Source organism: Alcaligenes sp. AB3, from assembly GCF_031844565.1.
Taxonomy (GTDB): Bacteria; Pseudomonadota; Gammaproteobacteria; order Burkholderiales; family Burkholderiaceae_B; genus Alcaligenes; species Alcaligenes faecalis.
In genome coordinates this window covers 112,881-170,551 of sequence record NZ_JAUZVM010000005.1, presented here as the reverse complement: position 1 = coordinate 170,551, position 57,671 = coordinate 112,881, and the positions used below count along the sequence as shown (strand labels likewise).

At 53.8% G+C, this 57,671-nt stretch carries 50 protein-coding genes and 4 tRNA genes (2 of these 54 cut by a window edge); 17 read left to right on the top strand and 37 right to left on the bottom strand.

The window, feature by feature from the left end:
- From rpsC to rpsL, 14 genes are all read right to left on the bottom strand, one after another.
- Positions 1 to 772, bottom strand: the 5' portion of a protein-coding gene (gene rpsC / locus Q9R35_RS12940; protein ID WP_003803035.1) for a 30S ribosomal protein S3. It extends 2 nt beyond the left edge of the window; the window shows 772 of its 774 coding nt (coding positions 1-772); it begins with the start codon at positions 770 to 772; the stop codon is cut by the window's left edge — 1 of its three bases falls inside, at position 1.
- A 9-nt stretch (positions 773 to 781) separates the two neighbouring features.
- The gene (gene rplV / locus Q9R35_RS12935; RefSeq protein ID WP_009462426.1) at positions 782 to 1,111 is read right to left on the bottom strand and encodes a 50S ribosomal protein L22; all 330 of its coding nucleotides are present in this window, start codon (positions 1,109 to 1,111) and stop codon (positions 782 to 784) included.
- 3 nt (positions 1,112 to 1,114) lie between these two features.
- Positions 1,115 to 1,390, bottom strand: coding sequence for a 30S ribosomal protein S19 (gene rpsS, locus Q9R35_RS12930; protein ID WP_003803039.1), 276 nt, complete (start codon positions 1,388 to 1,390; stop codon positions 1,115 to 1,117).
- Between the two features lie 12 nt (positions 1,391 to 1,402).
- Positions 1,403 to 2,230, bottom strand: a complete 828-nt coding sequence (rplB, locus tag Q9R35_RS12925) for a 50S ribosomal protein L2 (protein ID WP_042489246.1) — start codon at positions 2,228 to 2,230, stop codon at positions 1,403 to 1,405.
- A gap of 1 nt (position 2,231) precedes the next feature.
- Complete coding sequence (gene rplW / locus Q9R35_RS12920) at positions 2,232 to 2,528, bottom strand: 50S ribosomal protein L23 (RefSeq protein WP_003803043.1); 297 nt, start codon at positions 2,526 to 2,528, stop codon at positions 2,232 to 2,234.
- On the bottom strand, positions 2,525 to 3,145 hold the full coding sequence (gene rplD, locus Q9R35_RS12915) for a 50S ribosomal protein L4 (RefSeq protein ID WP_009462425.1): 621 nt from the start codon (positions 3,143 to 3,145) through the stop codon (positions 2,525 to 2,527). Before rplD ends, rplW begins: the two co-directional genes overlap by 4 nt.
- A gap of 3 nt (positions 3,146 to 3,148) precedes the next feature.
- Positions 3,149 to 3,823 carry a 50S ribosomal protein L3 gene (rplC, locus tag Q9R35_RS12910; RefSeq protein WP_003803046.1) on the bottom strand — a complete coding sequence of 225 codons (675 nt, stop codon included), beginning with the start codon at positions 3,821 to 3,823 and terminating at the stop codon, positions 3,149 to 3,151.
- 240 nt (positions 3,824 to 4,063) lie between these two features.
- On the bottom strand, positions 4,064 to 4,906 hold the full coding sequence (locus Q9R35_RS12905; protein ID WP_042489264.1) for an ATP-binding cassette domain-containing protein: 843 nt from the start codon (positions 4,904 to 4,906) through the stop codon (positions 4,064 to 4,066).
- Complete coding sequence (locus Q9R35_RS18705; protein ID WP_063692220.1) at positions 4,903 to 6,837, bottom strand: glycine betaine ABC transporter substrate-binding protein; 1,935 nt, start codon at positions 6,835 to 6,837, stop codon at positions 4,903 to 4,905. Before Q9R35_RS18705 ends, Q9R35_RS12905 begins: the two co-directional genes overlap by 4 nt.
- 284 nt (positions 6,838 to 7,121) lie before the next feature.
- Positions 7,122 to 7,433 (bottom strand): 30S ribosomal protein S10, encoded by a 312-nt coding sequence (gene rpsJ, locus Q9R35_RS12890; protein ID WP_003803053.1) that lies wholly within the window; start codon positions 7,431 to 7,433, stop codon positions 7,122 to 7,124.
- Between the two features lie 146 nt (positions 7,434 to 7,579).
- The gene (gene tuf / locus Q9R35_RS12885) at positions 7,580 to 8,770 is read right to left on the bottom strand and encodes an elongation factor Tu (protein WP_054513288.1); all 1,191 of its coding nucleotides are present in this window, start codon (positions 8,768 to 8,770) and stop codon (positions 7,580 to 7,582) included.
- Between the two features lie 77 nt (positions 8,771 to 8,847).
- Positions 8,848 to 10,950 (bottom strand): elongation factor G, encoded by a 2,103-nt coding sequence (gene fusA / locus Q9R35_RS12880; RefSeq protein ID WP_035269563.1) that lies wholly within the window; start codon positions 10,948 to 10,950, stop codon positions 8,848 to 8,850.
- A gap of 17 nt (positions 10,951 to 10,967) precedes the next feature.
- Entirely contained in the window at positions 10,968 to 11,438 is a 471-nt protein-coding gene (rpsG, locus tag Q9R35_RS12875; protein ID WP_035269562.1) for a 30S ribosomal protein S7, read from the bottom strand.
- Between the two features lie 139 nt (positions 11,439 to 11,577).
- Entirely contained in the window at positions 11,578 to 11,949 is a 372-nt protein-coding gene (gene rpsL, locus Q9R35_RS12870; protein WP_042489490.1) for a 30S ribosomal protein S12, read from the bottom strand.
- 420 nt (positions 11,950 to 12,369) lie between these two features.
- On the opposite strand from rpsL, the gene Q9R35_RS12865 reads away from it, so the two are divergent.
- The 6 genes from Q9R35_RS12865 to azu all read left to right on the top strand — a co-directional run bounded on the left by Q9R35_RS12865 (position 12,370) and on the right by azu (position 18,377).
- Positions 12,370 to 13,074, top strand: coding sequence for a response regulator transcription factor (locus Q9R35_RS12865; RefSeq protein ID WP_045930639.1), 705 nt, complete (start codon positions 12,370 to 12,372; stop codon positions 13,072 to 13,074).
- Between the two features lie 9 nt (positions 13,075 to 13,083).
- Positions 13,084 to 14,178 (top strand): FecR domain-containing protein, encoded by a 1,095-nt coding sequence (locus Q9R35_RS12860; RefSeq protein ID WP_197313556.1) that lies wholly within the window; start codon positions 13,084 to 13,086, stop codon positions 14,176 to 14,178.
- 16 nt (positions 14,179 to 14,194) lie between these two features.
- Complete coding sequence (locus Q9R35_RS12855) at positions 14,195 to 16,162, top strand: CHASE2 domain-containing protein (RefSeq protein WP_311219955.1); 1,968 nt, start codon at positions 14,195 to 14,197, stop codon at positions 16,160 to 16,162.
- Entirely contained in the window at positions 16,143 to 16,946 is an 804-nt protein-coding gene (locus Q9R35_RS12850) for an AraC family transcriptional regulator (protein ID WP_311219954.1), read from the top strand. Before Q9R35_RS12855 ends, Q9R35_RS12850 begins: the two co-directional genes overlap by 20 nt.
- A gap of 99 nt (positions 16,947 to 17,045) precedes the next feature.
- Entirely contained in the window at positions 17,046 to 17,684 is a 639-nt protein-coding gene (locus Q9R35_RS12845; protein ID WP_311219953.1) for a LysE family translocator, read from the top strand.
- Between the two features lie 246 nt (positions 17,685 to 17,930).
- Positions 17,931 to 18,377 carry an azurin gene (azu, locus tag Q9R35_RS12840; RefSeq protein ID WP_042489505.1) on the top strand — a complete coding sequence of 149 codons (447 nt, stop codon included), beginning with the start codon at positions 17,931 to 17,933 and terminating at the stop codon, positions 18,375 to 18,377.
- Between the two features lie 157 nt (positions 18,378 to 18,534).
- Here the strand turns inward: azu and rpoC are convergent, their stop codons facing one another.
- From rpoC to mnmG, 17 genes are all read right to left on the bottom strand, one after another.
- A complete protein-coding gene (gene rpoC, locus Q9R35_RS12835; protein ID WP_042489507.1) occupies positions 18,535 to 22,797 on the bottom strand; it encodes a DNA-directed RNA polymerase subunit beta' in 4,263 nt (1,420 codons plus the stop codon).
- Complete coding sequence (gene rpoB / locus Q9R35_RS12830; RefSeq protein ID WP_149721241.1) at positions 22,797 to 26,909, bottom strand: DNA-directed RNA polymerase subunit beta; 4,113 nt, start codon at positions 26,907 to 26,909, stop codon at positions 22,797 to 22,799. The genes rpoC and rpoB overlap by 1 nt, the downstream gene beginning before the upstream one ends.
- Before the next feature lie 162 nt (positions 26,910 to 27,071).
- Positions 27,072 to 27,449 carry a 50S ribosomal protein L7/L12 gene (gene rplL / locus Q9R35_RS12825; RefSeq protein WP_003800851.1) on the bottom strand — a complete coding sequence of 126 codons (378 nt, stop codon included), beginning with the start codon at positions 27,447 to 27,449 and terminating at the stop codon, positions 27,072 to 27,074.
- 79 nt (positions 27,450 to 27,528) lie between these two features.
- On the bottom strand, positions 27,529 to 28,053 hold the full coding sequence (gene rplJ, locus Q9R35_RS12820) for a 50S ribosomal protein L10 (protein ID WP_042489513.1): 525 nt from the start codon (positions 28,051 to 28,053) through the stop codon (positions 27,529 to 27,531).
- Between the two features lie 233 nt (positions 28,054 to 28,286).
- Positions 28,287 to 28,982 carry a 50S ribosomal protein L1 gene (rplA, locus tag Q9R35_RS12815; protein ID WP_042489519.1) on the bottom strand — a complete coding sequence of 232 codons (696 nt, stop codon included), beginning with the start codon at positions 28,980 to 28,982 and terminating at the stop codon, positions 28,287 to 28,289.
- A 3-nt stretch (positions 28,983 to 28,985) separates the two neighbouring features.
- Complete coding sequence (gene rplK / locus Q9R35_RS12810) at positions 28,986 to 29,420, bottom strand: 50S ribosomal protein L11 (RefSeq protein ID WP_009464323.1); 435 nt, start codon at positions 29,418 to 29,420, stop codon at positions 28,986 to 28,988.
- 67 nt (positions 29,421 to 29,487) lie between these two features.
- The gene (gene nusG / locus Q9R35_RS12805; RefSeq protein WP_009464325.1) at positions 29,488 to 30,021 is read right to left on the bottom strand and encodes a transcription termination/antitermination protein NusG; all 534 of its coding nucleotides are present in this window, start codon (positions 30,019 to 30,021) and stop codon (positions 29,488 to 29,490) included.
- Between the two features lie 9 nt (positions 30,022 to 30,030).
- Positions 30,031 to 30,411: a preprotein translocase subunit SecE gene (gene secE, locus Q9R35_RS12800; protein WP_009464327.1), complete on the bottom strand. Its 381-nt coding sequence runs from the start codon at positions 30,409 to 30,411 to the stop codon at positions 30,031 to 30,033.
- A 45-nt stretch (positions 30,412 to 30,456) separates the two neighbouring features.
- A tRNA-Trp gene (locus tag Q9R35_RS12795) sits at positions 30,457 to 30,532 on the bottom strand.
- 95 nt (positions 30,533 to 30,627) lie between these two features.
- Positions 30,628 to 31,818, bottom strand: a complete 1,191-nt coding sequence (gene tuf, locus Q9R35_RS12790) for an elongation factor Tu (RefSeq protein ID WP_054513288.1) — start codon at positions 31,816 to 31,818, stop codon at positions 30,628 to 30,630.
- 43 nt (positions 31,819 to 31,861) lie between these two features.
- Positions 31,862 to 31,936: transfer RNA gene (locus tag Q9R35_RS12785), tRNA-Thr, on the bottom strand.
- 38 nt (positions 31,937 to 31,974) lie between these two features.
- Positions 31,975 to 32,048: transfer RNA gene (locus Q9R35_RS12780), tRNA-Gly, on the bottom strand.
- A gap of 56 nt (positions 32,049 to 32,104) precedes the next feature.
- A tRNA-Tyr gene (locus tag Q9R35_RS12775) sits at positions 32,105 to 32,191 on the bottom strand.
- Positions 32,192 to 32,788: 597 nt separating this feature from the next.
- Positions 32,789 to 33,727: a ParB/RepB/Spo0J family partition protein gene (locus Q9R35_RS12770; protein ID WP_042485206.1), complete on the bottom strand. Its 939-nt coding sequence runs from the start codon at positions 33,725 to 33,727 to the stop codon at positions 32,789 to 32,791.
- A gap of 29 nt (positions 33,728 to 33,756) precedes the next feature.
- Positions 33,757 to 34,572, bottom strand: coding sequence for a ParA family protein (locus Q9R35_RS12765; protein ID WP_042485203.1), 816 nt, complete (start codon positions 34,570 to 34,572; stop codon positions 33,757 to 33,759).
- A gap of 2 nt (positions 34,573 to 34,574) precedes the next feature.
- On the bottom strand, positions 34,575 to 35,246 hold the full coding sequence (gene rsmG / locus Q9R35_RS12760) for a 16S rRNA (guanine(527)-N(7))-methyltransferase RsmG (RefSeq protein ID WP_063689839.1): 672 nt from the start codon (positions 35,244 to 35,246) through the stop codon (positions 34,575 to 34,577).
- On the bottom strand, positions 35,243 to 37,159 hold the full coding sequence (gene mnmG, locus Q9R35_RS12755) for a tRNA uridine-5-carboxymethylaminomethyl(34) synthesis enzyme MnmG (protein WP_063689842.1): 1,917 nt from the start codon (positions 37,157 to 37,159) through the stop codon (positions 35,243 to 35,245). The genes rsmG and mnmG overlap by 4 nt, the downstream gene beginning before the upstream one ends.
- A gap of 885 nt (positions 37,160 to 38,044) precedes the next feature.
- On the opposite strand from mnmG, the gene Q9R35_RS12750 reads away from it, so the two are divergent.
- Together Q9R35_RS12750 and Q9R35_RS12745 are read left to right on the top strand one after the other, a co-directional pair.
- Positions 38,045 to 39,217 carry a methionine aminotransferase gene (locus tag Q9R35_RS12750; protein WP_063689845.1) on the top strand — a complete coding sequence of 391 codons (1,173 nt, stop codon included), beginning with the start codon at positions 38,045 to 38,047 and terminating at the stop codon, positions 39,215 to 39,217.
- A gap of 207 nt (positions 39,218 to 39,424) precedes the next feature.
- Positions 39,425 to 39,661, top strand: a complete 237-nt coding sequence (locus tag Q9R35_RS12745) for a hypothetical protein (protein ID WP_143243712.1) — start codon at positions 39,425 to 39,427, stop codon at positions 39,659 to 39,661.
- Positions 39,662 to 40,385: 724 nt separating this feature from the next.
- On the opposite strand, the gene Q9R35_RS12740 is transcribed toward Q9R35_RS12745, so the two are convergent.
- Positions 40,386 to 41,444: a metallophosphoesterase gene (locus tag Q9R35_RS12740; protein WP_252605767.1), complete on the bottom strand. Its 1,059-nt coding sequence runs from the start codon at positions 41,442 to 41,444 to the stop codon at positions 40,386 to 40,388.
- Positions 41,445 to 42,476: 1,032 nt separating this feature from the next.
- On the opposite strand from Q9R35_RS12740, the gene Q9R35_RS12735 reads away from it, so the two are divergent.
- From Q9R35_RS12735 to Q9R35_RS12720, 4 genes are all read left to right on the top strand, one after another.
- Positions 42,477 to 42,704, top strand: a complete 228-nt coding sequence (locus Q9R35_RS12735; RefSeq protein WP_252605768.1) for a hypothetical protein — start codon at positions 42,477 to 42,479, stop codon at positions 42,702 to 42,704.
- A 256-nt stretch (positions 42,705 to 42,960) separates the two neighbouring features.
- Complete coding sequence (locus tag Q9R35_RS12730; protein ID WP_311219952.1) at positions 42,961 to 44,328, top strand: diguanylate cyclase; 1,368 nt, start codon at positions 42,961 to 42,963, stop codon at positions 44,326 to 44,328.
- A gap of 219 nt (positions 44,329 to 44,547) precedes the next feature.
- On the top strand, positions 44,548 to 45,396 hold the full coding sequence (asd, locus tag Q9R35_RS12725) for an archaetidylserine decarboxylase (protein WP_045930441.1): 849 nt from the start codon (positions 44,548 to 44,550) through the stop codon (positions 45,394 to 45,396).
- Between the two features lie 124 nt (positions 45,397 to 45,520).
- The gene (locus tag Q9R35_RS12720; protein ID WP_311219951.1) at positions 45,521 to 46,504 is read left to right on the top strand and encodes a DUF4105 domain-containing protein; all 984 of its coding nucleotides are present in this window, start codon (positions 45,521 to 45,523) and stop codon (positions 46,502 to 46,504) included.
- 212 nt (positions 46,505 to 46,716) lie between these two features.
- Here the strand turns inward: Q9R35_RS12720 and Q9R35_RS12715 are convergent, their stop codons facing one another.
- Positions 46,717 to 47,634, bottom strand: coding sequence for a pyridoxal-phosphate dependent enzyme (locus Q9R35_RS12715; protein WP_311219950.1), 918 nt, complete (start codon positions 47,632 to 47,634; stop codon positions 46,717 to 46,719).
- Between the two features lie 562 nt (positions 47,635 to 48,196).
- Between Q9R35_RS12715 and Q9R35_RS12710 the strand changes: the two genes are divergently transcribed.
- From Q9R35_RS12710 to Q9R35_RS12695, 4 genes are all read left to right on the top strand, one after another.
- Positions 48,197 to 48,550 (top strand): MarR family transcriptional regulator, encoded by a 354-nt coding sequence (locus Q9R35_RS12710; protein WP_021447165.1) that lies wholly within the window; start codon positions 48,197 to 48,199, stop codon positions 48,548 to 48,550.
- A gap of 269 nt (positions 48,551 to 48,819) precedes the next feature.
- Entirely contained in the window at positions 48,820 to 49,608 is a 789-nt protein-coding gene (locus Q9R35_RS12705; protein ID WP_311219949.1) for a PhzF family phenazine biosynthesis protein, read from the top strand.
- A gap of 163 nt (positions 49,609 to 49,771) precedes the next feature.
- Complete coding sequence (locus tag Q9R35_RS12700) at positions 49,772 to 50,797, top strand: hypothetical protein (RefSeq protein WP_311219948.1); 1,026 nt, start codon at positions 49,772 to 49,774, stop codon at positions 50,795 to 50,797.
- 280 nt (positions 50,798 to 51,077) lie between these two features.
- Positions 51,078 to 51,830: a DUF4880 domain-containing protein gene (locus Q9R35_RS12695; RefSeq protein WP_042485171.1), complete on the top strand. Its 753-nt coding sequence runs from the start codon at positions 51,078 to 51,080 to the stop codon at positions 51,828 to 51,830.
- Between the two features lie 27 nt (positions 51,831 to 51,857).
- Here Q9R35_RS12695 and Q9R35_RS12690 read toward each other — a convergent pair whose 3' ends face one another.
- Positions 51,858 to 55,160, bottom strand: coding sequence for an autotransporter domain-containing protein (locus tag Q9R35_RS12690; RefSeq protein ID WP_311219947.1), 3,303 nt, complete (start codon positions 55,158 to 55,160; stop codon positions 51,858 to 51,860).
- Between the two features lie 254 nt (positions 55,161 to 55,414).
- Between Q9R35_RS12690 and Q9R35_RS12685 the strand changes: the two genes are divergently transcribed.
- Positions 55,415 to 55,870 (top strand): hypothetical protein, encoded by a 456-nt coding sequence (locus Q9R35_RS12685; RefSeq protein WP_052362946.1) that lies wholly within the window; start codon positions 55,415 to 55,417, stop codon positions 55,868 to 55,870.
- Between the two features lie 125 nt (positions 55,871 to 55,995).
- Here the strand turns inward: Q9R35_RS12685 and Q9R35_RS12680 are convergent, their stop codons facing one another.
- The 3 genes from Q9R35_RS12680 to mnmE all read right to left on the bottom strand — a co-directional run.
- Entirely contained in the window at positions 55,996 to 56,385 is a 390-nt protein-coding gene (locus Q9R35_RS12680) for a DUF6180 family protein (RefSeq protein ID WP_042485165.1), read from the bottom strand.
- Between the two features lie 190 nt (positions 56,386 to 56,575).
- The gene (gene dinD / locus Q9R35_RS12675; protein ID WP_311219946.1) at positions 56,576 to 57,451 is read right to left on the bottom strand and encodes a DNA damage-inducible protein D; all 876 of its coding nucleotides are present in this window, start codon (positions 57,449 to 57,451) and stop codon (positions 56,576 to 56,578) included.
- A gap of 101 nt (positions 57,452 to 57,552) precedes the next feature.
- Positions 57,553 to 57,671 carry the final stretch of a tRNA uridine-5-carboxymethylaminomethyl(34) synthesis GTPase MnmE gene (gene mnmE / locus Q9R35_RS12670; protein ID WP_042485159.1) on the bottom strand. 1,255 nt of this gene lie beyond the right edge of the window, so 119 of the gene's 1,374 nt are visible here — the last part of the coding sequence; the start codon falls outside the window, past its right edge; it ends in the stop codon at positions 57,553 to 57,555.

The following is a 57,671-nucleotide window of genomic DNA, read 5'->3' as shown; positions in this document are numbered from 1 at the left end:
ATTCTCCTTCGGACGCAGCAGGAGCAGCGTCTTTACGAGGACCGCGACCACGACCACCTGGACGGCGGTTTTCAGGGCGGTCACCACGTGGACGACGTGGGCGGCGCTCTTCAGGGGCTACGGTGTCAACAGGCATTTCGCCGTTAGGCAGCATGTCGCCCTTGTAGACCCAGACCTTGATACCGATGATCCCGTACGTCGTGTGCGCTTCGGAAGTGCCGTAATCGATGTTAGCGCGCAGGGTGTGCAGAGGCACACGGCCTTCGCGGTACCATTCGGTACGAGCGATTTCGATGCCGTTCAAGCGACCCGAGCTCATGATCTTGATGCCTTGGGCACCCAGACGCATGGCGTTTTGCATGGAACGCTTCATCGCACGACGGAACATGATGCGCTTTTCCAATTGCTGGGCAATGGAGTCGGCGATCAGTTGAGCGTCGGTTTCAGGTTTGCGGATTTCTTCGATGTTAACGTGCACTGGCACGCCCAACAGGCGCTGCAGGTCAGCCTTCAGGCTTTCGATGTCCTCGCCGCGCTTGCCGATCACTACACCAGGACGAGCCGAGTAAATAGTGATGCGAGCATTTTTGGCAGGACGCTCGATGACCACACGGCCAACGGAGGCGCTTTTCAGCTTGCGTTTCAGGTATTCGCGCACACGGATGTCGTCAGCCAACATCGTACCGAACTCAGCACCGTCAGCGTACCAACGCGAGCTCCAGTTACGGTTAACAGCCAGGCGGAACCCAATTGGGTGGATTTTCTGTCCCATTGTGACTCCTTAAGCGCCGACTTTGACCACAATGTGGCAAGTCTGCTTCTCAATACGGTTACCGCGGCCTTTGGCTCGTGCAGAAAAACGCTTCAACGACTGGGCCTTGTCCACGTAAATGGAGGTGACTTTCAGTTCGTCGATGTCGGCGCCGTCATTGTGCTCAGCGTTGGCAATAGCCGATTCCAGAGCTTTCTTGATGATGCCAGCGGCTTTCTTGGGAGTGAAAGTCAGCGTATTCAGAGCGTGAGCGACGGACTTGCCGCGGACCATGTCCGCAACCAGACGTGCTTTTTGCGCCGAAATATGGACTCCACGAATAATTGCTGTAGTTTCCATCACTTATCTCCGGGCCTTTTTGTCCGCAGCGTGACCCTTGAAAGTACGGGTCAAAGCGAACTCGCCGAGCTTGTGGCCAACCATGTTCTCGTTGATGTAAACGGGAATGTGTTGACGGCCATTGTGAACGGCAATCGTCAGCCCAATGAACTCGGGCAGGATGGTAGAGCGGCGCGACCAGGTTTTGATTGGTCGCTTGTCGTTACCCACAACGGCTGCGTCAACCTTTTTGATCAGGTGAGCATCAACGAATGGGCCTTTTTTAATCGAACGTGACATAGTGTTCGCCCCTTACTTGCGCTTACGGCGCGAAACAATCATGTTGTCTGTGCGCTTGTTACGACGGGTGCGGTAGCCCTTGGCAGGCGTACCCCATGGGCTGACTGGCTCACGGCCTTCACCCGTACGACCTTCACCACCACCGTGCGGGTGATCGACTGGGTTCATCGCCACACCGCGAACGGTAGGACGAATACCACGCCAGCGAACAGCACCGGCTTTACCGATTTGACGCAGGCTGTGATCGTGGTTGCTGACTTCGCCAATCGTGGCGCGGCAGTCGATGTGAATGCGGCGGACTTCACCGGAACGCAGACGTACTTGAGCGTACGTGCCTTCACGAGCCAGCAACACAGCGGAACCACCAGCGGAACGAGCGATTTGAGCACCCTTACCAGGCAGCATCTCGATGCAGTGAATGGTTTGACCCACAGGAATGTTGCGGATAGGCAAGGTGTTGCCGGAACGGATAGGAGCTTCCGCGCCAGACACAACCGTTGCACCCACTGCCAGACCACGAGGGGCGATAATGTAACGACGCTCGCCGTCTGCGTAGCACACCAATGCGATGTGAGCGCTGCGGTTAGGGTCGTATTCCAGACGTTCTACTTTCGCAGGAATACCGTCCTTGTTGCGACGGAAGTCGACAATACGGTAGTGCTGCTTGTGACCGCCGCCACGGTGACGAACCGTGATATGGCCGTTGTTGTTACGGCCAGCGCTGCTGGATTTTTTCTCGAGCAGAGCAGCGTAAGGAGCGCCTTTGTGCAGTTCAGGGTGAACTACTTTGATCATGCCACGGCGACCTGGCGACGTTGGTTTTACTTTTACCAATGCCATATTAGTTCACCTCAGAAAAGTCGAGTTCCTGACCGGGCTTGAGCGAGACATATGCCTTGCGCACACTGCGGCGGCGACCCATGAAACGGCCAAAGCGCTTTTCCTTGCCCTTCTGATTGAGCACCTGCACCGATTCAACTTCTACCTTGAACAGCAGTTCAATAGCAGCTTTGATTTCAGGCTTGGTAGCATCAGGAGCGACGCGGAAAGCGATTTGCTGATTTTTTTCGGCAACGTACGTGGCTTTTTCAGTCACGACAGGAGCCAGAATTACTTGCAATAGACGTTCGGCGTTCATCCCAACATCTCCTCAAACTGAGCGACAGCCGCTTTGGTGACCAACACTTTTTTGTAGTGGATCAGGGACAGCGGGTCAGCGTAGCGTGGTTCAACCACAGCAACGTGAGGCAGGTTACGCGTAGCCAGGTACACGTTCTCGTCCAGCGCGTCGGTGATGATCAGCACGGATTCCAGGCCCAGGTCTTTCAGCTTGTTGGCTGCCAGACGGGTCTTGGGTGCTTCCAGAGTGAAGGAATCAACAACCAACAGACGCTCGTCGCGGACCAACTGAGACAGAATCGCGCTGATACCGGCGCGGTACATCTTCTTGTTGACCTTGTGTGCGTAGTTTTCTTCACCGGTGTTGGGGAATGCACGACCGCCTCCACGCCACACGGGCGAGGATGTCATACCAGCACGAGCGCGGCCGGTGCCTTTCTGGCGCCATGGCTTCTTGGTGCTGTGGTTGACTTCGGCACGAGTCAATTGCTTGCTGTTACCGCTGCGAGCATTGGCTTGGTATGCAACAACGATCTGGTGAACCAGTGCTTCGTTGAATTCACGACCGAAAACGGTTTCGTTGGCCTGCAATGTGGATGCAGCTTGGCCTTGTTCGTTCAGGAGCTTCAGTTCCATGGATTAGGCTCCTTTCACAGCAGGGCGCACAACGATATTGGCATTCTTGTGACCTGGGACAGCGCCCCGGACCAGCAACAAGCCACGCTCGGCGTCGACGCGGATCACGTCAAGATTCTGAACCGTACGGGTAACGTCACCCATATGGCCCGACATTTTTTTACCTTTGAACACACGGCCTGGATCCTGGGCTTGACCAATGGAACCGGGTACGCGGTGCGAGCGCGAGTTACCGTGGCTGTTACGCTGGCCGCCAAAATTGTGGCGTTTGATGGTACCGGCAAAGCCTTTACCAATCGTGGTGCCCGTAACGTCAACCTTCTGACCCGCTTCGAAAATGCTTTCCACAGCAACTACGGAACCGGCGGAAAGCTCGGCGATAGCAGCGGGGTCGAGGCGGAATTCTTTCAGGATGCTGCCAGCTTCAACGCCAGCTTTTGCATAGTGCCCTGCCTGGGGCTTGGTAACGCGTGTTGCACGACGGGTGCCAAAGGCAACCTGTACAGCGGCGTAACCGTCAACTGCGGGCGTCTTGACCTGGGTGATGCGGTTGTTGGACACGTCCAGAACGGTCACAGGGATGGACTCGCCTTCCTCTGTAAACACACGGGTCATGCCAACTTTACGCCCAACAAGGCCCAGCCGCCACGCGGCAGGCGTAGGTGTCGAGTTCGACATCGTTTTCTCCATTCCTGACTACGATTGGTCAGGGCTAACTGAGAGTACACGCAATGATTTGCGCGACGACCATAGCCAAAACTTTTTGGCTAAGCTAGTAAATATAGCACGTGGCTGTAAAGCCAAGCAAGATTTACTGCAAAAATCTGCCCTAAACTGCTTGATTGACAACAGTTTTTTCGAATTTGGCCGTCGTGGCCATGCGTTCACGATCAGGAAAATTGATTCATGGCCAATTTTCTATTGATGTGCCTTATTGACGAAACGGGCCACGTATTCGTTCACCGGCTCATCACGAATTTGAGCCGGAGTACCGCTTTGTTCCACCCTGCCCTCGCGCAGCACCACGATGTGTTGGCCAAGCCGCAATGCTTCATCAATATCGTGAGTAATAAAGATGATGGTTTTGTTCAGGCTGCTTTGCAGGCGTAGCAGCTCGTCCTGCATCTCGTAGCGAATCAGGGGGTCCAGGGCCGAGAAGGCCTCGTCCATCAACAGAATATCGGCATCAACGGCCAAGGCTCGGGCCAGACCAACCCGTTGCTGCATCCCGCCTGACAATTCATCAGGGTAGTTATCCGCATAGTCTTGCAGACCCACACGCTCCAGCCATAGTCGAGCCTGCTCTCTGGCTTGTGAACGCTTGTCACCCCGCACTTCCAGGCCAAAGGCAACGTTCTCCACTACCGTTAAATGGGGCAGCAAACCAAAGGCCTGAAAGACCATGCTGATTCCATAGCGACGGAATTGTCGCAAGCTGGCCATGTCCAGTTGCAGTATGTCCTGCCCGTCCACCAGTACCTGTCCGGCACTGGGGTCAATCAGGCGATTGATGTGACGCACCAAGGTGGACTTGCCCGAACCGGACAAGCCCATGACGCAGGATATCTGTTGCGCGGGGAAGCAGGCATCCACGCCAGCCAGGCCCACGATGCAATCCGTCTGCTTTTGCACGGCCTGTTTATCGGCTCCCTGCTTTAACAGTTCCACGGCTTCGGGCGCCCGATTGCCAAAGACTTTATAGACATCTCGCAACTCTATCTTGCAGGCCTGCTCGCCGGACGAAGTAGGAATGGTATTCATGCTTGCCTCCTGACCTTGCGGCGGTGACGCTGGGAACGACCAAAGGATTGAGAGATTCGGTCAATGACAATGGCCAGGATCACAATCGCTACCCCCGCCTGCAAGCCACGTCCTATATCCAGGGTCTGAATGCCGGCCAATACGTCCTCACCCAAACCTTGAGCACCAATCATGGAGGCGACCACCACCATGGACAAGGCCATCATGGTGGTTTGATTAATGCCCGCCATAATGCTGGGCCGCGCCAAGGGCAAGGTGACCTTGGTCAGCATTTGCCAGCGCGTGACCCCATAGGCCTGTGCCGCCTCCATCACATGCTTGTCCACCTGTCGCAGACCAAGGCTGGTCAGACGAATCAAGGGAGGGACGGCATAGACCACGGTAGCCAGAACAGCGGGCACCTTGCCCAGGCCAAACAGCATCAGCACCGGAATCAGATATACAAAACTGGGCATGGTCTGCATCACATCCAGCACAGGCGTCAGCACTTTTCTTAGCAGGCGACTGCGAGCAGTCAGAATGCCAACCGGAACACCGATCAGCACAGAGAAGACGGTCGCCACCAACACCAGAGTGAAGGTTTGCATCAACTTGTCCCACAGACCCATGGCTCCGATCAGATACAAGCCACCCACATACAGCAGGACGGGCAGAAAACGTCGTTGTCCCCACCAGGCCAACAAGCCTGTCAAAGTCAGAATCGCCCAGGCCGGCACCTGCTGCAGGACACGCTCAACCGGCAAGATGGCATGCGTCAGAATCCAGGCACTGATCTGGCGAAAACCCGTGCCCCAATCCTGTACGGCAACCAGCAACTGACGGTTCACCCAATCAGCAGCGGACCACTCCGGGAAGAAACGGGACTGCGCGGTGGCTGCGGGTTTTGTCGCCTGTGGCTCCAGGGCAGCCTGCAAGCGATCTGCCTGCGCCACCGGCATCCACTGACGCCATTGCTCTTCGTTTTCTTTCAGGAACTTCTGTACCTGCGTGCTGGCGTTCTGCCCGCCTTCGGTCATGCCCAAAATGATCTTGTTCATCTGCTCGGGCTCCAGCTGGATCTTTTCAAACAAAGCCACCAGCTCGGGATAAGACTCCACGAAAGGAGTAGAAGCCGCTACGCCTATATGCGCCAGGATAAAGTCCGTCGGGCAAATCTTGCCCTTGCCGGAAACTGCAGCCTCCCAGCAGCCTTCATTAAAAGGAGCACTGACCAGCTTCTTGAAAGAGTATTTGGCCATAAGGCCGGCAGGCTGCCAGTAGTAGAACAGGATGGGTTCGCGCCTGTCATAGGCAGCACTGATTGCGGCATCCAGAGCCGCGCCTGTGCCAGGCCGGAAGTTTTGATAATGCTCGCCCAGACCATAGAGATCGAACAAGCGGCTATTGAAGGTTTCACATACCCAACCGGAGGGGCAGTTATAGAAGCGGCCTTTATTCGGCTGCTCCGGGTCGCTGAAAACAGTGGCGTAGCGCCCTAGGTCTTCCACTTTCTGTAGATCGGGAGCAGTTGGCTTGATTCCCTTGTCCGGGTCACCATCGACGACATAATCCGGCACATACCAGCCCTGCTCGGCTCCGCCCTTCAAGGTATTGCCCAGCACCTGGACCTGACCAGCTTCGATGGCCTTTTCGATGATCTCGGTACGTCCTGACCAGATCTCGCCAATCACCTGAATATCATTTTGTGCCAGCGCACTTTCCAGAGCCGCCGAGGACCCTGGCACCCGCTCTGTCTTGCAACCGTAAGCCTTCTCCAGAATCTGCTGATACAGCTCGGTGCTAAATGCTGCGCTTTCCCAACTCAGATCGGCCAGACGCACCGGTTTATTGTCAGCACATGCTTGTGCCGATGCATTAGCCCCCCACAGGCATAGCCACAACCCCAGGAAATACCACAGGGCCAGGAACGGCTTTCGTCTCCGATTTATCATTCTTGTCCTCCTTCAACCCCGCCCATCGTCGCATTTGTTTTCAGATCAAAGTGTGTCCGGTCGTAAAAAACTACCCGAAATCCGCTTTATCCAGTAGCAATGTCGGAATAGAAAAGTTGCGAAGGGCCGGAGAGCCAGGCTTTTCCCATCCAGGAAAGCGGACAATAGTCGCCCCTTGGGTAGCATGCGAATCTTCAGAATCTGAAGGCCGGCTTGCAGGCGAAAAAAAACGCCATGCAGTTGCATGGCGTTTCTTTCGATGTAACTCGAACAGCTAGGCAGAATTACTGCAGAGCGATTTCGACGTCAACACCGGCTGGCAAATCCAGACGCATCAGAGCGTCGACGGTCTTGTCGGTAGGATCGACAATGTCCATCAAGCGCTGGTGGGTACGCATTTCAAACTGATCGCGCGATGTCTTGTTGACGTGCGGCGAACGCAGAATGTCGTAGCGACGGATACGTGTTGGCAGTGGTACTGGACCACGAACAACAGCGCCGGTGCGCTTGGCGGTTTCTACGATCTCAGCAGCAGACTGATCGATCAACTTGTAATCGTAAGCCTTCAGACGGATGCGGATTTTCTGGTTTTTCATGGGTAATCCTAAAGAACGATATAAGTGGGGGCTTTTTGACTGAGCTTATCAATTGCTCGAAGAAACTCTGACTAAAAAGCACCCCTTTTGGGGGTAGCAAAGACGCGGCGGGAAGGTTTGCACCTTCACACCGCGATCAAGGCTTATTACTTGATGATTTTTGCAACCACGCCAGCGCCAACGGTACGGCCGCCTTCGCGAATAGCGAAGCGCAGACCTTCTTCCATGGCGATAGGAGCGATCAGGGACACTTTCATCGAAATGTTGTCGCCTGGCAGAACCATTTCCTTGTCTTCTGGCAGCTCGATGGTGCCGGTCACGTCAGTTGTACGGAAGTAGAACTGAGGACGGTAGCCCTTGAAGAAAGGAGTGTGACGACCACCTTCTTCTTTGGACAGAATGTACACCTCGGCGTCGAAGTCAGTGTGTGGCTTGATCGAGCCTGGCTTGGCCAGAACTTGACCACGTTCCACGTCTTCACGCTTGGTACCACGCAGCAACAGACCGACGTTATCGCCAGCTTCGCCTTGGTCCAGCAGTTTGCGGAACATTTCAACGCCGGTACAAATGGTCTTGACCGTGTCTTTGATACCCACGATTTCGATTTCTTCGCCGACCTTGATGATGCCACGCTCAATACGACCGGTCACAACCGTACCACGGCCGGAGATCGAGAACACGTCTTCAACAGGCATCAGGAACGTACCGTCAACGGCACGCTCAGGCGTAGGAATGTAGTTGTCCAGCGCTTCGGCCAGAGCCAGAACGGCTTGGCTGCCCAGTGGGCCTTCGTCGCCTTCCAGAGCCAGTTTGGCCGAACCCTTGATGATCGGGGTGTCGTCGCCAGGGAAGTCGTACTTGGACAACAGCTCACGAACTTCCATTTCAACCAGTTCGATCAGCTCTTCGTCATCAACCATGTCGGCCTTGTTCAGGAACACGATGATGTAAGGAACGCCAACCTGACGGCTCAGCAGGATGTGCTCGCGAGTCTGAGGCATTGGGCCGTCAGCGGCCGAGCAAACCAAGATAGCGCCGTCCATCTGGGCAGCACCGGTAATCATGTTCTTGACGTAGTCAGCGTGGCCGGGGCAGTCAACGTGTGCGTAGTGACGGTTAGGCGTCTCGTACTCAACGTGCGAGGTGCTGATGGTGATACCACGTGCTTTTTCTTCAGGGGCGTTGTCGATCTGCGAGTAATCGCGTGCTTCGCCGCCGTATGCCTTGGACAGAACCGTGCAGATTGCAGCGGTCAGAGTGGTTTTACCGTGGTCAACGTGACCGATAGTACCGACGTTGACGTGCGGTTTAGTCCGTTCAAACTTACCTTTTGCCATGATTTATCCCAATTATGTTTTACAGGAAAACAAAAAAATTGTTGAGCAGCCCGCCATAGGGCGGGCTGATATTGCTATTACTTACCGCGAGCGCTGATCACTTCGTCAGCCACGTTCTTTGGAGCTTCAGCATATTGCTTGAATTCCATGGTGTACGTAGCGCGACCTTGTGTTTGCGAACGCAGGCTGGTCGAGTAACCGAACATCTCGGCCAGAGGAACCTCGGCCTTGATGACCTTGCCACCACCAACCATATCGTCCATACCCTGAACCATACCGCGACGGGAGGACAAGTCACCCATCACTGTACCGGCGTATTCCTCAGGGGTTTCAACTTCTACAGCCATGGTCGGCTCCAGCAGAACTGGGGCAGCCTTGCGCATACCATCCTTGAAGGCCATCGAAGCAGCCATACGGAAGGCGTTTTCGTTCGAGTCCACATCGTGGTACGAACCGAAGAACAGCGTAGCCTTGACGTCAACCACTGGGTAGCCAGCGACCACACCTGCGGACAGAGTTTCGCGGATACCTTTCTCAACGGCAGGAATGAATTCGCGAGGAACCACACCGCCCTTGATGGCGTCAACGAACTCAAAGCCGCCGCCTGCTTCCAGGGGCTCCAGCTTGAGGACAACGTGACCGTACTGACCACGACCACCGGACTGCTTGACGAATTTACCTTCGATTTCGTCGCAAGTCTTGCGGATGGTTTCGCGGTAAGCCACTTGTGGTTTACCCACGTTGGCTTCCACGCCGAATTCACGGCGCATGCGGTCTACCAGAACTTCCAGGTGCAGCTCGCCCATACCGGAAATAATGGTCTGGCCGGATTCTTCGTCGCTGCTGACGCGGAAAGAAGGATCTTCCTGAGCCAGACGGGACAAGGCCACGCCCATTTTTTCCTGGTCGGACTTGGTCTTTGGTTCCACAGCCTGCGAAATCACGGGCTCGGGGAACTCCATGCGTTCCAGAATGATGTGCTGACCAGCGTCACACAGGGTTTCACCTGTGGTCACGTCTTTCAGACCCACCACGGAAGCGATGTCACCAGCAACCAGTTCTTTCAGTTCGGCACGGTTGTTTGCGTGCATCTGCAAGATACGGCCGATACGCTCTTTTTTGCCCTTGATAGGGTTGTAGACCGTGTCGCCCGAACGCAGAACGCCCGAGTAAACGCGCACGAAAGTCAATTGACCAACAAAGGGGTCAGTCATCAGCTTGAACGCCAGAGCGGACATAGGCTCTTCGTCGTTGGCTTTACGATGAATGACTTCACCGTCATCGTCCGTACCTTCGACAGGTGGAATATCCACTGGCGATGGCAGGTAGTCGATCACGGCGTCCAGCATGCGCTGTACACCCTTGTTCTTGAACGCGGTACCGCACAGCATTGGCTGAATTTCGCAGGCAATGGTACGTGTACGCAGACCCAGGTTGATGTCCTCTTCGGAGAGGTCACCGTTCTCCAGGTACTTGTTCATCAGGTCTTCGCTGGCTTCAGCAGCCGACTCGACCATTTTTTCGCGCCATTCTTCGGCCGAAGCTTGCAGCTCGGCAGGAATGTCGGTGTATTCAAATTTCACGCCGTTGCTGGCTTGATCCCAGATGATTGCTTTCATCTTGATCAGGTCAACCACGCCTTGGAACTCTTCTTCAGCGCCGATCGGGATAACGACAGGCACGGGGTGGGCTTTCAGACGCAGCTTGAGCTGGTCGTAAACCTTGAAGAAGTTAGCGCCAGTACGGTCCATCTTGTTGATGAAGGCCAGACGAGGCACGCCATACTTGTTGGCTTGACGCCATACGGTTTCCGACTGAGGCTGAACACCACCCACCGCGCAGTAAACCATGCAAGCGCCGTCCAGCACGCGCATGGAACGCTCAACTTCAATAGTGAAGTCAACGTGACCGGGGGTATCAATGATGTTGATACGGTGTTCTGGGTAATTGCCCGCCATACCACGCCAGAAAGCAGTGGTAGCAGCCGAGGTAATGGTGATCCCGCGCTCTTGCTCTTGCTCCATCCAGTCCATGGTGGCCGAACCTTCGTGGGTTTCGCCCAGCTTGTGGTTCACACCGGTGTAGAACAGGATGCGCTCGGTAGTGGTCGTTTTCCCGGCGTCGATGTGAGCCGAGATACCGATATTGCGGTAGCGCTGAATGGGGGTTTTGCGGGCCATGGTTATATGTCCTCAGATTACCAACGGAAATGGCTGAATGCTTTGTTAGCATCGGCCATCTTGTGCGTGTCTTCACGCTTTTTCATTGCACCGCCACGGCCTTCGGCCGCATCGGACAATTCGCCGGCCAGGCGCAAGTCCATCGATTTTTCACCGCGCTTTTTAGCGGCTTCGCGCATCCAGCGCATGGCCAGAGCCAGACGACGGACAGGGCGCACTTCGACAGGAACCTGGTAGTTAGCACCACCAACACGGCGGCTCTTGACTTCAACAACAGGTTTTACATTATTGATGGCAGCATTAAACACTTCGAGCGGATCTTTGCCGGTTTTCTGCGCAATTTGTTCCAGCGCGCCATAAACAATACGTTCGGCAACAGCTTTCTTGCCGGACAGCATGACCACGTTCATGAATTTGGCCAGCTCAACGCTGCCAAATTTTGGGTCAGGTAGGATTTCACGTTTGGGTACTTCGCGACGGCGAGGCATTTTAATTTCCTTGTGACTATTCAGTTGAACCGCTTTTCGCGGTCTCGGTCATTCATGACAAATGACCACTTACCTACCATGGCACTCAGGCCACGGTTGCACGGATCCAGATCAGTGAACTGATCGATGGATACATGGATTACTTGGGACGCTTGGCGCCGTACTTGGAGCGGGACTGTTTACGGTCCTTGACGCCTTGCAGGTCAAGAGCACCGCGAACGATGTGGTAACGCACACCTGGCAAGTCTTTAACACGACCACCACGGACGAGAACGACCGAGTGCTCTTGCAGGTTGTGGCCTTCACCACCGATGTAAGAAATAACTTCGAAGCCGTTGGTCAGACGCACTTTGGCGACTTTACGCAGAGCGGAGTTAGGCTTCTTGGGGGTCGTGGTGTATACACGGGTGCAAACACCGCGGCGCTGTGGGCAGTTCTCGAGCGCTGGGCTCTTGCTGCTAACGCGGCTGACTTCGCGCGGTTTACGCACGAGCTGGCTAATGGTTGGCATGACCTTTACGTATCCTATAACGTACTTTACGTACTGGTTGACGTATGTGTTTTGAAAAACGCCGTCCAGTTGGCGGGTTTTGAAACCCTGTACCGGAAGCGGCATTGCGCAATACCACTCCCCATAAAACACGAAAAAGAGCGGTCTTGCACTTGGCTTGGGCTTGATTTCAAGCACTAAAAAAGTGCCCGCAGCCCCTAAATTCAGGGCTGCCATCAAATTACTGCAAGGTGTACCGGCAAAGGATCCTTAAAGTAAGCTCTAAAATTTACCACAGTAAACCCTTATAGGTCAACGATTTGGACACTGATCCAGCACTTTCCCGTTGTCACCGCACACGCATGGAAGCACTTGGTCACTCGCTATCTACATATCGTTATACTGCAGGGCTATTGCACTTCTGCGACAAGGACAATACCCATGATCATCGCTTCCCTGGAAGACGACCTCGTCCAGGCTGAACTGATTGCCCGGATCCTGACCGAGGCTGGCTATGAGTGTCGCTCCTTTCATCAAGGAAAGGACCTGCTGGCCGCACTGGCCAAGCCACATAATTTCGGTTTATTGCTACTGGACTGGGAACTGCCGGATGTCAGCGGCCTGGATGTGTTGCGTTGGGTTCGCACCACACTGGGTCATGCCCTGCCCGTCATATTCCTGACCAGCCGTACCCAGGAAGAGGATCTGGTCACGGGTTTGCAGGCCGGAGCCGACGACTATATTAATAAGCCCGTACGCAAGGGAGAGCTGGTTGCGCGCGTCAATGCTGCTGTCCGGCGTATGGATCTGAGCACCTCGGCCACTCAGGACAGCCGCTTTTCGTTTGCGGGCTACGATATCTTTCCTGAACAAGGCCATATTGTGCTGGACGGGGAAACCGTCACCCTGGCGCCCAAAGAATTTGAACTGGCCCTTTTGCTGTTTCGCAACCCCGGCCGCCTGTTCTCGCGTGATGTTTTAAGCTCCGCGGTCTGGAACCGGGAAATTCCGGCCACCTCCCGTACGCTGGACACTCACCTGTCCAACATACGCCGTAAACTCCAGTTGCGACCCGAAAACGGGGTGCGCCTGACGGCATCTTACGCCCTGGGCTATCGCCTTGAACTTTTGACCGACCCTAGCTAGCCGACTTCTATGATTACTTTGCGTATCGCCGCCCCCCTTGTTTGCGGCCTGATTTGGGGTGGCGTCGTGTCAGCTCAACCTTCCGGCGCCCGTGGCGAGAACTTCGTCTACAAAGTGCTGGCCGGTGACACCTTGCTGGATATTTCCCAGACTTACACACGCCAGAGCCGTAACTGGTCCGAAATCCAGCGCTTGAATGCGGTGGCTGACCCTTATCGCCTGCCCATTGGCAAAGAGCTGAACATTCCGTTTCGCATGATCCCGGAAGTGGCCGCCCCCGCCCGCATCACGCACCAAACCGGCCAGATTCTGGTAAACGGACAAGCGCTGGGCGCAGGAACCACGCATTTGCAGGAAGGCGACCTGATACGCACGGGCAGCAACGGCTACCTGACACTGGAACTGCAGGACGGCAGCCAATTGAGCGTGCCCGCCCAGGCGTCCTTGAGCGTGACCCGCATGCGTGCCTTTGAAGGCACGGGCCTGACCGACTCGATCATCGCTCTGGATGATGGCGACGTGGAATCGCGTGTGTCCCCGGAGAAAACCGGCGTGGGCCGCTTTGAAGTCCGTACCCCTGTCAGCATTACCGGCGTGCGGGGCACCGAATTGCGTGTGCGCACTCAGCAAGGCATGGCTCACAGCGAAGTGCTGGAAGGTCGTGCAGAACTGGGAACCCAGCAACGCAGCACCCCCACTGCCCTGAAGCAGAATCAAGGGGCTGCGGTGGGCACAGACGGCAACATCATGGCACTGGCGCCCTTGTTGCCCGCCCCGCAAATCTCCACCCCCGAGCGTCGCGGCGGTCAATGGAACAGCACGATTCAGGCTGTACCCGGTGCCCAGGCCTATCTGGTTCAGACCTCCACCGATCCGCAAGGCGCCAAGCTGCTGTCGCGCGACATCACGACCGATACGGACATTCAGTTCGGTGCCTCGCGCCCCGGCACCTACTACGTCACCGTACGTGCCATTGACCGCCACGGTCTGATGGGTCCGGACACGATCGAAAGCTTTGAAGGCGCAGCCAGCCTGACCAGCTCGGATGGCCAGGCCGTGGTCAGCAATTTTGGCGACCCAATCTTGCTCTCTCAATTCGAGTAGCTAAACGGCGTACGGCATGAGCAGCCCAGCCCCCAGAAACAGCAAGCTACTCTCTGACCGGATTCGGAAAGAGTGGCATCTGGTCTCGGGCTTGCTGATGCTGCTGACCTTGTTGTTCAGCTCCCTGCGTGACGATTTCGCTCTGGGCAAGCTGAACAACCTGATTTACGACTTCACCATGGCGGCGGCAATTCCACAGGCCGCCCCCCCGGACATTGTCATCGTCGCAATTGACGACTACAGCATTGCCAATCTGGGTTTCTGGCCCTGGCGGCGTATCAACCACGCGCAACTGTTAGGCCGTCTTGAACAGGCCCGTGCGGTTGGCATAGACCTGGTCTTTCAGGAACCCAATCCCGCCTATCCCGATGATGATCGCGCTCTAACGCAAGCCATTCAGCAACATGGGCGTGTAGTCCTGCCGCTGGTATATGACCCGCAGCGCTACATCGTCCATACCGCCATTCCCATGCTCAGCCAGGCGGCCAAAGCATCGGGGTATATCAATATCGAACCCGACCCGGATGGTGTGGTTCGCCGTGTCGCGCTGCAACGTGTCACTCCCTTGGAACGCGTGCTGCCGCACTTTACGATTGCAATGTTAATGACGGGCGGAGATATGGATCTGGCCTTGCAGGCCCTGGACTCCAGCAAGACTGACATTCCGCACATTCCTTTTCTGGGGCGCAGTGGGCACTTTCAGACCGTTCCTTACTTCAATGTACTGAATGGGGACATCCCGGCCTCTTTCTTCAAGGACAAATACGTCCTGGTCGGCGCCTGGGGCAGTGGGCTGGGAGATACCTTTCCAACCCCATTATCCAAAGCCGGCATGAGCAGCATGTCGGGTGTGGAGATTCTGGCCAATACCCTGCAGGCTGTACGCAGCAATCAATGGGTGCGCACACCGCCAGCCTGGTTTATTGCGCTGGCCAGTTGCTTGCCAGTCCTGCTGGCGTGTCAGGTTCTGATCTATCTGTCGCCACGCGCCACCTTGCTGAGCCTGATCGGGCTGGTCTTTGCGATCTTGCTGGTGAACTGGATCGCCATGCATGGCTTCAACCTGTGGATTCCGCCCCTGGCCAGCCTGATTACCGTCCTGCTAGCCTACCCGCTCTGGCATTGGCGCAGCCAGGAAGCCGCCCTGAATCAGGTCACGGAAGAACTGAACAAGCTGCAGCTGGAATACCCCGATGTCAGAACGGCGCTGAACGAGCGGCTGTCTGGCTTGAGTGCACGTAACCTGCCCCATCGTCTGACGCAACTGCACAAATCCATCAATCTGCTGCGCCAGGCCCAAACCAAGCGTGAAGAAACACTGCGCTTTATCTCGCACGATATGCGGGCCCCCCAGAACTCCATCCTGGCTCTGGCCAGCCTGCAACGTCAGGATGACAGCATGCTGCCGCCCGACCAGTTCCTGCACAAGATGGAAAACTATGCCGAACAAACGCTGGAGCTGGTCGATAACTTCATCAGCCTGGCACGAGCCGAAGCGATGGAGATGGTGCTAAGCCCGCTTGCTCTGCCCGATCTGCTGGCAGACTGTATGGACGATGCCTGGGCCAGTGCCAGCAAACGCTCCATCAGCCTGAACCTGCATGACTCGGAACTGGTCTGGGTAAACGGCAACGCTCCCATGCTGCGCCGTGCCTTTACCAACCTGATTCAGAACGCCATCAAATATGGGCCGGATGGCAACCAGATTGATATAGAGCTGGTTCTGGATAAAAAAACAGTGCGGATATTCGTCAAGGATCAGGGCTGGGGTATTCCAATCGAAAATCAGGCAACTATTTTCGAACCCTATCACCGTGCCCATGAGAACACCGCCGGTGCGCCTTCAGGTAGCGGGCTGGGTCTGGCTTTTGTGAAAACCGTCATCAACAAGCATGGTGGCGACATTGCCCTGGACAGCACCAACGAACAGGGCTGTACCTTTATCGTTTCCCTGAGCACCATTGATGTTTCCGATGAAGGCTGAGTTCTGGCGGGACAAGGCCCTGCCCTATGTCGAGAGCCGCCGCGCTTGCGACAGTCGTATCTGCTACCAGGAGCACAGTCACCCGACCTTCTCCATCGGTGCCGTTGATAGCGGTGGCAGCGTCTTTACGGGCGCGCCTGGCGGCCCGGTCCAGCTTGCACCTGGCTCGCTGGTCTTTGTTCCCGCGCACCGTAGCCACGCCTGCAACCCTCTGCCGGATCAATCCTGGAGCTATCAGATGCTGCATCTGGACGCAGCATGGCTGAAGCAGCTTTGGCAGGAAAGCACGGGATTCAGGCTTGGGGCCCAGGAGCCTATCCGTGTTAGTCACGAACCGGAGCTTTATGCAGCCTACTGTGAGTTGAACACCCTCTTGTTTTCAGCCGCTCCAGTACTGAGCAAAGAAGCAGCGCTGATCGACTTTTTGCTTCACCATGGCTCAGCCCAATCCCAGCCCTTGGCACCCGCTCCCCCGCCTAGCCCCGTTTTGCAGAAAACCCTGGATCGCTGGGTTAAAGGCCAGTTAGCCACTATCCCACTGCACGAACTGGCTCAGGAAACCGGTTTTAGCCGCTACCAGCTGATTCGTGCCTTTCGCCGCCATACTGGTCTGACGCCACAGCGCTGGCAATTGAATCAGCGCATCAACCTGGCCCGTGATGCCTTGCTCCAAGGTGATGAGCTGGCTGATATTGCCTATCGTCTGGGCTTTGCGGATCAAAGCCATTTTCAACGCGTATTCAAGCACTACACCGGCGTCACGCCAGGGCAATACCGAGGCTAGACACCATCCAGCGCCCTGCCCCTCCTTGGGCGTGCACTTTCATTCAATACGCACCCTATCCTTCTCGTCACACTGCGGTTTTCTCCAGGATTGACCGCCGTGACCCTGTTCTTGCTGATCGCCAGCACCCATTTCCTGGCCCTGCTTTCCCCCGGCCCCGATTTCTTCCTGATTGCACGCAGCACCTTGGCCCATGGCCGCTGGGTAGCAAGCGGAGCTTGCGCAGGCGTCGCCTTGGCCAACGGCCTATATATCAGCCTGGCGCTGACGGGTTTTACACGGATGAGTACCGGCAGCCCCCTCTTTTTGCTGCTTCAGGGTGCTGGAGGCCTGTATCTGCTGTACCTGGGCGTGAAATTTCTGCAATCGGCCCGTCACGACACCCAGCAACGGATCAGTGCCTCTGGCGCTTCTACAGGCGGCTGGTGGCATCATGTTCTGATGGGTTTGCTCTCCGGCCTGCTGAACCCTAAAAACGCCCTGTTTTACGCCAGCCTGGCCTCGGTACTGGCAAGCAGCCGTGCAGGTCCGATTCTGCACATATTGCTGGGTCTGTGGATGTTTTTTATTATATTGCTCTGGGATTTGTTCATTACCGTTCTGATCGGGCATCCTCGCTGGCAACAGGGGATACAAAAGCACTTGCCGCGAATAGAACAGCTCTGTGGGCTGCTGCTCTGCCTGATTGCCACCGCCGCGCTATTCAATGTGGCCCAACATCTGACTGAAGCGCCCTGAAAAGCGACACCTGCTCTGCGCTGGCGTCAAGCTCCCTAGAGGCGATAGAGTGAGGCTGTTAGAGCCATATCAAACGATGAGAAAACAAATCATTCGCGGGGTCGGACGGGGCAACATAAGCCGGTAAAATAGTCCGGGTCTACGTTTTGTTAAGCACCTTTAGTGCGCTACAGTCTATGCTGTAAGACCGGAACAACACCCCCGTGTCCCGTTCCTTTTTTTGTCAGTTTTCGAGGAGTTACTAGAATGTTTGCCAAACTTGCTTTCACAGCCGTTCTTGGATTGGCCAGCGTGCCTGCTTTTGCTGCTTGCGACATTACCATCGAAGGCAATGACTCCATGCAGTTCAACACCAAGAGCATCGTTGTTGACAAGACATGCAAGGAATTCACGATCAACCTGAAACACACCGGCAAGCTGCCTAAAGCAGCCATGGGCCACAACGTCGTTATCTCGAAGAAATCCGATGAAAGCGCTGTTGCTACCGATGGCATGAAAGCCGGCCTGGACAACAACTACGTTAAAGCCGGTGACGAGCGCGTGATCGCCCACACTGACGTGGTCGGCGGCGGTGAAAGCACCTCCGTAACCTTTGACGTCTCCAAGCTGAAAGAAGGCGAAGACTACGCTTTCTTTTGCTCCTTCCCTGGTCACTGGAGCATCATGACTGGCGAAATCAAGCTGGGTAGCTAAGCACATCCGCTTGTAGCCGCCAGACGGCCATAAAAAATCCCCACGTGGCATAGCCAGGTGGGGATTTTTTTAAGCCTGGAATATCTGGTTTTGTCCGCCTACCTGAAGGTAGTGGCCCACCCTGGATAACCAGGATGGGGAAACCAGACTATCTTGCTTATTCCTGATCGCCTTCTGGGGCTTCAGGTTGCTGCTCGGGCTCGGAGGCACCGGACACAAAGACCGGATCTTCCGAAGGCTCAGGAGCCGATGCGAACGGGTTTTCCAGTTCACGGGCTGCTTTGCGCTCTGCCACTTCAAAGGCTTCTTTTTCCTTGCGGGCGGAATGGAAAGCCATACCGGTACCAGCAGGAATCAGACGACCCACAATCACGTTTTCTTTCAGACCACGCAGATCGTCGGTTTTGCCCATGATGGCCGCTTCGGTCAACACGCGGGTGGTTTCCTGGAAGGAAGCCGCCGAGATGAAGGAGTCGGTCGACAGCGAGGCCTTGGTAATACCCAGCAGCACGTTTTCGTACGTAGCTGGAATACCGTTTTCAGCCAGGACGCGATCGTTCTCGTTCAGCAGTTCGGAGCGTTCAACCTGTTCACCCGTGATGAAGTTGGTATCACCAGCATCCACAATGTTCACGCGGCGCAGCATCTGACGAACAATCACTTCAATGTGCTTGTCGTTGATCTTCACACCTTGCAGACGGTAAACGTCCTGCACTTCGTTAACAATGTAGTTGGCTAGCTTCTCGATACCCTTCAAGCGCAGGATGTCGTGCGGATCGGCTGGGCCGTCCACAATCATCTCGCCCTTGTTCACCACCTGACCGTCGTGAGCCAGAACCTGCTTTTCCTTCGGAATCAGGAACTCGTGGCTGACGCCGTCCAGGTCGGTAATGACCAGACGCTGTTTGCCCTTGGTGTCTTTACCGAAGGAAACCGTACCCGTAACTTCGGCCAGCAGACCGGCGTCCTTGGGCGAACGAGCTTCGAACAGTTCGGCCACACGTGGCAAACCCCCGGTAATATCTCGAGTCTTTTGCGATTCCTGAGGAATACGCGCCAGAATCTCACCCACGGACACTTGCTGACCGTCGCGAACGGTAATCAGCGCGCCTACCGGGAAGGAGATATTGACCATGTGATCGGTACCCGCGATCTTGATCTCCTGACCTTGCTCGTTCAGCAGCTTGATCTGAGGACGCATGGTGATCTTGCCACCACGTGTCTTGGGAGTGATCACAACCAGAGTCGACAGACCGGTCACTTCGTCCACCTGACGAGCCACGGTCACGCCTTCTTCGATGTTCTCGAAGCGAACGGTACCGGTGTACTCGGACACGATAGGACGGGTCAGCGGATCCCAGCTTGCCAGGCGTTGGCCAGCCTTGATCGCATCGCCATCGCCCACCGTGATGGTGGCGCCGTAAGGCACTTTGTGACGTTCGCGCTCGCGGCGGTTGTCGTCAAAAATGACGATTTCACCGGAACGGGAGATCGCAACACGCTCGCCCTTGGCGTTGGTCACATAGCGCAGACCAATTTCAAAACCGACCGTACCAGCCGTCTTGGTTTCCACCGAGCTGGCCAACGCTGCACGCGAAGCCGCACCACCAATGTGGAACGTACGCATGGTCAGCTGGGTACCCGGTTCACCGATGGACTGAGCAGCGATAACACCGATGGCTTCACCACGGTTAACCAGCACACCACGACCCAGATCGCGACCGTAGCAGCTTGCGCACAAGCCGTGACGGGTTTCGCAAGTCAGCGGAGTACGGATCTTGACTTCATCAATACCCAGATTGTCGATCAGGTCGACCAGGTCCTCGTTCAGCAAGGTGCCGGCGGGGATAACCAGTTCCTGATTGTCAGGGTTGACGATGTCGGTCGAAGCCACACGGCCCAGAATCAGATCGCGCAGGGGCTCGATAACCTCACCACCATCCAGGATGGCTTTCATGGTGTAGCCGCCCTTGGTACCGCAATCGTCTTCGGTAATGACCAGATCTTGCGTCACGTCGACCAGACGACGAGTCAGGTAACCGGAGTTAGCCGTCTTCAAGGCCGTATCAGCCAGACCCTTACGAGCACCGTGAGTCGAAATAAAGTACTGCAGTACGTTCAGACCTTCACGGAAGTTCGCGGTAATAGGCGTTTCAATAATGGAGCCATCAGGCTTGGCCATCAGACCACGCATACCAGCCAGCTGACGAATCTGTGCAGCCGAACCACGAGCACCGGAGTCCGCCATCATGTAGATGGAGTTGAAGGACTCTTGACGTACTTCTTCACCAAAACGGTTGGTCACTGGCTCGGAAGCCAGTTGCTCCATCATGGCCTTGCCGACTCGGTCACCCGCCTTGCCCCAGATGTCCACCACGTTGTTGTAGCGTTCCTGAGCGGTCACCAGACCGGACGAGTACTGCTTGTCGATTTCTTTAACTTCATTGCTTGCCTGAGCCAGGATGCTTTCCTTGACGGCAGGCACAACCATGTCGTTCATCGCGATGGAAATACCACCACGTGTTGCCAGACGGAAACCGGACTGCATCAATTTGTCCGCAAAAATCACGGTGGCACGCAGGCCGCAGCGACGGAAGGACTGGTTGATCAGACGCGAAATTTCTTTCTTCTTCAGCGCACGGTTCAGTGCGGTGAATGGCATGCCCTTGGGCAGAATTTCGGACAGCAAGGCACGGCCAGCAGTCGTTTCGTAACGCTTGATGGTCTTGACCCACTCACCGTCTTCGCCCTTCTCGAATTCTTCGATACGGACGGTCAGACGAGTTTGCAGCTCGACTTCCTTGTTGTCGTAGGCACGCTGGACTTCAGCCACATCGGCCATGAACAAGCCTTCGCCCTTGCCATTGACCAGTTCGCGGGTCGCGTAGTACAGACCCAACACGATATCCTGGGAAGGAACGATGGATGGTTCGCCGTTGGCGGGGAACAGCACGTTATTGGAGGCAAGCATCAGGGTACGCGCTTCCAGCTGGGCTTCCAGCGACAGCGGCACGTGAACGGCCATCTGGTCACCGTCAAAGTCAGCGTTAAAGGCGGCACACACCAGGGGGTGCAGCTGAATCGCTTTACCTTCGATCAGGACCGGTTCAAAAGCCTGAATACCCAAACGGTGCAACGTAGGCGCACGGTTCAGCATGACCGGATGCTCGCGAATCACCTCTTCGAGGATGTCCCACACCACCGGTTCCTGGCTTTCCACCAACTTCTTGGCTGCCTTGATGGTCGTAGCCAGACCCATCAATTCCAGACGGTTGAAGATGAAAGGCTTGAACAGTTCCAGCGCCATCAGCTTGGGCAGACCGCACTGATGCAGTTTCAGCTGAGGACCCACCACAATCACGGAACGACCGGAGTAGTCCACGCGCTTGCCCAGCAGGTTCTGACGGAAACGACCGCTCTTGCCCTTGATCATGTCGGCCAAGGACTTCAGTTGACGCTTGTTGGCGCCGGTCATGGCCTTGCCGCGACGACCGTTATCCAGCAAGGAATCCACGGACTCTTGCAGCATACGTTTTTCGTTGCGCAGGATGATGTCCGGAGCCTTCAGTTCCAGCAGACGCTTCAAACGGTTATTACGGTTGATAACGCGACGGTACAGATCGTTCAGGTCGGAAGTCGCAAAGCGGCCGCCGTCCAGTGGTACCAGCGGACGCAGGTCCGGTGGCAGCACGGGCAGCACTTCCATGATCATCCAGTCTGGCTTGATGCCGGATTTCTGGAAGCCTTCCAGTACTTTCAGACGCTTGGAGATCTTCTTGATCTTGGCATCCGAACCTGTGGCTTTCAGTTCGGCACGCAGGCGCTCGACTTCGCGATCGATGTCGATCGTGCGCAGCAGTTCGCGCACGGCTTCCGCACCCATCAGGGCGTGGAAGTCGTCACCGTATTCTTCGGTCTTGGCCAGGAAATCGTCGTCGGACATGATCTGACCGCGCTTGAGCGGGGTCATACCAGGTTCGATCACGCACCAGGCTTCAAAGTACAGCACGCGCTCGATGTCACGCAGGGTCATGTCCAGCACCATGCCCAGACGGGATGGCAGGCTCTTCAGGAACCAGATGTGAGCAACCGGGCAGGCCAATTCAATGTGACCCATGCGCTCGCGACGCACCTTGGAGACGGTGACTTCAACGCCACACTTCTCGCAGATGACGCCTCGGTGCTTCAGGCGCTTGTACTTGCCGCACAGACATTCGTAGTCCTTGATGGGACCAAAAATCTTGGCGCAAAACAGGCCATCGCGCTCGGGTTTGAACGTGCGATAGTTGATGGTCTCTGGCTTGCGGACTTCTCCGAAAGACCAGGACCGGATCTTCTCGGGCGAGGCGATGCCGATCTTGATGGCATCGAACTGCTCGTCCTGAGTGACTTGTTTAAAGAGATCGAGTAGCGCTTTCATTATTTACGCTCCAAATCCATGTCCAGGGACAAGGAACGGATTTCCTTGACCAGAACGTTAAAGGACTCCGGCATACCGGCGTCGATCACGTGGTCACCCTTGACAATGTTCTCGTAGACCTTGGTACGGCCAGCGATGTCGTCGGATTTAACCGTGAGCATTTCCTGCAGGGTGTAGGCGGCGCCATACGCTTCCAGCGCCCAGACTTCCATCTCCCCGAAACGCTGACCACCGAACTGCGCCTTACCACCCAGCGGCTGCTGAGTAACCAGCGAGTATGGGCCGGTGGAACGAGCGTGCATCTTGTCATCGACCAGGTGATGCAGCTTCAGGTAGTGCATGTAGCCTACGGTGACCATACGCTCAAAGGCTTCGCCGGTACGACCGTCAAACAGGCGAACCTGGGTGCGGTGTGGTGCCAGCTGCAGGCTCTCGGCGATGTCGTCAGGATAGGCCAGACGCAACATCTGGTCGATTTCCTGCTCGGTTGCACCGTCGAACACTGGCGTTGCCAATGGCAGACCTTTCTGCAAGTTGGTGGCCATGTTCATCACTTCGTCGTCAGTCAACTCGTTGATGCGAGTCTTCTTGCCGGCAGTGTTATAGACCTTGTCCAGGAACGCGCGCAGTTCGGAAACCTGCACGTTCTTTTCTTCTTGCATCATGTCGTTGATGCGGTGGCCAATACCCTTGGCAGCCCAACCCAGGTGAACTTCCAGAACCTGACCCACGTTCATACGCGAAGGCACGCCCAGCGGGTTCAGAACGATGTCCACGGGGGTACCGTCAGCCATGTGCGGCATGTCTTCCACAGGAACGATGCGGGAAACCACACCCTTGTTACCGTGACGGCCGGCCATCTTGTCACCAGGCTGCAGACGACGCTTAACAGCCAGGTAAACCTTGACCATCTTCAGCACGCCAGGAGGCAGCTCGTCGCCTTGGGTGAGCTTCTTGCGCTTTTCTTCAAAAGCCAGATCGAACTGGTGACGCTTTTGCTCCAAGGATTCCTTGGTGTGCTCCAGCACCAGTGCGTGTTGCTCATCAGCCAGACGGATGTCGAACCACTGCCAGCGATCCAGATCGTTCAGGTAGTCAGCGGTCAGCTCGGTGCCCTTGGGCAGCTTGCGTGGACCACCGTTGACGGTTTTGCCGACCAGGAACTTCAAGGCACGGTCAAAGGCGTCGTCTTCAACGATTTGCAGCTGGTCGTTCAGGTCCTGGCGGTAGCGACGCAGTTCATCATCAATGATGGACTGGGCACGCTTGTCACGCTCGATACCTTCACGGGTAAAGACCTGAACGTCGATCACCGTACCGACCATGCCCGAAGGCACGCGCAGGGAGGTGTCTTTAACGTCAGAGGCTTTTTCACCAAAAATGGCGCGCAGCAGCTTTTCTTCCGGAGTCAGCTGAGTTTCACCCTTGGGTGTCACTTTACCGACCAGCACGTCGTCGGCACGTACTTCGGCGCCGATGTACACAATGCCGGAATCGTCCAGACGGTTCAGCTGAACTTCGGACAGGTTGCTGATATCGCGGGTGATATCCTCAGGTCCCAGCTTCGTGTCACGGGCAACAACCGTCAGCTCTTCGATGTGAACCGAAGTGTAGCGATCATCAGCCACGACCTTCTCGGAGATCAGAATCGAGTCCTCGAAGTTGTAGCCGTTCCAGGGCATAAAGGCGATCAGCATGTTCTGACCCAGAGCCAATTCGCCCAGGTCAGTCGATGCGCCGTCAGCCAGCACGTCACCACGAGCCACGATATCGCCACGTTTGACGATAGGACGCTGGTTGATGTTGGTGTTCTGGTTGGAACGGGTGTACTTGGTCATGTTGTAGATATCTACACCGACCTCGCCAGCCACGTTCTCGTCATCGTGCACGCGAATAACCACGCGCTGTGCGTCAACGTCTACCACCACACCGCCACGACGGGCTTGTACGGTTGTACCCGAGTCAACAGCAACAGTACGTTCGATACCGGTACCAACCAAAGGCTTCTCAGGGCGCAGGCAAGGAACTGCCTGACGCTGCATGTTGGCGCCCATCAGTGCTCGGTTGGCGTCATCGTGTTCCAGGAACGGAATCAGCGAAGCAGCCACAGACACGATCTGCGAAGGAGCCACGTCCATGTAATGGATGTTCTCTGGCGCAGTCATCATGGTTTCGCCCGCTTCACGGCAGGCAACCAGATCGTCAGCAAAGGCACCGTCTTCGGTCAGCTCGGCGTTAGCCTGAGCGATGACGTAATTGCTTTCTTCAATAGCCGACAGGTAATCGATCTGTTCACTGACCTTGCCGTCAACAATCTTGCGGTAAGGCGTTTCCAGGAAACCGTACTCGTTCAGACGAGCGTACAGCGCCATGGAGTTGATCAGACCAATGTTTGGACCTTCAGGCGTTTCAATCGGGCACACGCGACCGTAGTGGGTTGGGTGCACGTCGCGCACCTCAAAGCCCGCACGTTCACGAGTCAGACCACCAGGGCCCAGTGCCGAAACACGACGCTTGTGCGTGATCTCGGACAGCGGGTTGGTTTGATCCATAAACTGCGACAGCTGGCTGGAACCGAAGAACTCCTTAACAGCCGCAGAGATGGGCTTGGAGTTGATCAGATCGTGCGGCATCAGGTTTTCGGTCTCGGCTTGGCCCAGACGTTCCTTGACGGCACGTTCCACACGCACCAGACCGGCGCGGAACTGGTTTTCGGCCAATTCGCCCACGCAACGAACACGACGGTTACCCAGGTGATCGATATCGTCGATCTGACCGCGACCGTTACGCAGACTCACCAGCACCTGAATGGTGTCCAGAATGTCTTCGTCGGTCAAGGTCATGGGACCTTCAATGCTGTCACCACGGCCCAGACGGCTGTTGACCTTCATGCGACCCACACGCGACAGGTCGTAGGACTCTTCGCTGTAGAACAGACGGTTGAACAGGGCCTCAACCGCTTCTTCGGTTGGTGGCTCGCCAGGACGCATCATGCGATAGATCGCGATACGGGCAGCATTGGAATCCGCTGTTTCATCGGTGCGCAGGGTCAGGGAGATAAAGCCGCCCTGGTCCAGTTCATTGATGTACAGGGTCTCGAAATCACGCACATTGGCTGCACGCATTTCGGCCAGAATGGATTCGGTAATCTCGTCGTTGGCGTTGGCAATCACTTCGCCGGTTTCGGCGTTGATGATGTTCTTGGCCAGCACACGACCCAGAAGGAAATCTTCCGGGATGGAAATGTATTCGATCTTGGCTGCTTGCAGGTCGCGCAAATGCTTGGCATTGATACGCTTGTCCTTTTCAACCAGTACGCGACCGTCGCGGTCGGTAATGTCGAAACGGGCAACCTCGCCCTTCCAGTGTTCTGGAACGAATTGCAGCTTGCCACCTTCCTGGTGCAGTTCGATGTGGTCGAACTCGAAGAAGTGGGCCAGGATCTGCTCTGGCGTCAGGCCGATGGCCTTCAGCAAGATAGTGACGGGCATCTTGCGACGACGGTCGATACGGAAGAACAGAATGTCCTTGGGATCGAACTCGAAGTCCAGCCAGGAACCACGGTAAGGAATCACGCGCGCCGAGAACAGCAACTTGCCCGAGCTGTGCGTTTTACCGCGGTCGTGTTCAAAGAACACGCCGGGGGAACGGTGCAGCTGGGACACGATGACTCGTTCGGTACCGTTGATCACAAAAGAGCCGTTATCAGTCATCAGGGGCATTTCGCCCATGTAGACTTCTTGCTCTTTTACTTCCTTGACGGTAGGCTTGCTCACCTCGCGGTCCATGAGGACCAGACGAACCTTCGCCCGCAAGGGGGAGGCATAGGTCAAACCACGAAGTTGACACTCTTTGACGTCGAACACCGGCTCGCCGAGCGTATAGCTCACGAACTCTAGCCGCGCCATTTGGTTATGGCTTACTATTGGAAATATGGAACTGAAAGCTTCCTGCAAGCCTTCAACCTTACGCTGAGAAGGCAGCGTGTCCTTCTGCAAGAAGGTTCTGAAAGAATGCAGCTGGGTAGCCAACAGGTAAGGAACCTGCTGTACGTCTTCACGTTTGGCGAAGCTCTTGCGTATGCGCTTTTTTTCGGTGTACGAATAAGGCATGAGCACTCCGACTCAAGGGTTACACGGACCGTCAACCACGGCCCTGGTTTACGACTCTAAAAAACCCGACTTTCTACAATACTAATTAAAAATCATGGGTTTTCTGGAAACGCAAAAGCCCGGGAAGGCTTGAAACGCATTCCCGGGCATCTATCGATACTCTTACTTGAGCTCGATCTTGGCGCCAGCTTCTTCCAGCTTCTTCTGAGCGTCTTCAGCATCAGCTTTGGACAAGCCTTCTTTAACAGCCTTAGGAGCACCGTCAACCAGGTCTTTGGCTTCTTTCAGGCCCAGACCGGTGATTTCGCGCACGACTTTAATGACGCTAACTTTGTTTGCGCCAACGTCAGCCAGGAACACGGTGAATTCGGTTTGCTCTTCAGCGGCAGCAGCAGCGCCACCAGCAGCAGGAGCTGCAACAGCAACAGCGGCGGCAGCAGCCGACACACCGAATTTTTCTTCCATTTCTTTGATCAGCTCGGACAGTTCGAGCACGGACATTGCGCCGATGGCGTCAAGGATTTCAGCTTTAGTAGCCATTTTTAAGAACTCCAGATATTAGGTAAATGCCAGGTTTGGTAGTCGTTCGCAACGACGAAGTTTCCTGAAGGAAAACTGCTTACGCAGCTTCTTTCTGATCGCGCACAGCCGCCAGGCCGCGAACAAACTTGGTGGGAACTTCGTTAAGCGTACGCACAAAAGTAGCGATAGGTGCTTGCATGGTGCCCAGCAGTTTCGCCAGCAGTTCGTCGCGCGAGGGCATTGTGGCCAGAGCCTTAACACCATCAGCATTCAGAACGCTATTGGGCAGCGCACCGCCCATGATGACCAATTTGTCATTGGTCTTGGCAAAATCTGCAACGACTTTCGCCGCAGCCACGGGATCTTCACTGATGGCGTACATCAGAGGACCCACGAGCTGGCTGGAGATACCGTCAAACGAGGTACCTGCCAACGAACGACGAACCAGCGTGTTTTTCATAACACGCAGGTAGACGCCAGACTCACGCGCTTTTTTGCGCAATACGGTAGCAGAAGCGACGTCCAGACCACGGTACTCGGCGATAATGATCGATTGGGCCTTTGCCAGTTCGGCAGTGACTTCTTCGATGACTACCGCTTTCTCTTCACGATTGAGACTCACGGTTGAACACTCCTTCAAACGATGTCGGGAAGGCTTCCCAACATCAACCGAATGCGGCGCACCTGGACGAGTTCTATAACGAATTCTTCCACGGGCGCCGTCTACGTTGGATGGGGCATTCTGCCCCGATTAAGCACCTGGATGACAAGTCAGCCCAACTGCTCCAACGGTCTTTGACAGCAGTGATCCTGTAAACAGGATCGCAGCCCAAAGTTCTTTTTTCTAACTGTTGATTAAACAGTCAGAGATGCAATTTCAACACGTGCACCGCCACCCATGGTGGAGGACACGGCAACCTTGCGCAGGTAAACACCCTTGGCAGCAGCTGGACGAGCCTTGTTCAAGGCGTCAACCAGGGCGACCAGGTTGGTTTGCAGCTGTTCAACGTTGAACGAAGCGCGACCAATAGTGCTGTGAATGATACCGGCCTTGTCGGTACGGTATTGAACTTGACCAGCCTTAGCGTTTTTAACGGCCGTGGCAACGTCAGGAGTCACAGTACCGACCTTGGGGTTTGGCATCAGGCCACGAGGACCCAGAACCTGACCCAGGGTACCAACAACACGCATGGTGTCGGGCGAAGCGATCACAACGTCAAAGTCCATTTGACCGGCTTTGATTTGCTCAGCCAGGTCGTCCAGACCAACGATGTCAGCACCAGCTTCACGAGCGGCGTCGGCTTTTTCGCCTTGGGCGAAAACGGCAACACGCACGGATTTACCGGTACCAGCAGGCAGAACCACCGAGCCACGGACCAGTTGGTCGGACTTACGGGGATCGATGCCCAGCTGAACAGCGATATCGATGGATTCGTCGAACTTGGCAGTGGCAGTGTCTTTCACCAGGGCCAGAGCTTCGGCCACAGGGTAGAACTTGTTGCGGTCGATCTTGGCAGCAATAGCGGCTGCGCGTTTGCTTACTTTAGCCATGACTTACACCACCCCTTCAACGTTGATGCCCATGCTGCGAGCGCTACCAGCGATGGTACGCACAGCGGCGTCCAGATCGGCGGCGGTCAGGTCGGGTTGTTTGGTCTTGGCGATTTCTTCAGCCTGAGCGCGGGTCAGCGTACCGACTTTATCCACGTTAGGACGTGCAGAACCGGATTTGATACCAGCAGCCTTTTTGATCAGGATGGTTGCTGGAGGAGTCTTCATGATGAACGTGAAGCTCTTGTCAGCAAAAGCGGTGATCACCACAGGAATTGGCAGACCGGGTTCCAGACCCTGTGTCTGGGCGTTGAACGCCTTGCAGAATTCCATGATGTTCAGACCGCGCTGACCCAGCGCTGGACCGATTGGAGGGGATGGGTTTGCCTTACCAGCTGGGACTTGCAGCTTGATAAAGCCGACGATTTTCTTCGCCATGCTTAGCTCCTTGCGGGTGATGACGCCTGACGCAGAGTGCGACAGGCTTCCCGGGGGTTGTAATTAATCAGGTCTTTTCGACTTGATCGAAATCGAGTTCAACGGGGGTGGCGCGACCGAAAATAGTAACGGTGACACGAACCTTGTTTTTCTCGTAGTTAACTTCTTCGACGTTACCGTTAAAGTCTGCAAACGGACCGTCCTTGACGCGTACCAGTTCGCCAACCTCGAACAGCACTTTGTGCCGTGGCTTCTCAACGCCCTCTTCCATTTGCGACAGGATTTTTTCCACTTCGCGCTCGGAGATGGGAGCAGGGCGGTTACCGGAACCGCCCAAAAAGCCGGTGACTCGCGGCGTGCTTTTTACCAAGTGCCAGGTTTCGTCGGTCAAGGCCATCTCGACCAGGACGTAACCGGGGTAAATACGTCGCTCTGTAATTGATTTCTTGCCGTTCTTTACTTCAACGACTTCTTCCGATGGAACCAGAATGCGACCAAACGCTTCTTGGAGATCAGCGCGTTCAATGCGCTCCACCAGAGCTTTGTGCACGCTTTTTTCCATGCCGGAATAAACGTGAACCACATACCAGCGTTTGCTCATGTGTGCCCTTTATTTCCAGCCCAGCAACAGGCCATAAATGATCCAGCCGAGCCCTTTGTCAATCAGCCACAACAAGATGGCCATAACGGCAACAAACACAAAGACGATACCCGTCATTTGCGTTGCTTCTTTACGGGATGGCCAGTGGACGCGACGTACTTCCGTGTAGGCATCACGAGAAAAAGCGACCAGGCGGCGGCCTGTATCGCTAAACCAGATGATCAATACGGCGACGATTAAGCTGGCAACAAATACCCCAGCGCGAACCAGTGAATTTTGGCCATCCAGAACGGAATAGCCAACAATACCGGCGGCGACGACTAGGACCGCTAGGCCCAGCTTGATGCGCTCGGAACCTCGGTTAACGGTTTCTACGTTGGTATTCGACATATTCCGACGAGTGACGCCACGCGAGATGGTGGCGAGTGACTGTGGTGGCAGGGGCAGAAGGAATCGAACCCTCAACCTTCGGTTTTGGAGACCGACGCTCTGCCAATTGAGCTATACCCCTATACCTTGACAAACCGTAGCGCGCTACTTAGCTACGTTTGGCTTTTAGGCAAAAGAGGATATTAACCTCTTTCGCCCAAAATTACTACTCTTTTTTTACTTGATGATTTTTGCCACCACGCCAGCGCCAACGGTACGGCCGCCTTCGCGAATAGCGAAGCGCAGACCTTCTTCCATGGCGATAGGAGCGATCAGGGACACTTTCATCGAAATGTTGTCGCCTGGCAGAACCATTTCCTTGTCTTCTGGCAGCTCGATGGTGCCGGTCACGTCAGTTGTACGGAAGTAGAACTGAGGACGGTAGCCCTTGAAGAAAGGAGTGTGACGACCACCTTCTTCTTTGGACAGAATGTACACCTCGGCGTCGAAGTCAGTGTGTGGCTTGATCGAGCCTGGCTTGGCCAGAACTTGACCACGTTCCACGTCTTCACGCTTGGTACCACGCAGCAGCAGACCGACGTTATCGCCAGCTTCGCCCTGGTCCAGCAGTTTGCGGAACATTTCAACGCCGGTACAAATGGTCTTGACCGTGTCTTTGATACCCACGATTTCGATTTCTTCGCCGACCTTGATGATGCCGCGCTCAATACGACCGGTCACAACCGTACCACGGCCGGAGATCGAGAACACGTCTTCAACAGGCATCAGGAACGTACCGTCAACGGCACGCTCAGGCGTAGGAATGTAGTTGTCCAGCGCTTCGGCCAGAGCCAGAACGGCTTGGCTGCCCAGTGGGCCTTCGTCGCCTTCCAGAGCCAGTTTGGCCGAACCCTTGATGATCGGGGTGTCGTCGCCAGGGAAGTCGTACTTGGACAACAGCTCGCGAACTTCCATTTCAACCAGTTCGATCAGCTCTTCGTCATCAACCATGTCGGCCTTGTTCAGGAACACGATGATGTAAGGAACGCCAACCTGACGGCTCAGCAGGATGTGCTCGCGAGTCTGAGGCATTGGGCCGTCAGCGGCCGAGCAAACCAAGATAGCGCCGTCCATCTGGGCAGCACCGGTAATCATGTTCTTGACGTAGTCAGCGTGGCCGGGGCAATCAACGTGTGCGTAGTGACGGTTAGGCGTCTCGTACTCAACGTGCGAGGTGCTGATGGTGATACCACGTGCTTTTTCTTCAGGGGCGTTGTCGATCTGCGAGTAATCGCGCGCTTCGCCGCCGTATGCCTTGGACAGAACCGTGCAGATTGCAGCGGTCAGAGTGGTTTTACCGTGGTCAACGTGACCGATAGTACCGACGTTGACGTGCGGTTTAGTCCGTTCAAACTTGCCTTTAGCCATGGCAGACTCCTGAAGGGATAGAACGATATAGAGAAGAGAGATGTGGTGCCCATGACGCGGATCGAACGCGTGACCTCTCCCTTACCAAGGGAGTGCTCTACCACTGAGCCACATGGGCATTCAACTTCAGCCCAGAGTGGCCAAAGATTTTTAACCTGGAGCGGGTGAAGGGGATCGAACCCTCGTCTTAAGCTTGGAAGGCTTCTGCTCTACCATTGAGCTACACCCGCAGACTTTTCTTCACCCTCTCCTAAAGTCGCCTTGCTGGCTGACTCTAGAAAAGTGCTGGTGGTGGGAGTTGGATTCGAACCAACGTAGGCGCAGGGCCAACAGATTTACAGTCTGCCTCCTTTAACCACTCGGACATCCCACCCGAAGCGAAAATCGAATTATGGACATGTTTTATGAAGTCGTCAAGCCTTTTGGGAAGAAAACTGAATAATTCGATGAATTTTTTAAAAAAACCTGATTTTGGGCGCTTTTCTTACTGGATTTGTCACTGTTTTTGGGCCCCCCGGGTACCGTTTATGAATACATTCAAAACCTGGGAAACAGGATGAAATGCGGGTAAACACATAGATTTTTTCCTGTTTTCGGTGCTTATTTTTGTAAGCAAAAGATACATAATCAGGTTTTCCGTTTTAATCCGGCTTTCAGGCTTCTTCCCTACTCTCTCCCTCGCCTCCTTAAGGCTCTCATCCTGCTGTTTTCTACCGGCTTGAGCACAAGCACTCAATCTAAAAATCATGTCGTCATGAACTGCCCCAAAAAAAGGAGGATTGCCGAGCAGCCTTAGTAAAGGGGGTTCATCATTCCAGAAGTTTTTCTAGTTCTCCTCCTTCCTGCTGCTTCTTTTTTGCAAGAAGATGCAGACCATTAGCAAAATACGGCTCATAGCAAAGAAAAAGCCGACCTCTGGTCGGCTTTTTCTACTGCAATCGCATTGCTTTCTGCGTGGCGCGGACTTGGCTCAATCGTCCGTTTGTTCCAGCAAGGACGACAAGCCCTGCTTTTCCAGCAAGGCATTCAAATGTTCCCAGCCATGGAAAGCGATCTGCAGCTGCCCCTTGTCCTTGGCACCAACCTTCAAAGTCACTTTGGTACCCAGATGGTCAGACAGCACTTTTTCAAAGCGCTGTACATCACCATTGCGGCTGGCCTTGCTCTGGGCTTGCTTGCTGGCAGGCTCGTCATCCTCGTGCAGGGCACGGGCAACCAGCTTCTCGGTTTCACGTACCGACAGACGGCGGGCAATCACCTCGTTGGCCAGCATGATCTGACGGGCAGCATCCACGGCGAGCAAGGCACGAGCGTGACCCATATCGATGTCGCCGGCCAGCAGCATGATCTGCACAGGCTCTGCCAGGTTAATCAGACGCAGCAGGTTGCTGGTGGTCGAGCGCGAGCGGCCAATCGCCTGAGCAGCCTGCTCGTGGGTCAGGCCGAACTCGTCCAGCAGACGTTTCACACCTTGCGCCTCTTCCAGCGGATTCAGATCTTCGCGCTGAATGTTCTCGATCAACGCCATGATGGCAGCGTTCTCGTCGCCAACTTCGCGTACCAGGACGGGTACTTCTTCCAGACCGGCAATTTGCGACGCACGGAAACGGCGTTCACCCGCGATGATCTCGTACTTGCCCTTATCTTTGCCCGACAGAGGACGCACCAAAATAGGTTGCATCACACCTTGTGCGCGTATGGATTCGGCCAGCTCGTTCAAGGCGCCCTCGTCCATGCGAGTACGCGGCTGATACACCCCGGCCTTCAGCAGTTTGACGGGCAGGTTGGAAGGTGGGCCATCGCTCACCGCCGCTTCGCCCTTTTTCCCTATGGTTGCGATAGCGCTTGCGTCTGCGCCGAGCAAGGCATCCAAGCCTCGACCTAGACCTTTTGGTTTTCGTGTAGCCATGCTTACATTCCTATTGATTCTTGTGTGCCTTACGCCTTATCGCTGCGGGATTCTTTCTTCAAGCGCTTGATCAGCTCTTTGCCAAAGTCCATATAGGCCCTGGCCCCCCGGGAGTTCTTGTCGTAGACAATACCTGGCATACCGTGGCTTGGCGCTTCAGCCAAACGCACATTACGTGGCACTACCGTCTTGAACACCTTATCGCCAAAGTGTGTCTCGATCTGATTGGAGACTTGCTGCTGCAAGGTAACACGACCATCAAACATCACTCGCAGCAAACCAATCAACTGCAAATCCGGGTTGATATTGCGATAGACCCGCTTAACCGTATTGACCAGATCTGACAGCCCTTCCAGTGCAAAGTACTCGCACTGCATGGGGATGATGACCCCGTGCGCGCTGGCCAGGCCATTGAGCGTTAGCAGCGACAAGGTAGGTGGGCAGTCGATCAGCACGAAATCATAATCATCCAGTACCTGTGCCAGTGCCTGTTTAAGTTGTTGCTCGCGCTCTTGCATCTGGATCAGGTCTATCTCGGCGCCCGACAGCTCCCTATTGGAAGGCAAGACGTCATAGCCACCTGTTTCTGAATGTATCTTTACGTTAGAAATACTTTCATCACCAATCAGCACTTGGTACAAATTACCAGACAGACTGTTTTTATCGATGCCGCTACCCATGGTGGCATTGCCTTGGGGATCCAGGTCAATCAACAAAACTTTTTTCTTCAGTACCGCAAGCGCAGCGGCCAAATTGATTGCAGTGGTCGTCTTGCCTACCCCGCCCTTTTGGTTCGCGATACAAAACACATAGGCACGGGGAGATTTTTCGTCGTTTTTACTCATGATTATCCTTGCTGCACCAACCACACTAGACAACGCTGTGCCTCTAGCTCCGGTACGGTTAATGATTCTATTCGTTCGACCTGCCAGTTACTTTCAGATTGCAATGCGGCTATTTCCAAATCAGGTTCTTTACCCTTCATAGCTGCAATGCGCCCACCTGGGCGAACATGCCTGCCTGCCAAATTTACGAAATCAAGCAGCGAAGAAAAAGCTCGGGAAACCACAATATCTGCCTGCATGGGTTCCTGCTGCTCTACACGCACATGCATTGCCGACAAATTGGGCAAGGCCAAAGCCCCAACCATTTGTTGAACAAATGCCATTTTTTTCTCAACAGCATCAATGCAAGTAATGTTCCACGTGGAACATGATGCTGCCAAAACAACACCCGGCAAACCAGCCCCTGACCCTACATCCACAATTCGAACCGATTCTTGCGCCGAGTGATTGCTGCTGGCCAGATAGTTCTGGAACGGGCGGACAATCGACAGGCTATCAAAAATATGTTGCACCAGCATTTGATCTGGGTCACGCAGGGCGGTCAGATTATAGGTACGGTTCCAGCGCTGCAACTGATTAATGTAGTCCAGTAGCTTGCGCACCAAGGCGGGGTCCTGATCCAGGCCCAAATTCAGCAGGGCCTGATTCAGGCGTTTTGAAAAAATATCGCTCATGCCGTTTGTTTGTTTTTTTGCTTGCGCTTCAGGTGTACCAACAATAAAGAAACCGCCGCAGGTGTCACACCCTGAACACGTCCGGCCTGGCCAATGGTTAAAGGCTTGGCAGCCTTCAAACGTTGACGCACTTCAATCGACAATCCTTTGATATCGTCGTAGTCCAGATCCTCTGGAATGGCCTGCTCTTCCAGCGCTGCCTGACGAGTCACCTCGTCCTGCTGACGCGCCACATAGCCGGCATACTTCACCTGAATTTCCACCTGCTCAATATGCACAGGATCTTCCAGACCAGGACCTGCTACCGACGTGCCTTGATCATTCAGCACGGCCATCAGCTTTGCATAATCCACTTCGGGGCGTTTGAGCAAATCGAAGAAGGAATACTCCCGTTCGATATTTTTACCTAACAGTGCGTTTGCCTGTTCAGCAGGCAAGTTACGGGGGTTCACCCAGGTACCCTTCAAACGCTCGATTTCACGTGCGACCGCATCGCGCTTGCGATTGAAATGATCCCAACGGGCATCGTCCACCAGGCCCAGCTCACGACCGATTTCAGTTAGTCGCTGGTCTGCATTGTCTTCCCGCAGGCTCAAACGATACTCAGCGCGAGAGGTAAACATGCGATAAGGCTCAGTCACCCCACGGGTAATCAAATCGTCTACCAGCACACCCAGGTAAGCCTCGTTACGGCGTGGATACCACTGTTCTTTCTCTTGGGCCAAACGGGCAGCATTCACCCCTGCCAACAAGCCCTGCGCAGCTGCTTCTTCGTAACCTGTCGTGCCATTGATCTGGCCGGCAAAGAACAAGCCACGAATCTGTTTGGTTTCCAGCGTGGGATACAGGGATCGAGGATCAAAATAATCGTACTCAATCGCGTAGCCTGGACGCATGATACGAGCATTCTCCAAACCTGGCAGGCTGCGCACCATAGCCAATTGGATATCGAAAGGCAAGCTGGTCGAGACACCGTTCGGGTAGATCTCGGTCGTGCTCAAGCCTTCTGGCTCCAAAAACACCTGGTGACTGCTCTTGTCTGCAAAGCGATGAATCTTGTCTTCAATAGACGGGCAGTAACGCGGGCCGATACCCTCGATAGTGCCCTGGTCGCTATACATGGGCGAGCGATCCAGACCGGAGCGAATAATGTCGTGAGTACGCTCATTGGTATGCGTAATCCAGCACGGCATCTGTTGGGGATGCATGGAAACATCGCCCATATAAGAGAACACCGGAGTTGGATCACTATCGCCGGGCTGAACTTCCAGACGGGAAAAATCGATAGTATTGGCATCAATACGCGGAGGGGTTCCTGTCTTCAATCGCCCTTGGGGCAATTGCAGTTCCCGCAAGCGATGCGCCAGGCTGATGGACGGTGGATCCCCTGCCCGACCTGCCGAGTAATTATTCAGGCCTACATGAACCAAACCATTCAAAAAAGTACCTGCAGTCAAAACCACAGATTTGGCTTTGAACTCCAAACCAATCTTGGTGACCGCACCCACTACCCGATCACCTTCCACAATCAAGTCTTCGACTGATTGCTGGAACACCATCAAGTTGGGTTGATTCTGCAGGACCTCACGAATAGCCTTGCGGTACAAAGAACGGTCAGCCTGAGCACGAGTGGCGCGCACGGCTGGCCCTTTGGAGCTATTCAGGGTACGGAATTGAATACCAGCGTGGTCGGTAGCCAAAGCCATTGCCCCGCCCAGCGCATCCACTTCCTTGACCAAATGCCCCTTGCCAATCCCCCCAATAGAAGGGTTGCAGGACATCTGCCCCAAGGTATCCATATTATGGGTTAGCAATAAGGTAGACACGCCGGTTCGAGCTGCCGCTAAAGCCGCTTCGGTACCAGCATGTCCGCCGCCTATGACAATAACGTCAAACTCTTCGGGATAAATCATGTCAGAACAGCTAAAAAGTAAAAACCAATTATACGATTACCAGCGATGGTTGTTCCACGTGAAACACATGGAACCAATATCTGTTCCACGTGGAACACAGTTTTTTGCGTAAATACCACTGTGGATAACTTTGTGGAGAAACAGGCCGTTTTTTATCCCCAGGCAACTATCCAGGGAGCAGGCCACGCCTTCGAAGATTTTTCCTGCCCATGATACGCCAGGGAGGGAAGCCATAAAAGGCGCGCTTATCACCCTTAAATCTCTTAAAAGCAGCTATCTAAGCGGGTGCCCTGCCCCAGGTGGATAAATTCGACTTAAGCAGGAAGCAAAATTGTGGATAACAGAGCAATCAAAAGAAATACAGCCTGATGCACAAGAATATTGCTTCACTGTCTGGAGACAAGGTGAATTCTGCCCGTCCGAAGAAAAGATAGCGCCTTGATTTGCCAACCTGACTGCTTCGGCTACAGGCCTGAAAATGTCCTATGAGCACAAAAGGGAGCATTCGGATAAGTCGGGGCCGTTTTCAACGGCAGGCAATATCTTAAAAGGCGGGCTCCACCTCCAACCTGTCAGGACATAGACAGCCCTAACCGGAGCCATGTTTAAGACACAGGTTTGCCCTAAAAATTCCCCGCTCATAACAGGCACCCGGGATGAAGCCATTGAAGAGAAAACAAGCAGCAAGGAAAACGAGGCTCAATTCTCATATAGGGAACAGCTATATCGATGTAAGAAACTGTCCTGAACATCTGGTTCCACGATCAACTGACACGCGTGGAATCTATGGTATTTTCGACAAGAATTTGTCTGATACTTCGCCACCCAACCGTTTGCTCAACTTTGAAGCGCGGGTGCATTTTTATTATTCATATCAGTAGACCCATGCAGATCACATCCAAGCTCCCTTCTGTGGGCACCACCATCTTTACCACCATGAGCCAGCTGGCCCTGGAGCACAAGGCCATTAACCTGGGCCAGGGCTTTCCAGACTTCAATCCGGATCCGGCTTTGATTGAGGCAGTACACCAGGCCATGCTGGATGGCATCAACCAGTATCCTGCCATGGCGGGATACCCTGCCCTGCGAGCCGCTATTGCCAGCAAAACGCAGGCTCGTTATGGCCGCCTTTACAAGGTGGATACGGAAATTACCGTTACCAGTGGCGCCACTGAGGCCTTGATGGCCAGTTTCCAAGCCTTTGTGCATGCAGGCGATGAAGTCGTCGTGATCGAGCCCTTCTACGACCTGTATATCCCCGCCATCGAGCTGGCCGGAGGTATACCTGTTGCCGTCCCCATGACAGCGCCTAGCGAAGCTGTGCCTTACTACCGCGTCGACTGGGACCGTGTAGTGCAAGCCATCACCAGCAAGACCCGTATGCTGGTAATCAACTTCCCGCACAATCCGACTTGTACCATCTTGCAGCCCCAGGATCTGGATGCTTTGGAGCAAATTGTAGAAAAGCATCCTTCCTTGATCATCTTGTCCGATGAGGTCTATGAACACCTGACCTTTGATCAGAAAGAGCATCTCAGTCTGGCTACCCGGCCTAGCCTGGCAGAACGAGCAGTCATCGTTTCTTCCTTTGGCAAGACCTTCCACGCTACAGGTTGGAAAGTAGGCTATTGCTGCGCTCCTGCCAGTCTCAGCACGGAAATCCGCAAGGTCCACCAATACACCGTCTTTACCGTTCCCAGCCCCTTACAGGCCGGTCTAGCCACCTATATGCAAGACCCTGCTACCTGGGAGAGCCTACCCGCTTTTTATCAGGAAAAGCGCGATCATTTGCACCAAGGTCTACAAAACACACGTTTTACACCTATGCCCAGTGAAGGGACTTTCTTCCTGCTGGCCAGCTATGAAAACATTTCAGAGCTATCCGAACTGGATTTCGCCAAGCACTTGAACCAGAACTACGGCGTGGGCGCGATTCCCGTCTCTGCCTTCTACCTGAATCCCAATTCTAAGCAGGCTAACCATCGTTTGCTGCGTTTTTGCTTTGCCAAGCAGCCCAACACCTTGGATCAGGCCATTGAACGCTTGAAAAAGGTCTAAACACCTTGCCTTCTGCCTTCATCAAACCGCCGTCAGGCGGTTTTTTTATACCCTGATTTTTGTGGACAAGTACAGTCGTCGTAATCTTGCCTATATCTGCTACAGAACCCCTATAACAGCCATGCGAAACAACACGCATTACCTGGGCCTCAAAACGCCAACCGCGAACCACAAAACCCGCGCCTTGTAACCCGCAAGACGCCAAACGTGAAACAGGCGATTTGTCGTCCCCATACTGTCCTGTTGATAACTTTGGGGGTAAACCTGATTTTTTGCCCAGTTATCGCTTCTTTTCCTTTGATAAAAGAAAGAACCAGCCAGCGTTATAGCTTCTCTGTTTCAGTACCGGCAGCCAGCAAAAAAATCAGCCTCAAAGTTAAAACCACAAAAAATATAGATATAAAACAAGGACTTATTTCAAAATTACACGTTCTTCAAACATAGCTAAGCTGTGAAAATACACAGTTCACCCAGCTGCTCCAGGCTGAACAAGCCCTGTGCGAGCACAAGTACACGCTTTACCCACAAAATGTGGATAAGTCAAAAATTCAAACAAGATTGACCTAGTACAAGTTTCAGGCTCAGCAATCCCTGCAGCCATAGCAAATTCTTGGCCAAACACGTCGTCCAGATAGAACTCCCCTCTTTTGCCAATCAAAGCCTTTGCTTGAGTTTTTCTCATGTTGAAAGAAAACTCAGAGGCGTGACAGCAAAGTTGATCGTGCACGGTTCTGAAAATTTATTTTCAGCCTTTGCGGCTCAAATTTCTGTATGCAAAAGTCGCATAAGCCAGCGTTGAGCGAGATCGTGATTTTTGTTCATGGACTGCATCTTAGTCGAGAACTTTTGGCTTGCAAAGAGCAGGTCCCTGGTCTTCAGGGAGTTGAACTTATCTTATATAACAAGCACTTAAATCTTTTATTAGAATTATTGGATGGAGGCCTGTTGATAAGTCGAACAAGTGTCTTTAGCAATGATAAAACAAGAGCTTAGCGGTTTTTTTTCCGGGGATAGATCTAACGCTTACCGGTGGATGGTTTAGGTACAACTTTTAGACTCCACAAAGAACTACCTACTTATGCCTTATGTATCCACACCCTGTTCACAATGCCCTTCCTAGAGCTTATCCACAGAAAAGAAAATTGTAACAGCAGGAAGAAAAGCGGATTTAGCGGGTTGGCTGCGTAAAACCGGTGTCCGTCATGATGATTTTCTCTGGCCAACGCAAAGCAGCCAGGTGAAAAGCCGAGTCTTCAGGCGCCTGGTCCTTGCGACGATCGCGCCAACGAGCCCCAACAGAAAAGTCCACGCAAAACGTGTTTTTCTTTGCGCCGTGCCAGGAAAATGGATCTATATCCTTGAATAATAAGGAGTATTTAGACATTTTCGCTGTTGGTTGAGGAAAGAGCTGACGCCAGTAGTGGCCAAAAACGACCGGAATATCGTCCTGGTAGCTGTTCCACCAAGGGGTACGGTCGGAAAAACGCCAACGGTTGCCAGCAAAAAATGGGCGATCCGCGGGGCCTTCGGTTCCGGAAGTCAGCAAACGGATGGGGTTGAAGTCATTTTTGACCAAATCGTAGTCAATGTAGGCCTGCAATAACGGCATCAAGGCCTTTGGATCTTCAATTTTTTCTTTCCATTCCTGTTTTGCAGCCAGATATTTATTCAGAATTCCTTTTTTTTCTGCATAATTATCAGCTTTACGTTCGCATTCAAAGAAAAAATCAAGAAAATCTTCGCTTTTTACCGATCGAATTGCATCAATAGCTGGATTATTCCAGGCGGCATGCACAATTCTGAGGTCACTTCTTTCCAATGCAATGGGTAGTGAGCTTAAAAACTTTCGGATTTCGTCTCTATTTTGAGGTTTTGCACACTTAAATGGCGAGTAATTCTTTAAATCTGACTGATATCGCTGATCAAAATACCAGCCTGAACCATCTTTTGCATCGTCTATCAGTAGATTGATTTCATGATTACCTAATATTCCTTTTGCTTTATTATTATTTATCAAGGACTTAAGGTACTCAATTACAGCAGGGCTGTTTGGACCGCGATCACAATAATCTCCAACGAATATCAGGCTACGTTGCTCCGGGTGAGAGCCATCTTCCTGATAACCCAAGTTTTGGATCAGTTGTTGCAAGGCCTGAAGCTCTCCATGTACATCACCGATGATGTCTAAAGAACCAGCAGGTAAAGGCTGTACAAGAAAGTTGGGCATGGGTGAAGAGATCTTTATTTAATAATAACTATATATATAACTGGTAATGGATAATGGGTGTCTGTGGATAAGTGGTATAGCTGAGAATTTTTCTTTAATTTCAACATCTTATAGACCACTTTTGCCTGTGTATCACCCCGAGGGAGTCGGTGGACCGAAACTGGACAAAATTTGAGGTCTTGAAAGACAGGCAACTTATCCCCCTTTCATCCACAACACGTCCACAACAGGCCCTCTTGGAGCTTATCCACAGGGGGCCAAAGCCAGTAGCTGCCTTAAATATAGCTTTTTTGCCCAGTCCTTGACCGATTTTCTGGCCGAATTCTGCCTGCCTGGTGCGTCTGGATGAGCTGATGTCGATGTTTGCACCAACGCCATGTTGGAGTGCGAATTAAGCCTTTATAATATCCACAAATTATTCACTTTCTTATTAACCGCATATTTTCCTTGGTTTCATATTTCCATTTTTGGTTTAATCTATTTTGTTAATAAAATTGTGGATTTCTTTTTTATTCAGACCTGTGGATAAGTCGGGCTATCACGACTGTTATTGGTCTTCTTTGGTTCAAACAAAAATCTGTTTTTGTAATTCAGTGTTGTTGTTGTTTTTTTGGTTGCAATCTTTATTGTTATCTTCGAAAAATAAAAAAAATAGCAACCCTGTTTATTATTTTTAAAATCTGGCTGGATTGCTTTCTTTTTTATTTATCTTACTTTTATATAGACAGGTTTTTTTGATTAATGCTTTTCTAAAAAAAGCAGCAATTAATCAATAGGTTGAATTTTTTTATCTCTGTCCTCCAGTTTTTTCTTTGATTATCAATTGATTCCTTTCCGGGCTTTGTAGATAAAGTTCGCTCTTCTTTAATAAAAGAATGGCTTGGGGCAGAGCAATAAATATTGAATGATCAGGTTTAACGGTGGAACCTATCTGCCGACCCGACCCGACCCGACCCGACCCGACCCGACCCGACCCGACCCGACCCGACCCGACCTGGCGTGATGTGGAGTGGTGTGGCCAGCTACGGGCATATGGATCTGGATGTTTTTTCAGTATTGGATATAAACCCAGCTTCTTTCCTGGCCTGCTTCAGCTTCTTCAGCCTGGACATGCTTGATCGGGCCGTACTCAGTCCGGATGCCGAGCGTGGCTTTTTGGCGATAACGGGTAGTTTGTTTGGTCAGCTATCTGCTTTGACAGGACAATTTGCTCACCGTGGAACTTTCAGGGCGTTTGGGCCGACAAAGCCTTGGGTTTGAATTGCAGATCGCCGTCAAAGTAAGGCGGAACAGGCGTTTGCTTGCGTGCAAGGACAGCGTGCTGCTGCGCTGGTCGGTGGAATCATCCATTTATCTTTAAGGGGTATGTTTTTTCCTTGTGAGCAGCAGGGGTATTCTCCTGCTAGCCCGAGGCCTGTATCGCTATAAGAAATAGCGCGAAATCTCCCCTCATGTAACAATTGCCGCCAAGGCTGTTTAATCCTTAAGCATCGTCTCGCTACTCACCCCGTACTTCATGTCTCAACCGAATATCGAAGAAGCCGCTCAGGACTGGCACGGCTTGCTCCAGAAAGTGCCCCTGGCGGTCCGTGCTCATGTGCTGACTATCACTCAAGATAACCAGGACGAGCTTGCAACCCATTTTTATACGCATATGCTCAAGCACCCTGCCGCGCAGGTGTATCTGTCGCATGAACAGGTACACAAGCGTTTGCATCGTTCCTTGCGCAGTTGGTTGGTTCAGCTGTTTTCGGTGGATGAACACAGTGATATGCAGGATCAGGTCAAGCTGCAAAATCAGGTTGGCGAGGTCCACGCCCGGGTCGGGGTGCCAGTTCATCTGGTGCTGCGTGGTGCACGCTTGCTCAAGGGGCGTTATGCCCGTTTTTTATTTGAGTCTTCGACTATCAGCTCCGAGCAGGCCTGGGAGTGCTATCGCTATATTCAGAACTTTATTGATCTGGCGATGGAGCTGATGAGCCATGCCTACGCCAATTCGCGCGAGCGTAAATCCCGTGCTGAAGAGTCTTATCGCCTGTTTGCCATTGTGCAGAACGTGGCGGCCGAACGTGGCCGGCAGCGTGCCGCGCTGCTGGATTGGGAAAACCTCTTCATGTTTGCAATGGCGGTTAACAATGGTGTGACGCCAGCCCCGCGGATTGGGGACTCGGACTTCGGTATCTGGTTCAAGCATAAGGGCGCCCATGCCTTCCAGGGCACGGTAGAGAGCCGTGAGATCCTGGATCTGATGAACGTGATTGATACCGAGCTGATGCCAGCTTTTGAGCAAGGGGACGCGAAAGGGCAGATTCTGCGCTTGCACGAGCTGCGGGATCGAACCCGCGCGATTGGCTTGCATCTGGATCGCTTGTTTGAGCAGCAAAACGAGCTGGAGTCTGGCCGGGATGTGCTGACCCGTCTGCTAAGCCGCAAATACCTGCCTGTCGTGCTTAGCCGGGAAGTGGGCTATGCCCAGCACCGCGGGTCGCGTTTTGCCCTGCTGGCCGTGGATATAGACTTTTTCAAACGTGTCAATGACACCTATGGGCATGACGCGGGCGATCGTATCCTGCGCCAGTTTGCCGAGCTGCTTAGCAATAGCGCTCGTGCCGGTGATTATGTCTTCCGCCTTGGGGGGGAGGAGTTCCTGCTGGTACTGGTTGATGTGGATGCGGATGGAGCGATGCGTGCCGCCCGTAACTTGCGTCTTCGCATTCATGCAGAAACCTTCAGGGTTGTGGATGGAGAAAGCATGAACATCACGGCCAGTATTGGCGTGGCCTTGTATGATGGCCACCCCGATTACGAACGTACACTGCGCCGGGTTGACCGCGCCTTGTATCAGGCGAAAGAAGAAGGCCGTGACCGGGTCGTGTACGTTTGACCGGACAGGCTGATCCGCCCTTTTATGTCGTATGGCGGCAACCTGTGCTACAAGTGCGTATTGTTTTGTTCCTGCCAGTGTTTGGCGCCTGATTCTGGACTGTGCGTGGCCTTTGAAGCGATGCTCCCGGCCTGATGTGGTGCGCCAGACACAATTACATTGAATGGCATAGACGCTTTGGCCTCAGGCTGAAGCAGGATTTGTTTGCGAGCTGATTTTATGCATCCCCGTTTGGCTGTTCTTCCCCAGTACCTGCTTCCTAAACAGGCTCTGACCGAGTTTCTAGGCGGCTTGGCTTCCAAGCCCATGGGTGGGCGTACGACCTGGGCTATCAAACGCTTTATCGACCGCTACCAGGTCGACATGAGCGAGGCGGAAAACTCCGATCCAGCCAGCTACACCACCTTTAACGAGTTCTTTGGCCGTGCCTTGCGTCCGGGCGCCCGCCCTATCGCGGATACGGCACTGGTCAGCCCTGTCGATGGTGCGATCAGTCAGTTGGGTTTGATTCAGGGCGCGGAGGTGTTCCAGGCAAAAGGCCACAGCTACTCCACGACGGCTTTGGTGGGAGGCGATGCCCAGGAGGCTGCCCGCTATCAGGATGGGCTGTTTGCGACCCTGTACTTAAGTCCTAGCGACTATCACCGGGTGCACATGCCCTGCGCGGGTGTGCTCAAGCGCATGATTCATGTGCCGGGAGATTTATTCTCGGTCAATCCCACGACAGCGCGTGGTGTTCCCGGCCTGTTTGCCCGTAACGAACGTGTGGTCTGCTTTTTTGATTCCGAGCAAGGCCCTTTCGTCCTGGTGTTGGTGGGGGCGACGGTAGTGGGCAGTATGGTCACCGTCTGGCATGGTGTGGTGAATGCTGCGCGCGATGGCAAGATTCGCGAATGGAATTACGAAGGTCAGAATATCGTCCTGGAAAAGGGACAGGAAATGGGCCGATTCCTGCTGGGGTCTACCGTGGTGATGCTGTTTCCCAAAGAAAGCGCGTATCGCTTCGATCCAAGCTGGCACCCGCAAGGCGTGATCCGCCAAGGTCAGGCGATGGGCTATCAGGGCTAAACCCTGTTTCCCTGTGAATAAAACCTGTGTTCAAGTGGACACAGGTTTTTTTTTGGCCGTTCAGCGGTTAAAGGCAATCTGTATTCAAGATGTTTGTGGAGTGAGTATGAAAAGGTGGGGGACGATGGTGATCAAGATTTTGGTCCTGTTATTGGTCTTGGCAGTAGCGGCCTGGGGGACGCTGGCACTGCAATTTCAGCTGTCGGCAGGTCTGGGACGCTGGCTGGCATTGGCCGGCTGGATAGCGGTGGCGATATTGAGCCTGTATGCCCTGAGCAAGGGCAAGAACTGGCTCTTTGTACCTCAGGCGCTGGGCTTTCTGGTGCTGGTGGGCTGGTGGAGCAGTATTGCGCCCAGCAATGACCGGGAATGGGCACCTGATGTGGCCAGAATGAGCTATGGCGAGGTAAATGGCTCGATTGTGACCCTGCACAATGTGCGCGACTTTAATTGGCGCAGTGAATCCGATTTTGACGAGCGCTGGATAAAGCAGGACTACGATTTGCAGACGATCAAATCGGTAGATATGTTCCTGTCGTACTGGATGGGCCCGGTCATTGCGCACACCTTGGTGTCCTTTGGCTTTGAGGACGGTCGCCATGTGGTGTTCTCAGTAGAGATCCGCAAGGAAAAGCATGAGGCTTTTTCTGCCATCGGGGGCTTCTTCAAGGACTTTGAATTAAGCCTGGTTGCGGCGACCGAACAGGACATTGTGCGCACCCGCAGCAATACTCGTGGTGAGGACGTGTACATGTACAGCGTGAATTTAGACAAACCCGCCATGCAGGCCCTGTTCTTGTCTTATGTGGAGCAAGGCCAGCAGTTGCAGACCACTCCCCGCTTCTACAACACTTTGACGGCTAACTGCACCACTATTGTTTACGACATGGTTTCCAAGATTGTGGATGGTGTGCCTTGGGACTGGCGCGTGCTGGCCTCGGGCTATTTGGCTGAGTATGTGTACGGTCTGAATGCTTTGGCCCCAGGCCATAGCTTCCAGGAACTGAAGCGGCTGGGCTATATCAATCCCAGGGCTTTGTCGCAGCAGGAAGGGCAGGATTTTTCAGCCCTGATTCGACAGAATTTGCCTCTGGTAAAGCCTTTTTAAGGCTGTTTTAGGTGCTTTTGTTCCACGTGAAACATATGTTTTACTTTTTATGTTCTGATAATTAGATCGTTTTCAGAATGAGAAATAAACAAAAAAACCCATCATGTGAAAATAATGATGGGTTTTTTTTAGACTATTTTTCGTGCTTACAAGAATGGAGTTTGTATAGAAACAGTCCGTTTTTTCAATGACTGAGTTCTGCCAAGGCAGGCTCAAGGTGTGGCCCGCCACTGCACCAACTGTTCTAGTGTCATGGTGTTACCACCACACACAACAACCAGAATGTTTTTGTAAGGTGCCAGTGCCTCGTGGTCCAGGTACAAGGTCGACAAAGCCGCGCCGCATGCGGGTTCGACCAGGACGCGGTGGTCGGTCAGAAAACGCAAGCACGCGCTGACGGCCTGGGCATCACTGACCTGAATGCAGGTGGTGGGATGGGATTGGCTGATGGCATAGGCCTGGTCACAAACCCGTGGTGCCCCCAGCGAGGTGGCGACCCCGCTTACTTCGTCTAGCGTGATGTGCTGACGTTGTCGCACCGACTCGCCCAGGCTGGCCGTGCCCTCGGTTTCCACAGCAATAATGGTGGTCTTGTCCCAACCCTGTTCTCGCAGACCTTGCGCGACACCGCTTAGCAAGCCACCTCCCCCTACCGCCAGCAAGACGGCATCGGGTCGCACGCCCATTTGGGCGACTTCAGCAATCAGGCTGGCGTGGCCTTCCCACAGCAAAGGATCGTCAAAGGGATGAATCAGGGCATCGTCTTCTTGCACCAGGGTCAGTGCATATTCATGCGCTTCCTGCCAGTTCTTGCCCACCACGTGAAGCTCGGCTTTCTCCCGTTGAATCAAGCGTCTGGCGTGTTCGCTGGTGCTTTCGGGAACGACAACAACAGTAGGTATGGTCAGGCGGCGTCCCGCATAGGCAACGGCAATTCCCGCATTGCCGCCTGAAGAAATGATGAAGCGCTTCTTTCCTTGCTGGGCATGGTGCTGACACAAGTGGCCAATTCCGCGAATTTTGAATGAACCGTTAGGCTGAAGCGCATCCATTTTCAACCAAACTTGTTTACCAAGTGGATCGCTCAAGGCGTGTGAATAAATAAGTGGTGTCTCAAGGTGAAGAATCATTTCTTATCGTTCCAGATTTTATAGTGATCTGAGGGGGGCGCATGGGACGCTCAGAGCCCTGTTCACCACATTTTATCGGTCTGAAACTCGTGTGGCTAAAGTTCTTGGGCGGTGTTTTGTGTCTGTCAGAGCATGCAGGCAGAAAATTGTTTGTAAAGGATGTGTATATCAAAGCCCCCGGTTTTGTAACTGCGCTGGTTCCTGGCGCCAAGTTTCTTAATTAGCGTTTAATGTGAGGCAACTTACTATCTACCTGCTTGTCTGCACCTACTTACAATTTCGCTTCTTCCGGAGCGTAGTGTTCAAGCTAAATCAAGGGCTTATCTGATAAAATTCCAGACAAATCGCCCGACTCAAGACCCCTTTCCGCAGGGAATTCAGGCCCGGTCTTAAGCGTTTAATTTTAGGTGCATGATAAGCGCCAAAACTCATTCCAATCACTCGGGCCATAAAGCAGGGTTGTTTTTTGCTTTGCCTGATCGGAATAAAAACAATAATAACCAGAACTTATTTCTAGAAAAGACGCTGTTGTAGCGGCTCTTAAAGGAATAAAGATTTTGTTATGAAAACTGCCACCAGACCTGCTGATATTTATATGCGTTTTTTGCAGCTCGCCGATTCGCTGCATACCCTGCCTTGCCTGCCCTGCCTGGACCCGCTTGAAGAGCGCATCCTGGTGCTGGTTGCCAAAGCATCGAAAGACTGTTTGCGTTTGTCGGTACGCGATGTCATGGCCGTAGAGCGGCTGGGATCGCCCGCGACCATACACACCCGACTCAAGTCCATGCGTGAGAAAGGCTGGATCGTCCTCAGTGACACGGAGGACACACGCCGCAAGCAAGTCGACTTGAGCCAAGCTGCCCTGCTGCATTTTGATCGACTTTCTGCCTGTCTTTTAGAAGCGGCCAATGTCTGACTGCACAAATGACGCGCTGCGTCGTTGTGTGTAATGGCAGGACTGGAAAAATAAGCTTTGGCGCTTGCGCTAATAAGCTGGACGCGCTCGGGTCCCGATAATGGAATGCAAACAAGCGTTTGTCGAAAGCGTGCGCGTGCTCGGCGCTTAAAAAAACGAAATGGGCTGGCTGTATTAAAACAGGCCCCTATTCCATAGATTTACCTGCCTTCAAAGAGTCTATTTTTCTATACTGAGGACTCACCTTGAATTCCATGCCTGGAGGCAGAATGCGCTTACCTATCTATCAGGTTGATGCCTTTACTGACACCTTGTTTGCGGGCAATCCTGCCGCTGTCGTGTTGTTGTCCGAGTTTCCTGACGATGCCCTGATGCAGTCGATCGCGCGGGAGAACAATCTGGCTGAAACTGCCTTTCTGGTGCCGCAAGGCCCGGACTTTCGCTTGCGTTGGTTCACCCCCACGGTAGAGGTGCCCTTGTGTGGTCACGCTACCTTGGCCAGCGCTGCTGTCGTGCTGCAGCATATGCGGCCACAAGATAGCCAGGTGGTGTTTCACACGTTGAGTGGTGCCTTGACGGTGCGCCGTGACGAGGCAGGCTATGTCATGGATTTTCCTGCACGCCCGCTTACTCGTGTGGATGATGATCCCAGGTTGGAAAAAGCCTTGGGGACCAAGATTACGCAACTGTGGCGTAATGACTTTACCCATTTGGCTGTGGTGGAAACAGAGGAGCAGGTGCGACAGCTGCAGATAGATACGGCAGCCATGATGGCGGTCGGTTATGAAGGATGTATTGTGACTGCGGCGGGCTCGGGCCAGTTTGATATTGTCAGTCGCTTTTTTGCGCCCGGTCACGGCATTGAAGAAGATCCCGTGACGGGTTCGGCTCACTGTGCCTTGTTGCCTTATTGGGCGCCTCTTTTGGGAAAAAACCAGTTGCTGGCCTATCAGGCTTCCGAGCGCGGGGGCGTGCTGGACTGCACCTTGGATGGCGATCGCGTCTTTCTGAAGGGTCAGGCCGTCATGTATATGGAAGGCTATATACAGGTCGCTTAAGACAGTACTGAATGGTTTAAACAGGCACAGCGGCACGGTGCCTGTATTGGTAACGCATCTTCGCTTTTTTATCGTTCTGCCCTGTCAGCACTGTAGTCAGCAAGACTAGCCATGTATTTTTCGGCTTTCTTTATTGCGACTTTTTATGATTTTTTGATCTCTTATGATTCCTGTCGCTCCATTTTCTTTGGTTTTTTTGCTGATCATTACGCTTGGACCACTTGCATTGTTTATTGTGCTGGTCTGGGCTGTTTTGCTTTTAGTGCAGCCACAGCGCCGGGCAAACTTCAAGAAAAAACCCTGGCCAAGAATACTGTTTTTGCTTCCCTTGTTGGTATTGGCGGCTTATTACAGCGTTTTTCAATGGGAGAGCTACCAGTTTGAAAAAAAACAGCGACAGGAGCTGGCTAGCCGACAGCATGTTTTAAAAGAACCAGGCCGCTTTGCCGGTGTTGATATGCCCACTGGAACAGAGTTGGAGCTGAACGTGTGGGGCGACCCGGACAGCGTGTCATGGGCCCGTTTTCCAGAGGCGGTGATGGTGGGCAATGCTCCTGTGCTGTCCTTCGAGCGCCCCCGGCCCGACCTGCAAAACTCCAGCTGGAAATTGTATCTGGCAGGCGATACAACGCTGGAGGGTTGGCAGTGTGATGGCAGCCAAGTGCTTGAAATGGAACAGGATTCTACGGTGGATACCGGCTTTCGCTTTTTCAGCTGCTTTTTGAGTAAAGGGAACCGGATTACAGGCTGGAGCCCCTATGCGGCGGCTTCCAATATGAGTTCTGCTCCGGACTTCATTCTGGATTTGCCTGCTGGAACCTTGGTTCAGTCCCGACCCGACGGGACCTTGTACACCAATGGAGAGCGGGATCAGGATCGCTGGATGCTGCGCGTTGAGGCAGAGGGTTTACAGGTTCATGCCTGGAATTTGCCTTTGGAGCGTGCATATTTCTCAGTCGATAAAAATAAAGATCTTCTTTATCTCTCTCAAGCGCGATTGGCCCAGGAAATTCAATTCGGTGGATTTACCTATCCCGCTGGTACTCGGGTGTCCACACCCAACTATCGTTTTTACCCGCAGTGGCCTCTTTTATTGAAAATGGTATTGCCGGCCGGTGAGGATTCGGATCAAGGTAAAGAACAATTCCACGAGTTGCCTGGTGGCCAGATTTTGGACGGATTTCACTAGTTAACGGCCCGACCCAGGCTTTTTTTACCTGTAATCTGCATTTTTTTTGTAGTGAGTGTAATTAAATAAGGCGAATTTGTTTTGATTGGCTCAATTTGAGTTAATGTAAGCATTTGAAGCGATTGTATAAAATAAAAACGCATCGTTTTCAAAAGTAGGCAGCTAGAGAGTGGGTGGCTACTGGTTTCCTTTCCTGAGGTTTTGGTGCTGAGCGGCAGAAACATGCCGCCATTCGAGACCTCCCTATTGCTGGCGTGACTGAACAAGGTTAGATGCCGCTATGACGACATATCAAGGGGAGCTGCTGGAGCATACGCAGGCTCACGCACAGGCTGCGTATTGGTTTACTCGCTTGAATTCCGGCGAAGCGACTGCAGCCGAATTACGGGAATTTGAGGATTGGCGTCGTGACAATCCTGAAAATGAACGTTCATATCGATACATTTGTTATTTTTGTGACGCCAGCCTGGATGCGCCCGAGCATGAAATTCGCCGTTTATTGGCCAGCTCGGGGGAAAAGGCCGCCTTGCTCAAGCCTTATCACCGGGGTTTGCTGGCTGGCTTGTTTGTTTTGGCTCTGGCCCTGACCGTGTTTTTCTCCTGGCCGGAGCGGGTGCTGCGGCAAGAGCATCTGGTATCAGGTGCACAAATGCTGGAGCAACGCTTTGTGGATGGCGCTGTGGTACGACTGGGCCCCGATTCGGCTCTTGAAATCCGCGAGTACGAGGACAGGCTGAATTTGCAGCTGTTACGCGGCCAGGTCACGTTGCTGCTGGCTGACCCCACACAAAAGAGCGTGACGGTCTTTACCAGCTTTGCACAGGCACGTAGCAACAAAGGGCAGTTCTCGGCCTTTCTGGACAGCGATCATATGAAGTTTGCCGTGGATACTGGTTCGGTCGAAGTCTCCAGTGGAACATGGTGGCGCCGACAGATTCGGGTTTTGATTCCCGGTCAGTATATTGATGTGGATCGATGGTCTGGCATGAAACGGGTTCAACCCGCTCCTGCATCTCCCAATGAGGCCGACTAACAGTCGGCCTCTTGCATTTCAGGATGGTTAGAACATCCAGTTCAGGAACAATTTACCGTTTATATCGGCACGGCTATCTCCCAATAAACGGGTACTGGCTGACAGCCCTAAACGCAGACGCTCGGATTGCTGCAAGCTGATGCTGGTTCCCAGCGACAAGGCATGGCGATCCACTCGCGCATAACGCCCCTCAAAACCTACCGATTGGGCACTGGCAAAAGCCGCTTCCTGAGTCTGATTGCGGCTTAGCAAAGCCTGCTCCCAAGCCACTGAGAAGGATGTTTGCAGTTGGCGATTCTGGCTTAAATCCCAGTTCTGACGCAGGGCCAGGCCCACAGAGGCCTGCAAGGCGTTTTGACGGCTGGAGTCCAGGCGCAGACGGCTGGCGGCATCGCCACTTTCTTCCAGCCCTGGGCGACGGTAATGGAGGTAATCCAGAGCCAGAACCGGCCCGATGCTGCCGTTTTCGCCCAGTGCCCAGTTATAGCCAGTCTGTACCCCCAGCGAGACGGTATGGCCAGTCCAATCCGACGCAGGGCGCGCCTGATAGTCCACGAAGCTGATATTGCGGTTCATCTTCCCCTGCTCAATACCCACACGTAATTGAGCCAGACCGGTCCAGCCTTCCTGGCTGTAAGCACGATAGCGGGCATGAACACCCAGGCCCAAACCAGTCAGCTTGCTCTTGGCCTGGAACGGAGCGTCGACATTGACGCGCTGCTCGTTGGCATTGCCGTGCACGCCCAGGCTCCAGTCACTGCCTTCAGCGCGGTGTTCTGCTCCCAACATCACTCCATAGGTTTCGCTGCGGTGATCAACATCGTTGCTGCCCAGTTGCCAGTGATAGCGGCCGCCATAGGTCTGGATGAAGCTTTGCCAGCCGCTCTTGTTGATACCGTCGGTTTGGCGCAGTTGTTCGGATACCAATTGCTCGCGACGCAAGGAGGCGGCGGTTTGGGCGGCGTAGGAACCAGCGCTTAGCTGATCCAGGGCCAGACCAATATCGCTGCCATCTGCACGCGAGAAATCCATGGCTTGATACACGGCCGCCAGGGACTGATTACCTGCGGAAGCCTGTGCCAGGCTGGTACCAACAGCGGCGGCATTGGGCGATGCTGCGTACTGGGCATACGCATTCTGATTACGGCTGACAGTCCAGCCATTGCCTGTACTTTCTACATTCAGGGTGGGGGATGTCAGCGTGGCATTGAGCGCAGCAAACTGCCCTTGTGTCTGGCTGGCGGTGAACACCTTGTCCTGATTCAATGTCCAGCCGTTTTGATACCAGTCTGGCTGCAGATCCACGGTCAACTCGCCATCGAGCTGAGCCAGGCCCTGCACATCAACATGATCATTCTGGGTGGTCGAGGCCTCCACTAGCATGCGGCCATCGGCACCTTGGACAAAATTGCCCTTGATCGTCATGTTCCCGTAGGAGTTCCCGGGGCTGAGTGTGCCGTTATTGGTGAAGTTGTATTCAGGGTTGAGGGTGAATTCGCTATTGCCATACAGGGTCGCGCCCTGATCCACGCGCAAGCCGTACAGCTCATGCTGGCCATTCAAGGAAGTGGCGCCCCCGGCAATGACGACCGCCAGATTGTTTTGGCCTTTGATATTGCCGTCATAACGCATCTGGAAGTCGGGGTCAGCCGCATTGGTAGCACGGCCATTTTCATCGGCTTTTTGACCAAAGCTGATGCGGGTCAGCAACAGTTGCTGGTCGGCGTCGCGGCGGTTGTAATCCGAGGTAATGTCACCTGTGATTTGTGCGCCCTGCAGAATATTGATGTTCTGTACCCAGGCATTGTCCGCGATATGGATGGCCGCCTTCTGACCCGACAAGGTGCCGGACAAGTCGTAATTGCTGACCAAGGCACCTTGCAATATTTCCGGTACAGCGCGTAGCTGGCCTTTAGCCATGAGCATCCAGGAGCCGTGATATTCATCGTCGCTGCCCATGGCGTTCTGGCCGAAATCAAACAAGGCCCCGACGCCATCCTGGCCATCTGCCCGGACCTCACCTTGCTGGACAATATTGTGATGGCGGCCATAGCTGAACTGCAGGCCACGACCATACCAGCCGTGGGCATGAATACGCGTCGCCTCGGGAATGATGAGCGTGTTTTCGCTACCGTCCACACGTACACCTACCCCCCCTGGCCCGGCTGTCAGCAGATCCGCCGCCTGGCGAATGAGGTTGCGTTCGCCATAAATGTGCAGGCCCAAGCCTTGTGTGGCCATGTTGTATTGACCAGGCAGGTAGGCCGTGCCGTCTTCATTGCGTGCAAAGTAGCCATTGGTATTGTTCAGGGTGACGTTGTCCCCATAGACCGAATAGCCAAAGAAGTTGCGGCGATCAATGCTCAGCCCGATATCCTGCAAGGCGGCAATTTCGGCCTCCATCAGATTCACGTAATTGCGATAGGTCTGATGGCTCATCAAGCTGTTGCGCAGCTCGGTGTGGCTCATGTAGTTGCGGTCCACTCCATCCTGGGGCTGGTCGTGGAAGTTCAGGATGCTGACGGGAATGCCCGGCATAGCGCCATTCAGAACTTCCTGTACGTGATCGCCGGTGAAATAGCCCTTGTCCTGGCGCAGGTCAAAAGCGGCAGGATCATATGGATTGGTGCAGACCGAGCACAGGATTTTCTGCCCGGGGCTGGGGGCTCGACCCTGGTCATCGCGCAAGCCCAAGGCCCAGGGGCTAAGGTCATCCAGGAAGAAGGGATCGGGTGGATCAAAGCTGTTTTCAGGCAGGTTGTCTGTGACGGTATTGCTGATGCCCAAAGCATGGGCCAGCTCGTGGAAAATCACTGCGTTGTAGTCAGCCTTGCCCGTCAAGGGCAGTTGGCTTGGGTTGACCGGAGCCGTATCCAGATCAAGCTTGCCGACGCTGATAACGGCATCGGGGTTAGTCGGATTGCCCTTGAAGATTCCCTGCAAGCGTGCTTGCAAGGCCGAGATGGTGAAGTTGGGGTGATCAGGGCTCTGGAGTGATGCACCGTAGGCATTGGCGTTCTCGTCATTCATGGTGCCCAGGTTGATCACAGCCGGTGTGTAGCCCGCCGGCAGATTCAGGATTTCGGCCCAACGCTCCAGTGCGGCACGGATTTTCAGCCGACCATTCTCGTCAATATTCCAGGGGGAAACGCGTGGAGTGGATTGATCCGACGTATCGTAACCGCCATCATCAGGGCCATAGATTCTCAACTCAAAGGCTTGTTGACCTTGTTGGTTCAGAATGAATTCTGTCTCGTAGGCATAAGCGCTGCTGGCCCAGCTCAGGGCCAACAGGGTGTGGCCTAGTAGTGCTTTGATCTTGAAGTCCATGGGGTTCAGATAAAGAGAAGACGATGGTTAGGGGGGGGGGGGCACTTTTCGTATAAAAGTAAATAAAAGTGTCTTTTCTTGCTACTTATTTCTGAGCTGTGCCGAACAGCTGAGTAAAAGGCGCAACACTTGGTGCACACATCACGGTAAAGAACTACCGGGTTTCAGCCGTAACCCTCTAGGGGATGATGTGTACAAGAGAGGAAAGTATGACCATAGAGATCAGTGGACAGGGTTTAATACATAGACAAACTATGCCTGTGACCGAAGCGTTAAACGCGTCGGCCATGACGCCCCCTGTGGTGCCCGAGCAGGAAGAGTCTGGTTCCATAGACGCATCGGGACGTATCAAGGTGCACCTGTCTCCCATGGGAAAAGATCTTTCCTTGACCAGTCAGCAAGCTCAAAAAAAAGGTCGCGACAAGGACATCGATGACAGCTCCTTGCCTGACGGCGTCAAGGACATACTTAAACGTATCCGCGACCTGAAAGAGCAAATTCAGCAAAAATTGATGGAGTTGCAGCGTATCCAGGCCAGCGATAAAGGTAGTGAAGCGGAAAAGAAACAGGAGCTGGAGCGCGTGCAAGGCGAGCTGACCAGTTTGAACGGTGCTCTGTCCAGTGCCCACGCCATGTTGAACAAGGTCATGGACGACATTGAGCTGGATGGAGATAGCCGTATGGAAGTGGCAGATTTGTTGATGAAGTAAGAAGCCGTTCGACTGGCTTCGGGAGCCCTTGGGGCGCGGGTGGTTTGTTCGGGCGTCAGCCTGTGTGAACCATTGACTGCGCCCTTTTTTGACTCTGGGCAGCCAGGGGCTGCCTTCACTGATGCTCAGGGCTGGTTGGCTACCGTCAAAGCCTGCGTAATTTTGTAGTTGAGCTGATGTGGAGACATCAAATCGGCTGTGACGGGTGCCTTGGTGTGAATGATGTAGGCAGTCGAGGGGTTCAAATCAAGGCAATACACCACCAGCGAGCCGGCTCCCATGGGGGCTGTGCCAATATAAACCCCTAACTGATCGTTGGCTCTTGAGTCATTGCGCTGCTGATAGCCCTCCCCGGCGGCTGTTTGCTGGACCGTATCCAGGCACTGGGCCACGCTGAGGCGGGAGATGGAACGCTGTTCTGCCTCCAGTTCCAGAGGCCGCAGTTCCTGAGCCTGTGCTGCCCACGCGCCATGAAGCAAAGCTGCCATCAGAACCCACTTGTTGAGTGTGTGCATGATGCCCTCCCGCAAGAGACGATGGAATGTCCAGCATAGTCCTGAACGCTAAGGGCGGGCTTTGATAGGGTTTAATTCAGGGATGAATTTCGGGTTTTTACTGAGGTGGGGGCCTGTTAGCAATAGCCGGGATAGGGCATGTATCCGGACGTCGGCCTGAAGAAGGTTTCAGGCTTTTTTCCTTTAGCTGCTAGTGTGGCTCCTGGCTTTTCTGCTTGTGGGTTGGAAGTTTCCCTGTTTGTTTCAGCAGTTTCTTTTCTTCTGTTTTGACGCGACGTTCCAGCTTTTTAATATCTTCCTCGGCAGGGAGCTGCTCAGGCCGGATACCGCGCTGACCCAGCATATCGCGCACGCTGCGGTTGTTTTGTTCATGCTCACGGGTGATCAACATTTCACCATGCAGTTGCTCTTGCGTGACGTTGTGGTTTGTCATCTCCGTGGCAAGGTTCTTGGCGGCAATGGTTAGTGTAGGCAGAAAGTCAGCCAAGGGGCGGGTTTGAGTAATACCGTAGCGGTCTTTCATCATCTGGGTGGTGTGCCCACCAAATAGTGCCGCATCCCCTTTGGATCGGATGCGGCCAAAGCCTTTGTCGTCTACCCCATGTTCATAGAGGTTTTGCGATAGCGTCCTTTCGGACTCGCGAAGGCGTTCGCGGGCATCCAACCTGGCCTGCAGACGCATGCGGTCTTCAATCAACTCCTGCTTGCGGGTTTGAATGGCGAAGTAGCTTTGAGCAAAGGCAATGGCCGGCTTGCGTGGGTCGCCGTTCTGGGCGATGAGGTAGCAGGCATAGCGGGTGAGCATGATGTCTTCAACTGAGCGCTGTCCGCCTTTGCCGATTTCGATCATTTTCGTGACGCCACGAAAATGATCAGCCTCGTCGTAACCTGTTGTTTTACAAGACTCTACCGCCCTATCTATCGCTGTCTTGAAGTTCTCCCAGCGCACATAGCCCAAGGGCTCCATCAAGTCGCGAGCGAACCAGAACTCCACGCCTTCCTCTGGGATGGTGTGGCTCAAGTCGTCGAACTGGCTTGTCAGCTGTTTGATGTCTTGGGATTGCATTCGGTGTCTCCGGGTTGTGTGGCACTTGCCATTACGTCGCTAAAAGCCTTGCCAGGTTTTTGGGCGAGTGCGATGAGACACCGAAGATGTTCAGGCCTGCATCACTTCCCAATACAAAAACTGGAGAAAATCTCCCCCAGCAAATCATCGCTGCTGAACTCGCCGGTAATCGAGCACAGATCCAGATGCGCCAGGCGCAGTTCTTCTGCAAACAGATCCA

What these genes read in the sequence shown, in the direction of transcription:
- mnmG (WP_063689842.1), bottom strand. Translation starts at nt 37,159, where the DNA reads ATGATTTATCCCGAAGAGTTTGACGTTATTGTCATAGGCGGCGGACAT.
- tuf (WP_054513288.1), bottom strand. Translation starts at nt 8,770, where the DNA reads ATGGCAAAAGGTAAGTTTGAACGGACTAAACCGCACGTCAACGTCGGT.
- Q9R35_RS12720 (WP_311219951.1), top strand. Translation starts at nt 45,521, where the DNA reads ATGGTGATCAAGATTTTGGTCCTGTTATTGGTCTTGGCAGTAGCGGCC.
- rplK (WP_009464323.1), bottom strand. Translation starts at nt 29,420, where the DNA reads ATGGCGAAGAAAATCGTCGGCTTTATCAAGCTGCAAGTCCCAGCTGGT.
- Q9R35_RS18705 (WP_063692220.1), bottom strand. Translation starts at nt 6,837, where the DNA reads ATGATAAATCGGAGACGAAAGCCGTTCCTGGCCCTGTGGTATTTCCTG.
- rplV (WP_009462426.1), bottom strand. Translation starts at nt 1,111, where the DNA reads ATGGAAACTACAGCAATTATTCGTGGAGTCCATATTTCGGCGCAAAAA.
- rpsJ (WP_003803053.1), bottom strand. Translation starts at nt 7,433, where the DNA reads ATGAAAAACCAGAAAATCCGCATCCGTCTGAAGGCTTACGATTACAAG.
- Q9R35_RS12765 (WP_042485203.1), bottom strand. Translation starts at nt 34,572, where the DNA reads ATGAGTAAAAACGACGAAAAATCTCCCCGTGCCTATGTGTTTTGTATC.
- rsmG (WP_063689839.1), bottom strand. Translation starts at nt 35,246, where the DNA reads ATGAGCGATATTTTTTCAAAACGCCTGAATCAGGCCCTGCTGAATTTG.
- Q9R35_RS12850 (WP_311219954.1), top strand. Translation starts at nt 16,143, where the DNA reads ATGTTTCCGATGAAGGCTGAGTTCTGGCGGGACAAGGCCCTGCCCTAT.
- Q9R35_RS12770 (WP_042485206.1), bottom strand. Translation starts at nt 33,727, where the DNA reads ATGGCTACACGAAAACCAAAAGGTCTAGGTCGAGGCTTGGATGCCTTG.
- nusG (WP_009464325.1), bottom strand. Translation starts at nt 30,021, where the DNA reads ATGAGCAAACGCTGGTATGTGGTTCACGTTTATTCCGGCATGGAAAAA.
- rpoC (WP_042489507.1), bottom strand. Translation starts at nt 22,797, where the DNA reads ATGAAAGCGCTACTCGATCTCTTTAAACAAGTCACTCAGGACGAGCAG.
- Q9R35_RS12855 (WP_311219955.1), top strand. Translation starts at nt 14,195, where the DNA reads ATGAGCAGCCCAGCCCCCAGAAACAGCAAGCTACTCTCTGACCGGATT.
- rplC (WP_003803046.1), bottom strand. Translation starts at nt 3,823, where the DNA reads ATGTCGAACTCGACACCTACGCCTGCCGCGTGGCGGCTGGGCCTTGTT.
- rpsG (WP_035269562.1), bottom strand. Translation starts at nt 11,438, where the DNA reads ATGCCTCGCCGTCGCGAAGTACCCAAACGTGAAATCCTACCTGACCCA.
- Q9R35_RS12860 (WP_197313556.1), top strand. Translation starts at nt 13,084, where the DNA reads ATGATTACTTTGCGTATCGCCGCCCCCCTTGTTTGCGGCCTGATTTGG.
- Q9R35_RS12685 (WP_052362946.1), top strand. Translation starts at nt 55,415, where the DNA reads ATGCCTGTGACCGAAGCGTTAAACGCGTCGGCCATGACGCCCCCTGTG.
- rpsS (WP_003803039.1), bottom strand. Translation starts at nt 1,390, where the DNA reads ATGTCACGTTCGATTAAAAAAGGCCCATTCGTTGATGCTCACCTGATC.
- asd (WP_045930441.1), top strand. Translation starts at nt 44,548, where the DNA reads ATGCATCCCCGTTTGGCTGTTCTTCCCCAGTACCTGCTTCCTAAACAG.
- Q9R35_RS12905 (WP_042489264.1), bottom strand. Translation starts at nt 4,906, where the DNA reads ATGAATACCATTCCTACTTCGTCCGGCGAGCAGGCCTGCAAGATAGAG.
- Q9R35_RS12680 (WP_042485165.1), bottom strand. Translation starts at nt 56,385, where the DNA reads ATGCACACACTCAACAAGTGGGTTCTGATGGCAGCTTTGCTTCATGGC.
- Q9R35_RS12740 (WP_252605767.1), bottom strand. Translation starts at nt 41,444, where the DNA reads ATGCCCAACTTTCTTGTACAGCCTTTACCTGCTGGTTCTTTAGACATC.
- rplL (WP_003800851.1), bottom strand. Translation starts at nt 27,449, where the DNA reads ATGGCTACTAAAGCTGAAATCCTTGACGCCATCGGCGCAATGTCCGTG.
- tuf (WP_054513288.1), bottom strand. Translation starts at nt 31,818, where the DNA reads ATGGCTAAAGGCAAGTTTGAACGGACTAAACCGCACGTCAACGTCGGT.
- secE (WP_009464327.1), bottom strand. Translation starts at nt 30,411, where the DNA reads ATGTCGAATACCAACGTAGAAACCGTTAACCGAGGTTCCGAGCGCATC.
- Q9R35_RS12690 (WP_311219947.1), bottom strand. Translation starts at nt 55,160, where the DNA reads ATGGACTTCAAGATCAAAGCACTACTAGGCCACACCCTGTTGGCCCTG.
- Q9R35_RS12750 (WP_063689845.1), top strand. Translation starts at nt 38,045, where the DNA reads ATGCAGATCACATCCAAGCTCCCTTCTGTGGGCACCACCATCTTTACC.
- rplW (WP_003803043.1), bottom strand. Translation starts at nt 2,528, where the DNA reads ATGAACGCCGAACGTCTATTGCAAGTAATTCTGGCTCCTGTCGTGACT.
- Q9R35_RS12710 (WP_021447165.1), top strand. Translation starts at nt 48,197, where the DNA reads ATGAAAACTGCCACCAGACCTGCTGATATTTATATGCGTTTTTTGCAG.
- rpsL (WP_042489490.1), bottom strand. Translation starts at nt 11,949, where the DNA reads ATGCCAACCATTAGCCAGCTCGTGCGTAAACCGCGCGAAGTCAGCCGC.
- rpoB (WP_149721241.1), bottom strand. Translation starts at nt 26,909, where the DNA reads ATGCCTTATTCGTACACCGAAAAAAAGCGCATACGCAAGAGCTTCGCC.
- azu (WP_042489505.1), top strand. Translation starts at nt 17,931, where the DNA reads ATGTTTGCCAAACTTGCTTTCACAGCCGTTCTTGGATTGGCCAGCGTG.
- rplA (WP_042489519.1), bottom strand. Translation starts at nt 28,982, where the DNA reads ATGGCTAAAGTAAGCAAACGCGCAGCCGCTATTGCTGCCAAGATCGAC.
- Q9R35_RS12715 (WP_311219950.1), bottom strand. Translation starts at nt 47,634, where the DNA reads ATGATTCTTCACCTTGAGACACCACTTATTTATTCACACGCCTTGAGC.
- Q9R35_RS12695 (WP_042485171.1), top strand. Translation starts at nt 51,078, where the DNA reads ATGACGACATATCAAGGGGAGCTGCTGGAGCATACGCAGGCTCACGCA.
- dinD (WP_311219946.1), bottom strand. Translation starts at nt 57,451, where the DNA reads ATGCAATCCCAAGACATCAAACAGCTGACAAGCCAGTTCGACGACTTG.
- Q9R35_RS12705 (WP_311219949.1), top strand. Translation starts at nt 48,820, where the DNA reads ATGCGCTTACCTATCTATCAGGTTGATGCCTTTACTGACACCTTGTTT.
- Q9R35_RS12700 (WP_311219948.1), top strand. Translation starts at nt 49,772, where the DNA reads ATGATTCCTGTCGCTCCATTTTCTTTGGTTTTTTTGCTGATCATTACG.
- Q9R35_RS12735 (WP_252605768.1), top strand. Translation starts at nt 42,477, where the DNA reads ATGGATCTGGATGTTTTTTCAGTATTGGATATAAACCCAGCTTCTTTC.
- Q9R35_RS12865 (WP_045930639.1), top strand. Translation starts at nt 12,370, where the DNA reads ATGATCATCGCTTCCCTGGAAGACGACCTCGTCCAGGCTGAACTGATT.
- rplB (WP_042489246.1), bottom strand. Translation starts at nt 2,230, where the DNA reads ATGGCATTGGTAAAAGTAAAACCAACGTCGCCAGGTCGCCGTGGCATG.
- fusA (WP_035269563.1), bottom strand. Translation starts at nt 10,950, where the DNA reads ATGGCCCGCAAAACCCCCATTCAGCGCTACCGCAATATCGGTATCTCG.
- Q9R35_RS12730 (WP_311219952.1), top strand. Translation starts at nt 42,961, where the DNA reads ATGTCTCAACCGAATATCGAAGAAGCCGCTCAGGACTGGCACGGCTTG.
- rplD (WP_009462425.1), bottom strand. Translation starts at nt 3,145, where the DNA reads ATGGAACTGAAGCTCCTGAACGAACAAGGCCAAGCTGCATCCACATTG.